Genomic DNA, 57671 nt, shown 5'->3' with positions numbered 1-57671 from the left:
AGGGCCTGCAATTCTTCCGGCGTGTATTTGCCTTTAGCACCGCCGCCGGTTAATTTGTATTTCTTTTTGCCCATTTTTATAATGGCACCCCAGCGTTCGTTCTCAATAGTGATCTTATCTTCAGGAAAAGCCTTGATAACCCGGTTGGCTTCCTTTACAATCTTAGCCTGTATCAGTTCATTAATATCGTTCTGCGAAAGGTTATCGTAATTATACCGAACGGGAATGTTGATGAACATATCGTTCCATTTAATAAAGGGGCCAAAGCGGCCTTTGCCTTTGGTTACCGGTTTGTCTTCATACATTGCCACCGGCATATCCGCTTTCTGCTTTTCGTTAATGAGTGCAATGGCTCTTTCCAGGTCAACCGTACCCGGCTCTTCACCACGGGGGATAGAAATAAACTGATCACCAAATTTTACATAAGGGCCAAAGCGTCCAATGTTCACCGTTATTTCCTGCCCTTCGTATTCACCCAGCGGGGCGCCAAGTTTAAACAGTTCCAGCGCATCTTCAATAGAAATGGTTTCAATACTCTGCGTGGCTTTCAGTTTGGCAAACTTTGCTTTTTCTTCGCCTTCGGTTACACCTATCTGTACCATCGGGCCATAGCGGCCCATACGTGCAATAACGGGTTTGCCGCTTTCGGGGTCAATACCCAATGCTCTTTCACCTACGGCACGTTCTGCATTTTCTAAAGTATGTTCAACTCCTTCGTGAAAGGGGGTGTAAAAATCACTCACCATCGTATTCCAAACAATCTTGCCATCGGCAATTTCATCAAACTCTTTTTCTATTTCGGCAGTAAAATTATAATCCATCACCTGCGTAAAATGCTGGCTTAAAAAATCTGTTACCACCAAACCCAGGTCGGTAGGGAATAATTTATTTTTTTCTGCACCGGTATTTTCCTGTTCGGTTACTTTTACAATCTTGTCGTCCTTCAGCTTCATGATCCTGAAATCCCTCTTCACACCTTCCTTATCTTTTTTCTCTACATAAGTTCTTTTAATAATGGTAGAAATGGTGGGAGCGTAGGTACTCGGCCGGCCGATGCCCAGCTCTTCCAGTTTTTTTACCAGCGATGCTTCGGTATACCTGGCGCTGTGTTTGGTAAATCTTTCTGTAGCCAGCATCTGGTTAAAATCTAATTTTTGCCCTACAGCTAAATTAGGCAGGCGGCTTTCATCTCCGTTATCTTCATTATCCTCGTCATCACTGCTTTCCAGGTACACTTTTAAAAAGCCATCAAATTTTATTACCTGTCCGCTGGCGGTTAAATCTTCGCCATTGGTACTGATATTTATTTTAGCGGTGGTATTTTCCAGTTCTGCATCTGCCATCTGCGAAGCGATCGTACGCTTCCATATCAATTCATACAAACGGTTCAGGTCGTAATCATCCACCGATTTATTTTCCATATAGGTAGGGCGAATGGCTTCATGCGCTTCCTGTGCACTTTCGTTTTTGTTTTTGTATTTGCGTATTTGTAAATATTTATCGCCGAAACTTTTACCTATTTCTTTTTTTATGGCATCCATTGCCGTTTCGCCCAGGTTCACACTATCCGTACGCATATACGTGATCTTACCACTTTCGTACAGCTTTTGTGCCAGTAACATCGTCTTGCTTACCCCATAACCTAATTTACGGCTGGCTTCCTGTTGTAAGGTAGAAGTGGTAAACGGCGCTGCTGGTGTACGTTTGCCCGGCCTTACCTGTATATCTTTAACGGTGTATTTAGCACCAATGCAACTTTGTAAAAACTTTTCTGCATCAGCAGCCTGGTTAAACTTGCTGCCTTCGGCTTTAAAATTTACCGAACGGTTATTGATATCTGTTGCTGCCAGCGAGGCTTCTATTTTAAAACTGCTAACAGGTGTAAACTGGTTGATCTCTCTTTCTTTTTCTACAATTAATTTTACCGCCACGCTTTGTACACGGCCGGCACTCAGTCCACCTTTCATACCGATCTTGCGCCATAGTACCGGGCTTAATTCAAAACCCACGATCCTGTCCAGCACACGGCGGGCCTGCTGTGCATTCACCAGGTCCATATTAATGGTACGTGGATTGGCCACCGCTTTCTGAATGGCGGGCTTGGTAATTTCGTGGAATACGATACGCTTGGTGGTTTTAGGATCTAATTTCAATACTTCTGCCAAATGCCAGCTGATGCTTTCTCCTTCACGGTCCTCATCCGATGCCAGCCACACTTCATCACTTTTTTTAGCTAACGCTTTTAAATCATTGACCACTTTGGTTTTATCGGGAGATATAATATACTTGGGTTGAAAATTATTAGCAATATCAATACCCATATCATTTTTCTCCAGGTCACGGATATGCCCGAAACAACTTTTTACTTCAAAGTCTTTTCCTAAGATGCCTTCAATGGTTTTTGCCTTTGCAGGACTTTCTACTATCAATAAGTTTTTTGCCATACTTAGATTCCTTTTTTTATATCCGCCTGCGGCGGTTGTTTTTTTGAACGCAGATTACTATGATGGTGATGATCTGTTATGATTTTATCTGCGCAAATCATAATTATCATGACCATCTGCGTCCCCGTTTTATACCGCCTGCGGCGGTTGTTTTTTTGAACGCAGATTATTATGATGGTGATGATCTGTTATGATTTTATCTGTGCAAATCATAATTATCATGACCATCTGCGTTCCCTGTTTTATACCGCCTGCGGCGGTTGTTTTTTTGAACGCAGATTACTATGATGATGATGATCTGTTATGATTTTATCTGCGCAAATCATAATTATCTTAACCATCTGCGTTCCCTGTTTTATCCGCCTGCGGCGGTTGTTTTTTTGAACGCAGATTACTATGATGATGATGATCTGTTATGATTTTATCTGTGCACATCATAATTATCATGACCATCTGCGTCCCCGTTTTATACCGCCTGCGGCGGTTATTTTTTTGAACACAGATTATTATGATGGTGATGATCTGTTATGATTTTACCTGCGCAAATCATAATTATCATGACCATCTGCGTCCCCGTTTTATACCGCCTGCGGCGGTTATTTTTTTGAACACAGATTATTATGATGGTGATGATCTGTTATGATTTTATCTGTGCAAATCATAATTATCATGACCATCTGCGTTCCCGTTTTATCCGCCAGCGGCGGCTATTTTACCAGTGCAAATCCTAAAAATCATGATCATCCGTGTTCCCCGTTTTCAACCGCCAACGGTGGTAATTCCAACTGCAATATTAGTTTAAAATTGAAAAATCAAAATTTTTTATCCAAAACAGAAAATCAATGGACCGGTTTTATACAAAGTTTTCGATGGCTTTTTTCACTGCTTTATCGTGGTAAATTTTGCGGTGGCCAAGTCCTTTGGTGATCATAAAATTTATATTGGTGTGATTGTCGTCTTTTACTTTTAAGGCATCACGCAATGGGGTGATATCATCATCTTCGTCATGTATCCATAATATTTGTGCCTGTATATTATGTACCGCACGGCGTATAGAAAACCAGGCGGTTTCTTTACCGCTCTTTTCAAAAATGATCCTGTCAAATTCTTTTCGTACAGCGGCATCCTTTATTTTAAGCATGGCAAAAGCGCCATCCACTGCCGAAGTGGTTTCTGTTGCCGGTGCAATAAATACAATCTTGCAAGCGGCATCATGCGGCACTTCTTCCAAGGCAAGGCTTAAGGAAATGCCGCCAAAGGAGTGGCCGATAAAACAATGGATGGGGCCATATAATGCAATTACTTTTTTAATCATGGCACTGTATTCAATGGCATTGGTGGTCTTGCCATCGCTGTCGCCATGTGCAGGCGCATCAAAGGCCAGTACTTCATAACCTTTTGCTGCCAATGGAGCCACATAACTTTCAAATTTATACGCTGCCGATCCAAAGCCATGTAATAACAATGCTTTTTTTGTTTGGGGATGATTCCAGCGGTGCCCCTTTATATTGCGGCCATCAATTGTAAACTGTAATGGCTCGGCCTGCTTCGGTGGTACCTTTCTTTTGGATTTTAAAAAAGGGGTGCCAAATAATTCAAATGCTTTTTCTGCCGCTTGTCTTTTAGACACAATACTAAGGAGTTTAAATTTCGTTTGTATATAAGCGATTCCTAGTTTTTGTGTTATTTTCATAACATCAAAGATAACGTTAAGCAATTGCCAAAGCATTGAGATTAAGTATTTCTACTCGTTTTTTTAAGCAATTAAATAGTTTTATTTGTCGTTATCCATAAATAAACAAAATGGCTATATGCGTATTGTAATTATAGGTTCGGGCAATGTGGCAACTGTGCTGGGGCGCCTATGTAAAAAAAATAACCACCAGGTAATACAGGTGATGAGCAGGCACAAGGAGCATGCAAAAATACTGGCTGATGAATTAGGAAGCAGTTATACCAATTATGATGGTATTACCGATATGACGGCCGACATTTATATGGTTGCCATTACCGACGGCGTATTGTTCGACCTGAATAAATCTTTTAAACTCGGCAATAAATTAATTGTACATACTGCAGGGTCGGTATCTAAAGATGTATTGCAGGAAATATCGCATAACTATGGCATACTCTATCCCTTTCAAAGCCTGCGCAAAGAAATGACAGGCATACCCGAAATACCATTGTTGGTAGATGGTAACACAGAAGAAGCTACGGTACTGATTGAAGATTTTGCAAAAACACTGTCGCCCATTGTAAAACGTACCACCGATGAAGAACGTTTGAAGCTGCATGTGGCAGGCGTAGTGGTAAATAATTTTACCAATCACCTGTATGCCATGGCCGAAGAATTTTGTACCAAAGAAAACCTTGATTTTAAATTGTTACTGCCACTGATACAATCCACAGCACAACGTATTACTGATATATCGCCCAAAAACCTGCAAACTGGCCCTGCCATACGCAACGATGTGTTTACATTGGATAAGCACCTGCGCATACTGGCAACGCACCCTAAGCTGAAATATATTTATTTGAAGCTGACAGATAGTATCATGAACCCCTAGGATAATGGATAATTATTTCATTATCCATTAAACTCTAGTGTCTGGGAAACACAATATCCGTCCTCACTTTATACGGATCGATGGGTTTTCCCTTTGCATCCACGGGGTCTCCCACATAAATTTCGTAGGGTGTTCCGCCGATCGCTTTCTTTTCATCTTTCATTTTTTCTTTAATGGCATCGTAGCCCTGGCTTAACAAAGAATAGGGGCCATAAAAATGTGCCATCACCACACTGTCTGCACCCATTTCTCTTACAAAAACGCCGGCAGGAAGCTTAGCCGGTCTTTTAGTTATGGCAACACCGGCTTCAAAAAAGTAGGGTGCTTTCTGGGTTTTGTACCAGGCCATGGGGGCGCCGGCCATTTTAAGGCCGTTCTTTTTAAGTACTTCGGCCAGTTTTACGCCGTAGATAGTACCCAGTTTTAAACTGATACGGTCGAAGGTTTTTGCACTGTCCTTCATATACAACACCATTCTTTTAGGAGCAACGGTATCCAGTATATTGATGATGCCGGGTTTTTCGGCCACCGGCCCGTCTTTCTTTTTTTCGGCAGGCACGGCATTCGTTCTTACCGGCTTTACAGTATCTGCTGCATTTTTTCCGGCATTTTTATCGTTGTTGCTGCAGGAAGCTAAAAATAAGAGTGTGGTTGTTGCAATGAGGGTATATTTCATTTTCGAAAATATTTAAATAAGTGCGGAAATTAGTGAAACCTTTTTGAGTTTACAAACAAGTTTACAATATGTTTTCGTAATATTTTCCTTTATTGGTAATTTAAAGTAGGTTTGCAATCCGAAATTTGCAGTATGTACACGATAACATTTAAATTTGAGCAGAAGGGGCTGGAGCCGATCACACTTAATAATATAGAACCTGACCAATCGATATTAGAAGTAGCCTTAAAAAACGACATTGACTTACACCATAACTGTGGCGGGGTTTGCGCCTGCAGCACCTGTCATTTGTACCTGGAAAAAGGGGAAGACCTGGTGGAAGAACTGAGCGATAAAGAAGAAGATTTTATCGACCGGGCCATTAATCCCAGGTTAAACTCCAGGCTGAGCTGCCAATGTGTGTTGCTGGAAGGCGATGGCGAACTGGTGGTAACTTTACCCGATCAAACACAATTTTTAGGAGAATAAAAATAGTTTGGCGGTTTAGGAAGTTTAGAAGAACTGCCTGCTAAACCCTAAACTCCTAAACCGATTAACTAATTAACTAAATAACCATCATGAGTTTTGAACTACCCATACACTGGAACGATTACGAGGATATTGCCATGAAGCTGTACGAACGTTTTGGTGATGATTTTAACGAAAGCAAAATTTACCGTATCCGTTTTACCGACCTGTTAAAATGGGTTTTAGAGATCCCCAACTTTACCGGCAAGGCCGAAGAAAGTAACGAGGGCCATCTTGAAATGATACAAAGCACCTGGGTGTATGAGTGGAGGGACAACCAGAAATGATTTTAGATTTTAGACTTATGATTGCGGATTTATAATTGAATCCGTGCGTTACAATCCAAAATCATAAATCATACATCATAAATTTCCCGCTATGCTCGGCCTCTTTAAAAATATAAAGACTTTTGTTTTTGATATCGATGGCGTACTGGCTATTGATACCATGATTGTGATGCCGGATGGCGAACTGATCCGCAGCATGAACAGCAAGGATGGCTATGCTTTGCAACTGGCAATTAAAAAAGGCTATCATGTAGTGATCATTACCGGCGGTAATTCCGAAGCTGTAAAGCAAAGACTGGTGAAGTTAGGGGTGAAGGAAGTGTTCTTAAGTGTGCACAATAAAGAAGAAAAATTAAAAGCCTACGCAGCTGAGCAAAACCTTGATTTAAGTGAAATGCTGTACATGGGTGATGATATCCCGGATTATATGGCCATGAAATTAACGGCGCTGCCTTGTTGCCCTGTAGATGCGGTACCCGAAATAAAACAGATCTGCAAATACATTTCTCCTTACAAAGGCGGCTATGGCTGCGGCAGGGATGTTATTGAAAAAGTACTGAAGCTGAATGGTCATTGGGATGTCGATACATCGCTTACCTCTACCTGAGCATTTACTAATCTATTTTACTTTTAAGTTTTCTATTACTAACTTCGGCACACAAATCAATTAATGAAATTAGTAGCTGCATTCTTCCGCCTTATCCGATGGCCCAACCTGGTGTTTATTGTGGTTACGCAGTGTTTATTTTTTTATTGCATTATACTCCCATTTAACAGGATCGGTGGTGTTTTCTTTTTTGATAACAGAAGCCTGGTTTGTCTTATTTTATCTTCTGTTTTAATTGCGGCCGCAGGCTATATCATAAATGATTATTTTGATCTGAATATCGACCGGGTAAATAAACCCGAAAAATTAGTTGTAGAAAAAATCATCAAAAGAAGGTGGGCTATTGTATGGCACATCCTGTTATCGGTTACCGGCGTTTTGTTAAGTGTGTATATAGATTTAAGGGAGCGTACGCTTTGGGTGGGGTTTGCCAATCTTTTGTGTGTACTTCTTTTATTTGGTTATTCAGCTTCGCTGAAAAAGAAATTCCTGGTAGGCAATGTGCTCATTTCACTGCTTACCGCCTGGGTGATAATAATAGTTTTTTTGTGTTATTATTTTAACAGGTATTATCACCAGTTTGGCGATTATGCAAATTTGTACAGCTATATAAACAGGTTTATCAAATTGGCTTTTGTATACGCTGGTTTTGCCTTTATCATTTCGCTGGTAAGGGAAGTGATAAAGGATATGGAAGATATGGAAGGGGATGAAAAATACGGTTGTAAAACCATGCCGATTGTTTGGGGTATTCCTGCATCAAAAGTTTTTACGGCAGTTTGGCTGATCGTTTTAGCAGGTGCGGTGATCATTTTACAATTTTACGCCCTGCATTTACATTGGTGGTGGAGTGTGATCTATTCGGTAATAACCATTATCATTCCTTTGTTATGGATACTACGAAAATTATATACCGCACAGGTTGCAAAAGATTATCATCAGCTGAGCACGGCAGTTAAACTGGTAATGCTTGCCGGAATTCTGTCTATGATCTTTTTTAAAATTTACTCCTGATCTTACCATGAATAAAATTATACTGGCCTCACAATCGCCAAGGCGCAAACAGTTACTTGAATGGGCCGAAATACCTTTTGATATTATAGTTGCTGATACCGATGAATCTTATCCTGGTGATTTATCTCCCGAAGCTATTGCAGTACACATAGCCAAAAATAAAGCGCTGGCTATTCAGCAGGCCGGCAATATCACCATTCCCATTCTTGCAGCCGATACCATTGTGGTGTTGCAAAACGAGATCATCGGCAAACCCAAAGACAGGGAGGATGCGATCAGTATTTTATCCCGCCTTGCAGGCAATCACCACAAAGTAATTACCGGCGTGGTGATTTTAAATGGTGCAGAAGAGATCAGTTTTGCAGATGTTACCGATGTGGAATTTCACCCCCTTACTAAAACACAAATTGAATTTTACGTAGATAAATACAAACCTTATGATAAAGCCGGTGCCTATGCAATACAGGAATGGATCGGTGTGGTGGGCATCAGATCTATTACCGGCGATTTCTACAATGTTATGGGGCTTCCGGTAAGCAGGGTAGTGCAGGCTGTTGGTTTGTTGGGTGGTTAATTGGTTAATTAGTATAATTAGTGTAATTTAAATTGTCTTTAGCGCCTTATCTGTTTGATTAAACTGGTTAACCCATAAATTAACTATGTTATGACAGAAAGGTTGTTGCAATACATCTGGCAGTTCCAGTATTTCAATAAAAGCGAACTGCTTACCATCGAAGAAGAACCGTTACAGATCATTCATCCCGGTACTTACAATACCAACCAGGGGCCCGATTTTATTGATGCCAAAATAAAGACCGGCAATACCCTTTGGGCCGGAAGTATCGAACTGCACATCAATTCCTCCGACTGGAAAAATCATAAACATACCGGTGATGCTAATTATAAAAACGTGATACTGCATGTGGTGTGGCAGCATGATACCGACCTGCAATTACCATTCTCTACACTGGTTTTAGAAGACAAAGTATCTAAATTATTATTGGCGAAATATAATGAACTGATGAATGCCAACAGTTTTATTGCCTGCGAAAAAATGATTCACCAGGTAAATACATTAGGCTGGCTATCCTGGAAGGAAAGGTTATTGGTGGAGCGATTGCAAAATAAATCACTCCTTATCTTTGACCACCTTAAAAAAAATAATAACCATTGGGAAGAAACTTTCTGGTGGCTGCTGGCTAAAAACTTTGGTGCAAAAGTTAACAGCGATGCTTTTGAAAAAATCGCACAATCCATTTCCATTACTATTTTAGCCAAACATAAAAACCAGATCCATCAGCTGGAAGCTTTATTGTTAGGACAGGCAGGTTTACTGGAGCAAGATTTTACCGAAGCCTATCCTCAATTATTGCAGAAAGAATACCGGTTCCTTAAAAATAAATACCAATTACAAAAAGCAGAAGCACCGCTTTATTTTCTGCGTATGCGGCCGGCCAATTTCCCTACGGTGCGGCTGGCGCAACTTGCTATGCTGGTACATTCCAGCCTGCATTTATTTTCTTCCATTAAAGAAAGTCAGACCGTTAAAGAGGTAAAAGCATTGCTGGATATTACTGCCAATGATTACTGGCATTATCATTATGTGCCGGACGAAATCTCGGCTTTTAAAAAGAAGAACCTTGGCGCACAAATGACCGGTAATATACTTATCAATACCGTGGTACCGGTTTTATTTGCCTGGGGATTATACCACAAGGAAAACAGCTATAAAGAAAAAGCCTTGCAATGGCTAACAGAAATTGCCGCTGAAAAAAATGCCATCACCAAAGGTTTTGCTGCGCTGGGTATAGAAAATGTAAATGCTTTTGATTCGCAGGCTTTACTGCGGTTAAAAAATGATTATTGCAATAAAAAAAGATGCCTGGATTGCGCTGTGGCTAATAAACTGCTGAAGGAACGGTAAAAAAGGTTATCAACCCTTGCAAATACTATTAAAAGAAAAATTACAGCCACAGGGTTGGCCACCTTTAATAAACACGCCACCGATTTTGTACCTTTGCTGCTTACAAAACTGAATTTAACAGTAGCAGCAAATGAAATTTTTTCCGGAATCCGCCTTGGTGCAGTTAGAATTTGAGAAGGTAAAAACCTACCTGGCATTGCATTGCCGCACAGAATATGCCAAAGCAAAAGCCAATACGCTTCGTATCCATACCAAAAAAGAATTTATACAAACCGAATTGCAGCAGAGCAATGAGTATAAAGGTATTTTGCAGACCGGCTTGTACTTTCCCAATGATTTTGTACTCAACCTGCAGAAAGAATTAAAGTTGCTGGGTATTCCCGGTGCTGTATTAACCGGCGAACATTTTTTGCATATTAAAAAACTGGCAGAAAATACCGCTAATATCTTTCGCTGGTTTGATAATGAAAAAAGGATAGCCTACCAGGCATTATCCAGGGTAATTGAAAATACCTACTACGAAAGAACCATCATTGAGTTAATTGACGAGATACTGGATGAAACCGGCTACGTAAAGGATACCGCAAGCGAAGACCTGGACAGGATACGAATGAACCTGTACAAGAAGCGGAATGAGTTACGCCGGCTTTTTGATAAAATAGTAAGTAAGTTAAACAAACAAGGTTACCTGGCAGATATTGAAGAAAGTTTTATGAACGGCAGAAGGGTGCTGGCCGTTTTTGCCGAACAGAAACGTATGATAAAAGGCGTACTGCATGGTGAAAGCGATAGCCGCAAAACCACTTTTATTGAACCGGAAGAAACCACAGAACTCAACAACGAAATCTTTTCTTTAGAGCATGATGAGAGCAGGGAAGTGTACCGCATATTACGCACCCTTACACAAAAGCTGAGTGTGTATGCGCCATTGTTAAAAACCTACCATGATGTGGCAGGAGAGTATGATTTTATAAGGGCCAAAGCAAAATTTGCTGCAGAGTACAATGGCAATTACCCGATGGTAAGTGATAAGGCGCATGTACAATTGATGAATGCCTATCATCCTTTACTTTTTTTATACAATACAAAAAATAATAAGCCTACTATACCAGTTAACCTTACACTAAATGATAAGCAGAGAATCCTGGTCATCAGCGGGCCTAATGCCGGCGGTAAAACCGTTACCTTAAAAACTGTTGGTTTGTTGCAACTGATGATGCAAAGCGGTTTATTGGTTCCTGTGCACCCGGATAGTGAAATGGGTATTTTTAAACAACTGATGATACACATTGGTGATACGCAGAGTCTGGAATTTGAGTTGAGTACCTATTCTTCTCACTTAAAAAACATGAAGCATTTTATGGAAAATGCCAATGGTAAAACATTATTCTTTATTGATGAATTGGGAAGTGGCAGCGACCCTAATCTTGGTGGTGCCTTTGCCGAAGTGATCATGGAGGAACTGGCGCACAAACATAGTTTTGGTATTGTAACTACGCATTACCTTAATTTAAAAGTAATGGCCAACAAAGTGCCCGGCATTATTAATGGCGCCATGCAGTTTGACGAAAGGAATTTATTGCCCATGTACAAATTGATTGTGGGTAAGCCGGGTAGTTCCTATACTTTTTCTATTGCAGAAAGAATCGGGCTGGAAAAACGATTGATAGAAAAAGCAAGGACATTGGTAGATGAGGATCATTTTACATTAGATAAATTACTGAACCGTACCGAACAGGACCTGCAAAAGATTGATAAAGAAAAAATAGAACTGCAAAAACTGCTGAAAGAAAATGAGCGCCTGAAAAAAGAAATGAACCAGGTACTCAACAAGGAAAAGCATGTGCAGGAAGTAGAAAAGTTGAAATTGCAGAATAAGGTATCAGAAGATAAGCTGGCCTATTTAAAAGATATGGAACGCCGCCTTAAATCGATGATCATAGAATGGCGGAAGGCGGAAGATAAAAACAAAGTGGTGCAGATGATCAGTGCTTTATTATTTAATCAGAAAGAAAAATTTACGGTAGAGAAACAACAGAAAAAACTGAACGAAAAGTTTGAAGAAATTGGCGGAGATATTGTGATTGGAGCAAAAGTGAAGATGAAACAGAACCGCCAGGTAGGAATTGTAAAAGAAATTAAAGGAAAAAAAGCGATCCTCCAGGTGGGTGTAATGCCCATCACTGTTGACTTAAAAGACCTTGTGGTGGTAAAAGACAAAGAACAAACACAAATAGTTGAGTAAAATTTTTGGTTTGAACTATTTCAAAACGTACTTTTGCAGCGGAGAGTTGGCAGAGCGGTCGATTGCGGCAGTCTTGAAAACTGTTGACTGTAACAGGTCCTGGGGTTCGAATCCCTAACTCTCCGCCATTAGCAATACAAATCAATTTAAACGCCTGTAAATCGTATGATTCACAGGCGTTTTTGTTTTTACTACTATCCAGTTCATTCACGAAATGTAACACTTAGGGGACAGATTCGGTTACCCGGAAATACCCATGGTTTGGGTAACCGGATTTCTCGGAAACACAATACCAGCAAGGTGTTTAATAATTGAACATCTTGTTTTAAGCGGCAGTTGAAACTAATTTCAATAACGATTAAAAGGTTACCACGAATGAACAACAAACTATCCATTCTCTTTTATGCCAAAAGAGCAAAAGCCGTAACTGGTGGGCTTATCCCTATCTATTTACGGGTTACTATTGATGGCGAACCCATAGAAATCTGCACTAAAAGGTAAGTAGAAGCAAGCCGTTGGAATACAGAACAAGGCAAAATGAGGGGTAACTCCGATAAAGCCCATTCAATTAATAGCTACCTTGATATTCTTGATGGAAAAGTATATGACTATCAAAAAGAAATATTGCACGAAGGATTACCGGTTACGGCAGCGTATATGAGGAATAAGCTTTTAGGAGTTGAAGATAAGAAGTGTTCCCTTGTAAAAATTTTTCAGGAACATAATAACCAGGTGGAAGCTTTGATTGGCGATGAATTTGACCAGGTACATTAGAGCGTTACAAAACTTCATTGAAGCACACTGTTGACTTTTTAAAATGGAAATTCAATATTTCGGATATTGACACCCGCAGAATAGACTATGCCTTTATAACAGAATACGAATTTTATTTGAGGAGAGTTGGCAAATGCAATAACTGTAACATTAACTAATGGCGTTTGCAAGCATTTTTTGTGTATTCTTGCTTTCTTTAAATAGTATTTTTGTTCTCAAGACCTTCATATCATCACTCACTTTTCTATCCAAAATTTTGGCATAGTGTTGAGCAGTTCTCAAATTTTTATACCCCGGCATTTTTACTTATACTTTCAATTGGTACGCGTAAATCAAAATATCAATAACCTTAGAGATTTTCAATAACGTCCCTATATCCCCTCCCAATAGGAATAGATATGCCATTCACTTCAACTGATTCTGCAGTGTAGGATTCCAGCTTATTAATTGAAATGATAAATGAGCGGTGGATGCGTTTAAAAATATGCCCAGGCAAAAGGTCTTCTATTTCATGTGTACTCATTCGGGATATAAATTCCTTTTTTTCAGTAACTACTTTTATGTATTCCCGTTGACTTTCTATATAGTAAATTTCAGAAAATAATATTTTCACCTTTTTCTTTTGTACAGTAAGAAACAAATAGTCTTTTAATTCATCTGCTTCAGTCATTTGCTGATTATTGTCATTAGTAACTCTTACTTTATTTACAGCAATTAAGAAACGCTCAAATTCAATAGGCTTAAGCAGGTAATCTGTTACATTAAGGTCAAACCCCTCTACAGCATATTGGTGATAAGCGGTGGTAATGATAACGGCAGGCTGTTTTGTAAGTGTTTTTAAAAAGGCCATCCCCTTCAATTTTGGTAAATGAATATCTAAAAACATTAATTGAATTTCATTTGTTCGTAGCCATTCTGTTGCAAGTATGGCATCCTTAAAGCAGCCCTCTAATTGCAAAAAAGGCACTTGTGCAACATAGTCCGCCAATACTTTAACGGCAAGTGGCTCATCTTCTATTATTATGCATTTTATTTTAGGCATTACTTGTTAAATTGATTCTTAAAGTTGATGTAAAAACAGCATTCTCTTGCCCTACAGACAATTCATAATCTTTATAGAGAAGTGCTAACTGTCTACGGAGATTAGAAAGCCCGATATTTTCTTTCACTTCCTGTGCGGTGGTAGGTTCTTCTATTGAGTTTTTTACAATAAACAACAATTTCTGTTGCTTCACTATAAGATTAATATCTACAAATGGATTGTTTCTTGTTTCTGAAACCCCGTGCTTAAAGGCATTCTCTACTAACGGAATAAGCAATAAAGGCGGTAAATGTTGTTTTGAATTCTCAATATCAGTATGCAGTGTAACAAACAACGAATCATCGTAACGGAGTTTTTCAAGGGCTATGTAATCTGTAATTATTTTCAGTTCATCATCTATTACAATAGATTCACCACTGGTTTCATACAACATAAAACGCAATATTTTTGATAGCCTTAAAATTGATTCAGGAGCCAGATCGTTTTTATCCCTTGCTAAGGAGTAAATATTATTGAGGGTGTTAAATAGGAAATGTGGATTTGTTTGGGCTTTTAAATAATTCAGCTCGGCTTCTTTTTTTTCTATTCTTAATTGATTGTATTTCTCTCTAAGTCTCATGTTATTATATACGCTCCGGACTATTGCAAAAAAAATGACATAGAGAACAGCAAATTGAGAATGAACAGCTACACCTTTCAAGAATGAGAGGTTGGTCGCATAATTTGTATAAACATCTAATTGTATCCATAGTTGTCGCCAACTAGCCAATCCAAATGTGTAAAATAGAATAACTATAAGCAGGTAGAGAAAAGCCCTTTGATTATTTTTGCATGGCCAGCTGAATAAGCGTAAAACTTTCTCAAATAAAATGTAGTTAACTACAGTAAGATAGCTAACCAGGAAAATGCTATTGATAAATCTGCGAAAAAGTGTTTCTTTCTCGTATCCAAAAAATTCACCAAAAGAATACAACAACAAATATCCCAAGCCTGTGTATAAATAAAACTTAATTAGTTTGCTATCAATTATTTTTTTCATTCCTCCTTTTGTTTAATAAAAATACCTAAAACTTGCTTATTGGCTTATAAAGTCTATAAAAAGGTCATTACTGTCAACAAACAACATAAAATTTGAAATGAATCAAGCATGCAAGAAAACCGCCTGGTCTCAAAAATTATCTCATTGCGGCAATTTAGCGTTCTGTTTACAAAGAACTGCTTTTCATTGACACGGCTCTTTCAGGGATAATTATTTATCGAATCTTGCATGGGAATTACTATTCGCCCATGCAATTATTTCAAATCAATATAAACAAACAGCAAGCTATTAGGTGCATCTCATATAGCAGTATCATCCCGGGTAAAACAGTAATTATTGCATCAGCCGCGGGAGTGCTTCAATCATTTTATCAAAAGCTGGCCCAATATTTCCAGTCTAACGGAATTTCGGTAATTACATTTGACTATTCAGGAGTTGGCAAATCCTTGCATGGGCATATCAAAAAAGTAAATAGCAGCTTGTTAAATTGGGGAAGCAGCGATTTAGAAGCTGTAATTAAATATACCATTGAAACTTTTCCTCGTCATAAAATAATTCTCTTAGGTCACAGCATTGGTGGTCAACTAATCGGTTTAGCACCATCATCAGTTTTGGCAGACAAAATTATTCTTATAGCTGCCCAATCTGGTTATTGGAAATTTTGGAAAGGGGTTAGTAAAATAAAGATGTGGGCCAATTGGTATTTGCTGGTTCCTGCATTAACAAAAGCATTCGGGTATTTACCTTCTAAAAAAATCAGCAGAATGGAAAGCCTGCCAAAAAATGTTGCCCTTGAATGGGCAACATGGTGCAGGAGCAGCGATTATTTATTTGCCGGCTTTTCATACAACAAGCTATACTTTGACAGAATAAAATGCAAGCTCACTTCTATAAGTATTGATGATGATTTTTTGGCTCCAAAAAAATCCGTTGAATGGCTGACTGCAAAATTTGCGAATGCAAACATTAAAAGCCTGCATTTTTTTCCTGAAGTTTTTAATGTTTTAAAAATCGGGCATTTTTCATTGTTCACTGAAAAATTCAAGGATAGCATTTGGAATATTTTATTAGAAGAAGCCCATAATTAAGCGAAATGACGCAATACAAATATTTTGGCGAAATAGTTAAAGACTACTCAGTTTCTTCAAAAATTAAAATATGAATACAAATAAAAATACAGCCAGGGTCGCTGGTTTTATTTACCTGCTTGTAATAGTTACAGGAATGTTTAGCCTGGCCTATGTCCCCAAAAAACTTATTGACTGGAATAACAGTACGGTAACATTTGATAATATTCGTACTTCTACTTTGCTATTCAGGATAGGTATTTACAGCAGCGTACTTTGCTATGTGGCGTTTACTTTTTTGCCACTTGTTTTATACAGGCTTTTTAAAACAGTTAATGAGGTGTATGCAAGGGCAATGGTGATACTGGCATTATTAAGTGTGCCTTTGTCGTTTAACAATCTACAGCATAAATATGCGGTGTTAACACTCACAGGGAAAGATTCCTTTCTGCCAAACATTTCAACAGAAGATTTACAAAGCAAAATAATGTTTGCTCTCCATCAGTATAACGACGGGCTTTTGCTTGCAACGGTATTTTGGGGCCTTTGGCTGTTTCCGTTTGGTTTGCTGGTTTACAGGTCAGGATTTATTCCGAAGTTTTTAGGAGTTCTACTGATGTTAGGTTGCATGGGTTATCTGATAAATTTTACCGGCAATACTTTACTTGGAAATTACTCCCAAATCGGGATAGGGAAATATACGGGTATGCTGCCGGCAGCAGGAGAAATAGGTATATGTTTCTGGCTGTTATTTTTTGGTTCAAAAGCAAAAGCAAATGGAAAATAAAAAAATGCAATTCGAAGATTTCAAAATCAATGTCAAACTGGTGCTCTCGGCACTTTGGGTTTCCGTAATGTTTTTGTACATCTATGGCGACTATTTTGAATTATACGTTCCTGGAAAAGTAGCGGGACTGCAGAATGGAAATAACATTTTAAATACACCATACAAATTGCTTTTTGCAACAATTAGTTTGACTCTTCCTTCATTGATGATTTTTCTTTCACTTATGATGCCGCCAAAATGGAACAGGATTTTAAATATTTCAATTGGGGTATTCCTAACCCTGTTCACTTTGCTCGTAGGGATTTCATCTTTTAGTGAATGGAGAATATTTTATGTAATGCTATCTTTTTTGGAAAGCATTACTACATTCATTATAGTATGGAAGGCGTGGCACTGGCCGAAGAATTAATATGTCCAATCAATTATGCACTTAAATAACAACTCTAAAACTTTTAATAATGAAACTAATCAAAACACCTCTTTTTATCGGACTCATCATTTTGCTTGCGTCCTCTTGCAAAAAATCAGGCTCTGGCAATGATAATGCTTATCCGAAACAAGTGAGTATCACTTACAGGGTTAGCAGCACAACAACTAATAGCCTGGTATCAATAACCTATGATAACGAAACCGGGGGGCAGACTACCGTTAACAACCCAACACTAACATTCACGAAAACCATCACGAAGACTGTGAACAAATACAATATTGTAACGCTTGGATATTTTGTGAATCCTGCTCAAACGGTAAAGCTGGAAATATTAGTTAATAATGAGCTTGTAAAGTCCCAGGTATATACTGACCCTAACTCTTCAATGTCATATACTTTTCAATAACAAAGAAAACCTGGCTTGTATCTGAACCAAGAACATAATATGAAAAAAAAGTTCTGTATTTATTTATCTCTCATCTTCTTTTCGCTATTCACTTTTTCCTGCAGTAAAGAAAGGTATATTGATGCGCCTGGAAACTTAGTGCCAAAAACGGTTGACCAGAATGTCCTGCTGCCCTCGATTTCGGTTAACGGTGCTTTGCTGCATGCTGAAGCTTTTGGCCCCGAAGACAGTACATTGATTATATGTATTCATGGCGGGCCGGGTGGAGACTACCGTTATATGCTTAATTGCAAAACCCTTGCAACAAAGGGCTATCGGGTTGTTTTTTACGACCAACGGGGTGCAGGTCTTTCTCAACGTTTTCCCAAAAGTTGGTATAAGTCACAAGGCAGTGATGCTATTAATAAAATTTTTTATGATGAATTAAAAGGAGTAATCGCTCATTATAAAACTTCTGCTTCGCAAAAGGTTATTCTATTAGGACAGTCGTGGGGAGCCATGTTGGCTACTGGCTACACTGGCAAATATCCAAACGAGATAAATGGCTTAATTGTCGCCGAGCCTGGTGGATTAAAATGGGATGACGTGGTTGACTACGTTGCTGAATCCAGGTCTTTCAAGTTCTGGAGTGAAATGTTAAATGATGCTACTTATATGGACCAGTTTATGAGTGGCAAAGAGGACCAGCACGAAATTTTAGATTATAAAGCGGGTTTGCTTGGTTCTGTAAATACAATAGTAGGTGATGCAGGTGCTGACTTAGGTAATAATGCACCATCTTATGTAGCCTCCCGAACTGGAGTCGTTGTTAATGCAGCATCTTATGAATTGGGGCAAGATACTAAACCTGATTTTTCAGCAGGCATTAACTTGTTTTCAAAAAAAGTATTGTTCATCTATAGTAGCAATAACAAAGCATATCCTGATAGTTGGGCTACAAAAATTTCATCCGCATATTTTAAGAAAGAAATTTTTAAAGCACAGGGGGTTGGCCATTCTGGAATGTTTGACCAGGTGAATTTCTGGTCAACGACTATGGAGCCCAAAGTTATTTCATACATACAATCATTATAACAACAATGAAAAGGCTTATCATTAAATCAATATTTATAATTGCCATTTTTTCACTCTTACAAAATAAAATATTTGCACAGGTTATAAACTGGGGAAATACTTCAAAACAAAATAAGCATCTGCTACATGTGCATGCAGGAGCGGAATATGGAGTAACCGCCGGTATAGGTTATCATCGATTAGTATCTGCAAAAAAAAATCCGTTATGGCTTGGTTGCGAATTTTCTATGCCGTTAGGCAACGAATTAGCAGATGATTTTAAGTTGAAGTTAGGTGCACAAGTAAGAATTACTTCATTCAATCATTTTCAATTTTCGGCAAGGCTGCAAGGCGTATCAAGACGTTATCACAATCAGTCCGTTACACTTTTCAATTTTGGAAGTGATTTTGCCGGAACGGTGGGCTATTATCGCAAAAATTGGTTTTTGGGAGCTGAAGCAGGTTTTGATAAAGCCATTGTAACACATTTTAAACACAGCGATTGGTACAAAAAAAATATCTATGATAATGTTGAGGATGGCTGGTACGAACCTGCAACCGGAGGCAATTTTTATTATGGATTGCAGGGTAATTATTCGATTAAAAAACTGGATTTTACGCTCAAAGCCGGAAAGCTTTTGCAGCAGGATTTCAAGTCACTGCCTTTGCTTCCTTTTTATGGGCAAGCAGGGATAAACTTTAAATTTTAACTGATAAATATTACACTATGCGAACGATTCGTATCATGTTTTTCATATTTGTATCCCTGCATACAAACGCACAATCCCTGATTATTCCGGGAGCTAATGCTATTAATAAAAATTTTATAAAAAGCACACATTTTGAGATGGCATACTTTGCTGTTTCAGGCCGTCAGACTGTAGAAATAAGCTCCTTTGATGTAGAGATCAAAACAAATGAAAAAACCATAGCTGTACTTACAAGGATAAGCTCTCCTGCAGGAAATTCAATTTGGGCAGATACAAGCATAGCAGATATAACCACATTAAAGCCTGTTTACCGGTCTTCCAACAATTCTGATAAGCAATATCACATTGTGTATGGAAATAAAATAGAAGGCTATTATTACGATAAGCGTTCCAATATGGGCAGGCAGGTGAAGGATAATAACAATGGGGGCTTTTTCGACAGTTTTATTTATCCGTACCTGCTTGGTGCTCTTCCTCTTACCTCGGGGTTCAAAGCGATTTTACCGGTATATGAATACAAACCCGATGCTAATAGCCATATTTCAAATACCCGGATTACCGAAGTAAAAAGCGGTATGCATAAAAGTGATATTACGGGTGAACATGAAGTATGGCAGGTTAGCGTATTTGAAGAAGGAACAAACCTTAAGTATGAATATTATATTGATAAAGAAAACAGGAAGCTCTGGAAAGTGGAAATACTGGCAGCTAACGGCAAACAATACTTACTGGTTGATAAAGAAATTGATTATAACCCTTTCGTTGCAACTTTTGATAAAGAACAAACGTATAAAATGGTTAGTGCCGGCTCAGCCACTATCAGCGGCCAGATTTATGCCCGGGATAATGAAAACACTACCAAAGGAGGAATAGCCATACTTAATGTAAACAAAAAACAATATGCACAGCAGGGAACAACTGTAGTGCTTATTCCTTATACGGATTATTTTAAAGAATGGATAGCATTGAATGAAAAACTCCGTAAAAAAGGACAAGCCGTGCCGCTTTCAAAAGAAGCTGCCGGGTGCATAAAAGTAACTTCAGTTTATAATAATGATGGGAACTTTGAATTTACGAACCTTATGCCAGGGGAGTATTATTTGTTCACTGAATTCGGCTATACCCATACTGCTTCACGAACGGAAGTGGTAGGATATACAGACACTTACATTAATGGTTTGTTTCAGGGAACTACTGCTAATACCCAGGTAAACAGATACAAAACAAGTGCTACAGCTGCTTTAAAAAAGATGGTGACCATTAATAGGGAAGGAGAGAAAATAACAGTAAAACTGAAGAAAACACTTTAATGATCAATAAAGAAAAATATTTACAAACACTTTCCTTTTAGATTTGGGGTAGTGATAATTTTTCTCTCCCAGAGCTTACACGGCATTTTTAGGGGCAATGCTATCAAAGCAGCCACACTATCACGAACAACTTTGCCAAAATACTGGTCCAACGCTGGTGCATCTGGATTCATCAGCCTTACCCGTTGTATCTTACCATTCAACAGCACTTTGTAAGTATCCCAATCATGTACACTAACTATTATTTGTGCAGTTGCAGAAACGGAAAAAAGAATAATAAATAAAAACGCTTGCATGTATTTCATATAGCAAAGCTGATATGGAAAAAGTGGCTTTGCATCAAGGCTATTCCGTTACCAACCGTTATTGCCTTATAATGTAATAATTGCTGTTTACTACATATGCTATTTTGATTAAATTTGTTTTGCCGCTATTGCAAATAATATCCCTATTTAAAAATTGAATTGCTGGAAAATAAGAATATCGCTCATCGGCAAAAAGCATCTGGCTGGCTTAAAAAACTTAAAGAAGCAGGTGTTTTAAGACCTCAAAAAATAGGGAGTACAATGTACTACATTAATTACCGGCTTATGGAACTATTGTCAACTGATGAATAATGATGCTCTTTCAGCGAGTGTTTTATAGCACAATAATATTATTTTATCATTTTGTTGTATTGTTTCTCCAAAAAATTCTACATTTGAAAACGATTGCTATTGTATATGGATAAGAGAAGAATGATATCCCCGAATGATTTGCTGGAAATTCAGCAAAGTATTGCTGATTACGAGGATGCTGCGGCTTACAAGAAGCTTTTCTTTCATTTTTTTCTCCCCCTTAAAAGTTTTTCATTTTCCATCTTAAAATCAAAAGAAATTGCAGAAGAAGTGGTTTCTGATGTACTGATAGAGATATGGTCGAAAAGAAAACAATTGATGGAAATAGAGAATTTAAAGATGTACCTCTATATAAGTGTGCGAAACGCCTCGCTACGCAGGTTACAGCAGCTTCAAAAAACCACCATGCTTTCTTTAGACGACCTGGAGGTTGAATTTGCCAGTGCCGACCCTAATGCCGACACTTATTTAATAACCAATGAGCTGGCGCAGAAAATTGATACGGCCATTGAATCGCTTCCCCAGCAATGCAAGATCATTTTTAAACTGGCCAAGCAGGATAATCTTAAATACAAAGAGATCGCACAATTATTAAATATCAGCGTAAAAACGATCGATAACCAGCTGTCAACGGCACTTAAAAAGATAGCTGCCGTGCTTAATACTACAGTTAAAAGGCCTTCTTCCAATTAATTATAACTTTTTTTTTCTTCTTATAGGGGATTTGTTCTTTTTTTGTCTCTATAACCTTAGAGATATATGAATAGAGACAGAATCTGGACTTTAATGTCCCGGAAATTATCGGGAGAAGCTACTCAGGCTGAATTGGTCGAATTGCAGGATTTGATTAAAATTCATCCTGATACTGATATTCCTGTTCAGTATATCCACGAATTCTGGTCTATTCCGGCAGAAAGTGATGAAGAATTTTTAGAAGCCACTTTTCATTTACATAGCGAAAGGTTAAAAGAAAAGGGATTTGACCTGGAGATAAACAAACATGAAACAGGCTCTTTAAACCTGGATATGCCCGTGGAAAACAGAGGCAAAAAACGATTGTTATGGGCAGGCGCAGCAGTGGTGATAACCGCTGCTATTCTCATTTTTACGCTTTTACCCGGCGCTAAAAACACCTATTCACAGGAAAAGGTTGCACAAAGCGAAGTAAGTACCAAAAACGGCTCCCGTACTAAAATACAATTACCCGATGGCACTTCGGTTTGGCTTAACAGCAGCAGCAAACTGGTTTATGATAATGAACATTTTGGCACAGGCATAAGAGAAGTATCCTTAACAGGAGAAGCTTACTTTGATGTGGTAAAAAATCCTAATAAGCCTTTTGTTATTCATACTGCAAAAATGGATATCAAGGTTTTGGGCACCGCTTTTAATGTAAAATGTTATCCCGGCGAAAAAACTACGGAAACCAGTCTTATACGGGGTAGTGTGGAAGTAACGTTAAAAGACAGGCAGGAAAAGATCATTATGAAGCCGAACGAAAAGCTGATATTGAATAATGAGGATATTAAACCGGTTAAAAAATTACTTTCTTCATCAAAACAGGCAAATGAGGTTGAAAAACTGAAACCAATCATTGAATTAGGGCATCTTACTCTGTATCCGAAAGACAGTTCTATTGTTGTAGAAACCGGCTGGGTAGAAAACCGTTTAATATTCAGCGATGAGAAGTTGGAAGATATTGCTAAAAAAATGGAACGCTGGTATGGTGTAACCATTGTAATCACCAATGAAAAATTAAAGAAAGAACTACTGACAGGTTCTTTTGAAAAAGAAACATTTAACCAGGCATTAAACGCATTGCAACTTACTACTGCATTCAATTATAAGATCAATAAGGACGTAATTACTATTTCAAAATAAAAACCAACGCTGCTAATGAAAAAAATAACCTCCGCTAACACTTCGTAAAAATAAAAAACGGGAAATGTTGACGCATTTCCCGAACAGGCAAAATAAGGAAAACTTCAATCGCTCCGTGGAAAGAGACTTGGGTTTATCCTCTTTTTAATTTACCAAAACATAAAAATATGGAAAAAAACAAACAATTGTTTGCTTTGAATCGTCAAAGCTGTATTAAATTTTTACTGCATATGAAATTAACAATTGCTTTCATACTGATAACGGGATTACAGCTATCGGCAAAAACATATTCTCAGCAAAGAATTACACTTAAACTTCAATCAACAGAATTAAAGACCGCTTTAAAACAAATTGAGAAGAAAAGCATTTTTCGTTTCCTGTATAATAATGATGTTCTTTCTGCCGATCAAAAGATAAACATTGATGCCAATAATACATTGGTGACTGATGTTTTAGACAATCTTTTCAGCAATACAGCTTTAACCTATCGTATACTGGAAAATAACCTGGTGGTTATTACCCAAAAGAATTTTGTACCACAGGCCGATGTAAAAGTCACGGGCCGTGTAACCAATGCCGCCGGAGAGCCGGTGCCTGGTGTAAGTATTAAAATAAAAGGATCTGCTGTAGGTACATCTACCAATGCGGCCGGCTTTTATTCTATTGCTGTACCCGATGGTGCAAGGCTGGTTTTTACTTCTATCGGTTACGAAGAAGTTGAAATAGCTGTAAACAACCGCACCGAAATAAATGTAACCTTAGCTACTTCTACAAAATCTATCGATGCTGTAGTGGTAATCGGTTACGGTAGTGCCAATAAAAGAGACCTTACCGGTTCTATTGTAAAAGTTTTAGGAAAGGATATTGCAGACAAACCCAATACCAACCCGATCGCATCTTTGCAAGGCAGGGTGGCTGGTCTTTCTGTAGTTAACAATGGTACACCCGGTGCAGCACCGGATATCAGGATAAGGGGTACCGTTAGTATCGGCCAGGTGCATCCTTTATATGTTGTGGATGGTATCTTTAACGATAATATCGATTACTTAAACCCTAACGATATCGAGTCAATTGAAGTATTGAAAGATCCTTCTTCACTGGCGATCTTTGGTGTTAAGGGTGCAACGGGTGTTATTGCTATCACTACTAAAAAAGCTAAAGCAGGGCAGGTGGTCATTAATTTTAATACTAACTACGGTACTAAAAAACTGGTAGATAAAATTAAATTGGTTGATGCTGCCGGTTTTAAATTGCTTTTTGATGAAGAGAATGCCAATAACGGTGTTGCTACACCTGATTATTCTGCATTAACTGCCAATACCGATTGGATCGATGCGGTTACCCGTACCGGTAAATTCAGCAACAACAACCTGAGCATTTCAGGAAGTACAGAAAAAAACAGGTTTAGTCTTGGTTTGGGTTATATATATGATGAAGGCATCATCAGGCATGAAAAACTGGAAAAAATGCAGTTGTCATTTGCTGATGAATTTAAGATCAATAAAGCCATTAAAATTGGCGTAAACCTTAATTCTTCAAGACAGAATAATCCTTTTGGTGCAGGTGGTGTATTGGATGATGCAAGAAAAGTAATGCCACAGATTTCTGCTGATCCAAAAACATTCAGGGTTGCTAATCCTTACGGTGGCGATAGCATTAATGCCAATATCTATTCTGGCCTTGCCACTTTCTTACAAAGTGCAGGTGTGGTAAATCCGCTTTTAGGAGTAGAAAATACCTGGAATAAAAAAATAAATATCGAGTACAGAAATGTAGCCAGTATTTATGGTGAAGTGAACTTCCTGAAATATTTTACCTGGAGGTCTACTATGTATGCTGATATGAGTACTGTAAACAACAGGAGTTATAACCCGCTTTATTATGCCTACAATCCTTTAACTAATACGCCATACCTGTACGGTGAAAAAACACAGGTATCAGAAAATGATGATAACTACAGGAAATTCCAGCAGGATCATATTTTAACTTTCAAGAAAAACTTTGGTGATCATGGTTTAACTGCTACCGCAGGTTTTACCACTTATTACTTTGGCCATTTTGGAAGGTATGGTGTGGCTAAACCTTATACTACCGGTAATGCTTTACCAATTCCGGATGATAAAAGATTCTGGTACATGTCTACCCAGTTTAATGATCCTAACACTACAATAGCAAGTTCTGGTCAGAGTGAGTATTCAACAGCATCAGTTTTAGGAAGGCTTTTATATAACTACAAAGGCAAGTATTTTTTAAATGCTTCTTTACGTGATGATGCTACTTCTCAAATTCCTACAAGTAACCGTCACCAGCAATTCTGGGCATTAGGTGGTGCATGGGATATCACTAAAGAGAATTTTTTACAAAATATCCGCCAGATCAATTTTCTTAAATTAAAAGCTTCAATAGGAGTTTTGGGTAACCAGAGTGCTTCTTACCTTGATGGTACACAGATCACTTATCCGTTTTACCCAAGTTTAAATACCGGTGTTTCTGCAGTTTTTGGTACCAGCGTTTATGGTGCTGCTGTTAACTCATGGGAACCGAATCCTAATTTGAAATGGGAAACTGTACATGCACAGGAAGTAGGTATCGAATTAAATGCTTTCGATAACCGCTTGCATTTTGAAGCTAACTACTTTAATAAAACCACCAAAGACCTGATGACTTATGTTAACAGGGATGTACAAGGTTTAAAACCATTGTTGGAAAATGGTGGTAGTATCAGGAACTGGGGTGAAGAATTTTCTGCAACCTGGAACCAGAATATCAACAGGGACCTTTCTGTAAATGTGGGTGGCAACATTACTTTCCTTAAAAATAAAGTGATCAGCCTGTCTCCCGATATTCCTGGTGGTTTCTTAACAAGAGGTTTTCAAAATAACGGAAGTGCAGAAAGCAGAACAATGCCTGGAAGCCCTATAGGTTCTTTTTACGGCTATGTAGTGGAAGGGCTTTACCAGAGTTATGCTGATATCTTAAAATCTCCTGTTGCTTCTGCAGTAGGTGCTTATGGTCCTGGTGATTTTAAATTTAAAGATATCAATGGTGATGGCAAGATCACTGCAGATGACAGAACTGTAATTGGTAACCCTACACCTAAGTTCACTTACGGTACAAACATCAATGTAAACTATAAGAATTTAAGTTTAGGCTTAGACCTAGGTGGTGTTTATGGCAACCAGGTGTTCAGAACATGGGGCTCATTGGAATCACCTTTCCAGAGAGTAAATTATTCTGCTGAAAAATTAAACAGGTGGCATGGTGCCGGTACTTCTAACTGGGTACCTATCATCAGCCAGGCACACAGGTTTAACTATAATGGTTCAACATATAATATCGAAGACGGAAGTTATTTCAGGTTAAGGAATGTTCAGTTGGCCTACAACTTCAGCCAACGTTTGATCTCAAAAGCTAAAATCAAAAATCTGCGGGCTTACCTGAACTTCCAGAATGTAAAAACATGGAAGAACAATTTAGGCTATACTGCAGAATACGGAGGAGATGCAACAGCATTTGGATATGATAACGCCGGCGGTGCAATACCAGTTGTAAGCACTATCGGATTGAACGTAACTTTTTAAACGATTAAATTCACGAATATGAAAAAAAATAAGATTATATTTTGGAGTTTACTCCTTGCATTACCGGTACTGGTTGCAGTTACTGGTTGTAAAAAATTTCTCGACAGAAAACCATTGACCGCAACGTTAGATGATTTGAACCAGGGTACATTGGAAGCGCAGAGCTTTGGTTTATACAGCACTTTACGCTATGCCGGATTTTCTACCTTACCATGGATAGATTTTCACAGCATCCGTGATGATGATGCACAAAAGGGCAGCAGTACCACTGATGGTGCAGAGATCAATACTGAATTTGAAACTTTTCAATATAGTAAAGACGACTGGGCTCCGAATACATACTGGAACGATCATTATACCATGATCAACCTGGCTAATAAGGAAATTTATTTTGCTGATTCACTAAAAGCTACTGATCCTGCATCTTTGAAAAACGTAGGTGAGGCGCTGTTCTTCAGGGCATATTCCTTCTTTGAATTAGTAAAAACCTATGGAGATGTTCCATTGATCAATTTCTACTTTACCAACGCCGTTGATGGTATCAAACCAAAATCACCTGCCAGTGCTATTTATGCACAAATTGATGCTGACCTTACTTTAGCATCGCAATACTTACCTGTTAACTGGGTAGTAGGCGGAACCAATATTTATCCCGGCAGGTTAACCAGCGGTGCAGCAAAAACATTGTGGGCACAAACCTACTTATTCAGGCAGAATTGGGCTAAAGTGATACAACTTTGTAATGAAGTAATTGCTTCTAATCAATATTCCCTGGTGGCCAATTTCCCGGATATCTGGAAAGATGGATTGGCAGGTGCAGGTAAAAACGGCCCGGAATCAATATTTGAAATGAACTGTAATGTGGGCGCTAATGGTACCAATAATAACGGTGTGGCATGGGCTACCAGCCAGAACGTAAGACAGGGTGGTGCCAGCAATGTTTGGAACTTGGGATGGGGCTGGAACACACCTACACAAAAATTAGAAACCGCATGGCCGGCTACCGATCCACGTAAAACTCAAACCATTCTTTATTCAGGACAGTTTGATGGCGGACAGGCTGCGGGCGGGTATGGTGCAACGTTACCTGCTTATGCTCCGGGCCCTGGCCTTGACCAGCCTTACTGGAATAAAAAAGTATATTCTGATCCTGCAATGCGCCAGTTTACCGGACAGATTTTCGGAAGTGGTGGTGCAGACTGGGTTAACCACAGAATATTACGCTATGCAGACGTTATATTAATGCTTGCAGAAGCTGCTAACGAATCTGGAGATGGTGTAACTGCAGCAGCAAATCTTGAAAAGATCAGGTATAGGGCAAGCGGTGGCAAAGCTATAGGCCGTACAATTGTACCTTATATTGCTTTCGTAAACCAGGCTCAGATGCGCCAGGCTATTAAAGACGAAAGAAGATGGGAGTTTGCAATGGAAGGCTATCGCTTTTACGACCTGGTTCGTTGGGGCGATGCTATTACAGAGTTAGGACCTTTGGGTTATACTAACCGTTGCAGGTTCTATCCTATACCTCAAAAAGCAATTGACCTGTCAGGTGGTGTGTTGAAACAAAATCCTGAATGGTAAAAAATATTCCCTGCCTGTTATTTAACGGGCAGGGATTTTATAATACTCATTTATAAAAAAAACAATTATGAACACTTTTAGTAAAATACTTAAAAATGCCTCTTTTATCCTGGTGTTTTTTATTGCAGCATCAGGTTGTAAAAAAACTACACAGCCGGCTTTAGGTGATTATCCAAAAGATGCCAACCCTCCGGGCGGGCCTTTAAAATTTTATGTAGCTTTTGATGGTACTACTACCAATCCTTTAATGAATGCGGTAGACAGCACCCGTGCTAATTTTCCTGCAACCAATACCGGCGCTGTAGCTGATGGTATATCAGGCAAATGCTATAAAGGAAGCGAAACAGCCATTGCTAAATATGCAGGTGTTAACGATTTTGGCAAGGCTACCAGCTTTACCATTGCATTCTGGATCAAAAAAACGCCACAAGCATCCGGTAAAGGCACCAACTTTGCTTTTTCTATGGATAAAAAAGATTACAGCTGGACAAACACTAAATTATTTTTAGAGTTTGAAGACTGGAGCACAACCAGCGTTGGTAATTGCAAATTGTATATCATGGATCAATGGACAGAATATATCAATGGCAATGGTATGCCAAATGTATTGAATGGTAACTGGCATCACCTGGCATTTACTTACAACGGTACTAATTCTACCTTAGTAGCCTACATTGATGGTACCATGTTCAGAACAAATACATTGAGCACACCTTCTCCATTAAAAGATGGTTTTGGTGACTATGATGATTTTGTAATTGGTGGCCTTAGTGATTACACCCATAGCAAAAACACCTGGATGAATAACTGGGATGGATCAATAGACCAATTCAGGTTATATGGTACTGCTTTAACAGCAGCAGAAGTAAGCGCCTTATACGCAAGTAAATTGTAAGTTTTTTTCATATAGCAGGCAGCAAATCCACAAAGGGCTGACAAAAGTTTTTTGTTCAGCCCTTTTTTAAATTGTACACTTTCCGAAATTGAAATGCAGTTGGGTAATCAGCTCAAAATATGAAAGGCATTCTTAAATACCGGTCTTCATTAATTACGCTTCTTTTTATTGTGTCATGCATGTTGCTCTTTACAAAATGCATCAATAACGAAAAGGATAAATCGGCTACTGCAACAGTAACTGCCTATAGCGATTATGCCGGTTCTGCATCCTGTGCCTCTTGCCATAAAGCCATTGCAGCGTCTCATGTAAATACGGCACATTTTCACACTTCTGAACCAGCCGCAGCTACAAATATCAAAGGCAGTTTTGATACCGGTAAAAATACTTTTGCTTACAATACTATGGAGATGATAGCCATGGAAAAAGCAGACAGTGGTCTTTACCAGGTTGCTTATATAAATGGCGTGGGAAAAAAGAGGGAACGTTTCGATATTACTATTGGCTCCGGAACAAAAGGGCAATCGTATGCTTCCTGGGTGGGCAATAAACTGGTACAACTCCCCATTACCTATTTTACCAGTGCAGGGGAGTGGAGTAACAGTCCCGGTTACCCTAATAAAATTGCTTTTAACCGGCCCGTAACATCCCGTTGCCTGGAATGCCACGCTACTTATGCTGAAAAAATTTCGGCGCCGGGAAAGGAACCTGAAGAATTTGATCAGCGCCGTATTGTATTGGGTGTGGATTGTGAAAGATGCCATGGCCCCGCCGCTCAACACGTAAAATACCAAACGCAAAACCCCAATGATAAAACAGCAAAATTCATTATTAATCCTGCTTCATTTTCAAGGCAGCAAAATTTAGATATGTGTGCTTTATGCCACGGAGGAAGATTACAAAAAACAAAACCTTCCTTTCAATTTAAAGCAGGAGATAAACTACCTGATTTTTTTGCCATTGATACTACAGGTAGAGATATTAACAGCATTGATGTACATGGTAACCAGTTTGGCCTACTGGCAGCAAGCAAGTGTTTTAAAATGAGTAGCACACTTACCTGTAACACCTGCCACGATCCGCATAAAAACGAAAAAGGTAACGACTCATTATTTTCGCAACGTTGCATGAATTGTCATAATGATAGCCATAAAGACGCCGTGATCTGTAAAATGACCAATCAATTGGGCAGCAAAACTATCAGTACACGTTGCACTGCATGCCATATGCCCGAACAGCCATCAATGGCCATTGCTGTTTTACTGCAGGGAAAAACAACGCCGGCGGCAGCATTAATGCATACGCACCTGGTTAAAAATTATCCCGAAGAAACACAAAAGATATTAGCATTACTTAAAGAAAAATCAACGCACTAAATGCAGCATTACAAAAAATATATTGCTTGTTTATTGGTTTTACCAAGCCTTCTTATAAATGCATGCAAAGAAAAAAAAGATACTTTATTCACCAGCCTGCCTTCTTCGGATACACATATCAGTTTTGCCAATAACCTGGAAAAGAAAAAATTATTCAGCATTTTATATTACCTGTATTATTATAATGGTGGCGGTGTTTCAACCGGCGATATTAATAATGACGGCTTGCCCGATATTTATTTTACTGCCAATAGTAAGGGCAATAATAAATTGTACCTGAACAAAGGCAATATGCAATTTGAAGATATTACTGATAAAGCAGGCGTGAAGGGCATTTCAGACTGGTGTACCGGGTCTACCATGGCGGATGTAAACAGCGATGGCTTACTGGATATCTATGTATCATCTGTGAGTGGTAAATACGGATTAACAGGCCACAACGAATTATACATTAATAACGGCAACGGCACTTTTACAGAAAAAAGTGAAGCCTACGGATTAAATACTGCCTGCTTTACCACGCAAACCGCTTTTTTTGATTACGATCATGATGGTGACCTGGATTGTTATATTCTTAATCAATCGCATAATCCACATGCCACCATTGTGGATACCAGCAGGAGAATGGTATACGATTCTTCTTCTGGCGACAGGTTATACAGGAACGATTTAAAAACTACCGGAAAATTTACTGATGTTTCAAAAGAAGCAAACATCTACCAAAGCAAGTTAGGGTATGGCCTTGGGCTAGCTATTGCAGATATTAATAATGATGGCTGGGATGATATTTACATTGGCAACGACTTTCATGAGAATGATTATTATTACGTTAACCAGAAAAATGGCGTGTTCAAAGAAGAAGGCGCCAGGCATTTCGGGCATTACAGCAGGTTTAGTATGGGTAATGATGTCGCCGATTATAATAACGATGGACAATTAGACCTGGTTACAGTAGATATGTTACCACCTGATGAAAAAACCCTGAAGACATACGGCAGCGATGAAAATGCCGACATCTATAAATTCAAATTAGAGAAAAATGGGTTTCAGAATCAATATTCAAAAAACTGTTTGCAGCAAAATAATGGCAATGGTGTAAGTTTTAGTGAAACTTCTTTGCAAAGCGGCGTATCAGCCACCGATTGGAGCTGGTGCCCTTTGTTTGCAGATTTTGATAATGATGGCAATAAAGATCTTTTCATTTCCAGTGGTATTGTAAAGCGCCCTGTTGACCTGGATTATGTGCGTTTTGTAAGCGACCTGGAAGCAAAGAAAGGCATGAACCAGACCGATGCATATGATGATATAGCGATTGAAAAAATGCCGGATGGCAGTGCACACCCTTTTTTATTTAAAGGAGAAGGTAAAATTAATTTTACGGACGTAAGTGATAATTGGGGAACCGGTGCCATGAAAGGTTACTACAATGGCGCAGCCTATGCAGATTTAGATAATGATGGCGACCTGGATCTTGTTATCAATAGTATTAATGCCCCCGCAGTGGTGCTAAAGAATAATTCGGTAGTTAAAAATTATATTTCGCTTTCGTTTAAGGGTGATAGCAGCAATACTTTTGGTATTGGTTGTAAGGCATGGATATTTCAAAAAGGAAAAATGCAGTTTGAAGAGCTGATGCTGACCCGTGGTTTTCAATCGTCATCTGATACCCGTTTACATTTTGGATTGGGTGCAGATTCTACTATTGATAGTATGTTGATTGTTTGGCCTGATCAGCAATTTCAATCCATCAAAAATATTGTACCCAACAAACAGATCAGTGTAAATAAAAAAGATGCTGCAGGTGTTTTTACCTATACTGATTACTTTAAGCCTGCAATGCCTGTTTTAAATGATGTTACTGACCAGGTCAACATCAACTGGCAGCACAAAGAAAATGAGTTTGTGGATTTTAATGTGCAGTATTTAATTCCGCATGCAGAATCAACCCGTGGGCCAAAAATTGCTGTTGCAGATATTAATAAAGACGGCCTTGATGATATGTATGCCTGTGGCGCTTACGGGCAAGCGGGAACGTTATTATTGCAAAATACTAACGGAACTTTTTCATCGATTGATACAGCAGTATTTAGTAAAAATGCTGATGCTGAGGATGTGGATGCTGTTTTCTTTGATGCCAATAATGATACGTATCCCGATCTGTATGTGGTAAGTGGCGGCAACCAGTATTTTGATGGCAGCAATATGCTGGCCGACAGGTTGTATATCAATGATGGTAAAGGGCATTTTACTTTAAATGAAAACGCCTTACCCAAAATACTCACCAATAAATCATGTGTAACGGTTGCTGATATTGATAAGGATGGTGATATTGATATTTTTGTTGGCGGCCTTGCCAATTCCAAAGCATACGGCGAACCGCAAACCTCTTATTTACTGATCAACGATGGTAAAGGAAATTTTAAAGCAGCTGCAGCTGCAGTAATTAAAGCAGATCACATCGGTATAGTAACCGGTGCTTCATTTGCAGATATTAATAATGATGGCTGGCAGGACCTGGTGGTTACCGGAGAATGGATGCCCGTAAAAATTTATCTTAATAACAAAGGCATTTTTTCCGAAACCGATATAGCCGGTTCAACCGGGCTTTGGCAAACAATTTATACCACCGATGTAAATGGCGATGGCTTTACAGATATACTTGCCGGAAACTGGGGCCACAATTCAAAATTATATGCCGGTAAAAATGGCCCCTTAAAATTGTATGTAAAAGATTTTGATAAAAATGGTTCGGTAGAACAAGTGATGGCGTATACCATTGATGGAAAAGAATATCCTTTTCTTGCCAAAGATGAATTGGAAAGGCCGCTACCTGTTTTAAAGAAGGCTTATCTCACCTACAGCGAAGTGGCGGGTAAAACAGTGCAGTATATGTTCTTCGACCTGTTTAAAGATTATAAAGAATTAAAAGCAGAAACACTTTCATCAACCTGCTTTATTAATGATGGTAAAGGAAATTTTAAAGCCACCAATTTACCTGATGAATTACAAATGGCTCCGCTGATGTCATTCGCAACCGCTGCTGCAACTAAAAATAGTGCTTATATAGCCGGCGGGAATTTTTATGGTGTTATTCCGTACGAAGGAAGATACGATGCTTTGTTTCCAACATTATTCTCATTCGATAATAAAACGGCTGGTTTTACCGAACAAACTAAACTGCCGGCCATTGACGGAGAAGTAAGAGATATAAAATGGCTGAATGCCGCAGGTGGTAAAAAGCTACTGGTTATTGCACGCAATAATAAAAAACTGATTTTTTTACAAGCTCAATAAAACTATTACAAGTGACTATAAAAATGATTACTATGAAAAAATATTTTAAGATTGCCGGAATTGTATTGATACTGGCGGGATTGATTTCTGTGCAGTGCAATTGTACAAAAAAATCAACTACCAGTTCAGGCGGAGGTACCGGCGGCGGAGGCGGAACACCCACGCCTGATAACAGTGATGTGGCCATGTGGGTTACCAAGGCAGACCAATCTATATTATTACAAAAACAAGCCAGCCTGTTGGCGTTAAGCAGTGGCTCAGGTGCCCCTGCAACCATTACTTTAGATAGTACCCAGATTTTTCAAACAGTAGATGGTTTTGGTTATACCTTAACCGGGGGCAGTGCTTCTTTGATTAATGCATTACCGGCAACAGAAAAAGCCAATTTACTCAATGAATTATTCGGATCTGCTGCAAACTCAATCGGGGTAAGTTATTTAAGGGTAAGCCTTGGTGCTTCTGATCTGAGCGCCAGCGTTTTTAGTTATGATGATATGCCTGCAGGGCAAACAGATATCAATCTGACCAATTTCAGTTTATCGGAAGATACGGTTGATGTGATACCCGTTTTAAAACAGATCCTTGCTATCAACCCCAATATAAAAATACTGGCCAGCCCATGGAGTGCGCCGGTGTGGATGAAAGACAATGGTAATTCAATGGGTGGAGGATTACAAACACAATATTATACAGTATATGCACAGTATTTTGTAAAGTACATACAGGCCATGCAGGCAAAGGGTATTACCATTGATGCGGTAACCATTCAAAACGAACCGCAGCATGGAGGTAATAATCCAAGTATGGTAATGTCTGCTTTGGAAGAAGCCGCCTTTGTAAAAACTGCTTTGGGCCCTAAGTTCCAGGCGGCAGGATTGAGTACAAAAATTATTGTATGGGATCATAATTGCGATAATCCCACTTATCCCATTACAGTGTTGAATGATGCTGCTGCAAAACCATTCATCAATGGTTCAGCATTTCATTTGTATGCCGGCGATATCAGCGCCTTGAGTGCGGTACATAGTGCACATCCCGATAAAAATTTATACTTCACCGAGCAATGGACAGGATCTACAGGAACATTTAACGGCGATTTTTTATGGCATGTAAAAAATGTAGTGATCGGTTCCATGATCAACTGGAGTAAAAATGCACTGGAATGGAACCTTGCCAATGATGGTGGTTTTAATCCGCATACACCCGGCGGTTGCACACAATGTAAAGGCGCCATCACATTAGATGGTACCATCAACAGGAATGTGGGGTATTATATCATTGCCCAGGCTTCTAAGTTCATCCCTGCAGGTTCGGTGCGTATTGCAAGCAGCACTACCAGTGGTTTATCAAATGTGGCTTTTAAAACTCCCGCTGGTAAAACAGTAGTATTGGTATTAAATGATACGTCAACACCACAGGTAGTAACCATTAAATCCAATACCCGCTCAATAGTATCTGCTTTGCCTGCCGGCGCTGCAGCAACTTATGTTTGGTAATAACTCATTTTAAAATAATCACATGAAAAAAATAAATGCAGGAGTAGTAATTGCAATGCTGGTTTCGTTTTGTTATCACAATGCAACTGCACAAACCAAAAGAACAACAGCACCTTTTTCCGCTACCGGAAAAAAAGTAACGGTATACACCACCGCAGATAGCAGTAATTTACGTTTATCTGTAACCGGTACATCCACATTCAGCGCTATGCCGCAGCCCCTGGAAACACAGGTGTGCATTTTTGTGGATCCCAATAAATCTTTTCAAACCTTTTTAGGTATTGGCGGTGCTCTAACTGATGCATCGGCAGAAACTTTTGCAAAATTGTCAAAAGAGAAGCAGGAAGAATTTATGCAAGCCTATTTCAGCAAGACAAAAGGTATTGGGTATAATTTTGCCCGAACCAATATTCACAGCTGCGATTTTTCAAGTGATACCTATACCTACATTACTGAAGGCGATGCTGCATTAAAAACTTTTAGTGTACAGCACGATAAACAATTTCGTATTCCATTTATCAAACAGGCTATTGCAGCAGCCGGAGGCAAACTTACTTTATTTGCAAGCCCGTGGAGCCCACCTGCATTTATGAAAACCAATAATGATATTTTGCATGGAGGCAAATTGAAAAAAGAATTTTACCAGCCCTGGGCAAACTATTATACAAAATTTATAAAAGCTTATGAAGCAGAAGGAATTCCTATCTGGGGCATCTCTATCCAGAACGAACCGATGGCTACACAAAAATGGGAGAGCTGCATTTTTACCGGAGAAGAAGAAAGGGATTTCCTGAAAAATAATTTGGGGCCTACAATGAAGGCTGCAGGCCTTGGTGATAAAAAAATCATTGGCTGGGATCATAACAGGGACTTATTGTACCAGAGAGCAAGTACATTATTAAATGATCCTGAAGCGGCTAAATATTTATGGGGCATTGGCTTTCACTGGTACGAGCCATGGAGCGGCGGAGAACCGATGTATGATAACCTGAAATTGGTGAACGAAGCTTTTCCCGGTAAAAATTTATTATTTACCGAAGGTTGCAAAGAAGCATTTGATCTTACAAAAGTACACGACTGGAAACTGGGAGAGAAGTATGGTGCCAATATGATCCACGATTTTAATAATGGTTCTGTAGGATTTACCGACTGGAATGTTTTATTAGATGAAACCGGCGGCCCTAATCATGTGGGTAATTTTTGTTTTGCTCCAATCATTGGTAATACTAAAACAGGCGAACTGATCTATACCAATGAATATTATTATATCGGCCATTTTTCAAAATTCATACAGCCGGGTGCCAAAAGAATTGTAAGTGCAGCAAGCCGCAGCCAGTTGCAAACTACAGCCTTCAAAAATCCTGATGGTACCATTGCTGTTATTGTAATGAATGATGGCAATGCCTCCACCAAATTTTATTTATGGATCAATGGAAAAGCAGCTGAAGCCACTGCATTGCCACATTCAATTTCTACATTGGTTTTTTAACTATTCTATATGAAAAAAGTAAACGGAAATTATATAATGCTCTTGTTTTCGGTGATCTTTTTTGCCACAGCTTGTGGTAAAAAAGATACCGTGGCTACCCCTCCGGCAGATCCCACACCGGTTCCGCTAAGCAATACAGCAATTAAACTTGATAACAGTATTGTTGCTGCCTCCGGTGTTACTTATAACATAAAAACTACCGCCGCCATCAGGCTTTCTTTCAATAATGTTTTGGACAGAGCCACCGTTACTGCTGCGGTTTCACTTACCGAAAACGGTACAGTGGCAGTACCGGTAAATTTTACTTACGAAAATAACGACAGCACATTGGTCATTACTTCTTCAGCAGCATTGAAAAATTTAACCCGGTATAATGTGGTTGCATCTACTGTATTGCAATCAGTAAAAAAAGGAAAACTGAATACTGATCTTAATTTTCAATTCATCACACAAATAGATTCTACTGATAAATTTCCTTTGATCAGTGACAATGCATTACTGGATACCATTCAAAAAAGAACATTTAAATACTTTTGGGATTATGGCCACCCGGTAAGTGGTTTGGCAAGAGAGAGAAGTAATGCAACACCAGAAACAGTTACTTCAGGCGGAACGGGTTTTGGTATCATGGCAATTCCTGTTGCCGTAAGCAGAAATTTTATTACACGAACTGAAGCCGTGGTAAGGATGCAAAAGATCGTTGGATTCTTAAAAAACACTGCACAAAAATTTCATGGCGCATTTCCACATTGGCTGAATGGAACAACAGGCGCAGTAATACCATTCAGTACAAAGGATGATGGTGCTGACCTGGTAGAAACCTCTTATTTAATGGCAGGCCTGTTAACAGCAAGGCAATATTTTAATGGTCCTGCAGCAGATGAAACCACCTTAAGGGCAGATATTAATACGTTGTGGAATGCCGTAGAATGGAGCTGGTTCAGGCAAGGCACCAGTAATGTTTTATACTGGCATTGGAGTCCTACTTACAACTGGGATATGAATGTGAAAATACAAGGCTGGAATGAATGCCTGATCACTTACATCATGGCGGCATCATCCACCACATTTGGTATTCCCCAGGTGGTGTATAAAGAGGGTTTTGCAAGAAATGGAGCCATGGTAAACGGCGCTACCTATTACGGTTACCAGCTACCGTTAGGTGCTGCCAACGGTGGCCCGCTGTTTTTCGAACATTACTCATTCCTTGGTATTAATCCTATGGGTACTTCTCCTAACGTATTAACTGATACTTATGCCAATTATCAAACCCAGGTAATTAATCATACAAAAATTAACTATGAATATTGCAAGGCCAATCCCAATGGATTTTTTGGGTATAGTAATTTATGCTGGGGCTTAACGGCTAGTGATGTACCCAATGGCTACAATGCCAGTTCACCTAACAATGATATCGGTGTAATTTCGCCAACCGCAGCACTATCATCAATGCCATATACTCCTGCAGAAAGTATGGCTGCATTAAAGTTCTTCTATTACAAATTGGGAGATAAGATTTTTAAAGAATATGGTTTTGTAGATGCCTTTTCTTTAAAAGATCTTTGGTATGCCAGTTCATTCTTAGCTATTGACCAGGGGCCTATAATTATAATGCTTGAAAATTACAGGAGCCAGTTGATCTGGAATTTATTAACCAGTTGCCCCGAAGTAAAAAACGGGATGAAGAATGTATTGGGTTTTACTGCTCCTTACTTATAAAAAGATAAATTAAAAAAATGATGAGACGGTTGCTTTTTGTTTTGCTTTGTTTTACCAGCCTGCAGCTTACAGCGCAAAAAAATGCCGTAAAGCCTGCATCATTTGATGCAAAAGCCCGGCCAAAGGATCTTTCTGATTCTGCATTACTGGACATCGTACAGAAACAAACATTTAAATACTTCTGGGATTTTGCCCACCCGGTAAGCGGTATGGCCAGGGAAAGAAGCAATGAGAATTTTGGTTATGGCAATGAAACAGTAACCACTGGTGGTACTGGTTTCGGCATCATGAGTGTGATTGTTGCCACAGAAAGAAAATGGATCACCCGTGATACCGCAGCAAAGTTCATGCTGAAGATGGTGAATTTTTTATTGAAAGCCAATTCCTATCACGGTGCATTTCCGCACTGGATGGATGGCGGTACCGGTAAAACAATTCCTTTCAGCAGAAAAGATGATGGCGCCGACCTGGTAGAAACTTCTTATTTATTTGAGGGATTATTATGTGCAAGGCAATACTTTAACAACGATAATAAAATTGAAAGGGAATTGCGCAATAAAATTTCGTGGATGTGGCCCGATATAGAATGGAATTGGTTTACCAAAGGCGGCCAGGAAGTATTGTACTGGCACTGGAGCCCCAATAATGGCTGGGCCATGAATTTCCCGGTACATGGTTTTAATGAATGCCTGATCATGTATATTCTTGCAGCATCCTCTCCAAATGAAAAATACCAGGTACCTGCTGCGGTGTATCACCGGGGCTGGGCAGAAAGTAATTTTTTTAAAAACGGGAAAGAATTTTACGGGTACAAATTACCGCTAGGTTTTGATTATGGCGGCCCTTTGTTCTTTTCCCAATATTCTTTTTTGGGATTAGACCCGAGAGGATTAAAAGACCGGTATGCTGATTACTGGGAGCAAAATAAGAACCATACGCTTATTAATCATGCGTATTGCCTGGACAATCCGAAAAAATTTAAAGGCTACGGAGAAAATTGCTGGGGATTGACAGCATGTGACACTTACAACGGTTATGATGCCTATTCACCCACTAATGATGGTGGCACCATTGCACCCACTGCTGCATTAAGTGCATTTCCTTATGCACCGGAATACAGTATGAAAGCCTTAAAACATTTTTATTTTGACCTGGGCGATAAGATATGGAGCGAATATGGTTTTGTAGATGCCTTTAATGAAACAAAAAACTGGTATGCCGGTTCTCATCTTGCTATTGACCAGGGGCCAATAGTGGCCATGATTGAGAATTACCGTAGCGGTTTGATCTGGAAATTATTTATGAGCTGCCCCGAAATAAAAAACGGGTTAAAGAAATTAAGCTTTGAAAGCCCCTGGTTAAACTAAAGTTGTACAACTGAGTTGTAAATTTTATAAATGAAGACAACAACAACGATCTGCTGTATATATTTTCTTGCTGCTGTATTCTTTTGCAATGCACAAATAAAATCATCTGCCTTAACCAAAGGTAAATATGGTGATGGCCCGGATAGTATTGTGCCGGTTGGTATCATCAAAGGATTGACAGATGATCAGTTGCTGGAACTGGTACAAAAACAAACCTTTCGTTTTTTCTGGCATGGTGCACACCCCGTAAGTGGCCTGGCATTGGAAAGAGACAATACTGTTTTGGCAGAACATTACTGGGATTATATTAATGAAGCCTGGGATGAGCCCAACTTCAGCCATACTGAATTCGGGCCCGATGCAGGTGCAATAGGAGGTACCGGCTTTGGTATCATGAGTACAGTTGTGGCCGTATCACGTGGATGGATCGGAAGAGATACGGCTGTTCGTCGTTTAATAAAGATCGCTGATTTTTTAATTAATGCAGATTGCTATCATGGCATCTACCCGCATTTTATGAATGGCAGAACAGGAAAAACAATTAAATTCGACAGGCTGGATGATGGGGCAGACCTGGTGGAAACCTCTTATTTGCTGATGGGTTTTTTATGTGCACGGGAATATTTTAATAATAATACTGCAAGAGAAGTATACCTGCGTAAACGCATCAGCCAGATGTGGGGTGCAGCTAACTGGAACTGGCACACGAACGGGCAGGATAAATTGTTCTGGCACTGGAGTCCCAACAATGGTTTTGATATGAATTTTCCTATATGGGGCTATAACGAATGCCTGATCACTTATATCATGTCTGCTTCCTCACCATATCATTCCATTTCAAAAGCTGTGTATGATGGTACATGGGCAGGAAGTATGGGCTTTACAAACGGGAAAGAATATTATGGTTACAGATTACCGCTTGGTAATTATGATAAAGATAAAGGCGGGCCATTATTTTTTGAACAATACACTTTCCAGGGTATTAATCCCAATGGCCTTACAGATTCGTTAGGTAATGATTATTTTTTACAGGGAAAGAACCACACGCTTATTAACCGGGCTTATTGTATTGAAAATCCCAACCACTTTAAAGGTTACAGCGAACAATGCTGGGGACTTACAGCAGGCGACAGTTACAAAGGTTATGTTGCACACAGTCCGGAAAATGATCGCGGCGTAATACAACCTACTGCGGCTATTTCATCAATGCCATATACGCCAAAAGAAAGTATGCAGGCCTTACGGTATTTCTATTATGAGCTTGGCAATAAGTTATGGAGTAAATACGGATTTGCAGATGGATTCAGCATTCACCATAACTGGTATGCAAAATCGCATTTAGCTATTGACGAAGGCCCGATTGTAACCATGATTGAAAATTACAGGACAGGATTGTTGTGGCATTTATTTATGAAGATTCCGGATATACAAAACGGGTTAAAAAAATTAGGCTTTAAAAGCACCGCTATAAAAAATTAATTTTTACAAACAACATGCCGGATAGTTTAAAGGTACATATCAACAACAAGGCCACCACGCAAAATACTTACGATGCTATTGTAATTGGCAGTGGTATCAGCGGGGGCTGGGCCGCAAAGGAGTTGTGCGAAAAAGGACTGAAAACTTTAGTGCTGGAAAGAGGCCGGGATATTCAACACATCAAAGATTATCCTACGGCTAATTTGTCAAGATGGGAATTGCCTCACCGCGGACAAATTACCAACGAAACAAAACAAAAAAATCCTTTGATCAGCAAAGCGGCAGGGTATGGAGAAGATACACAGCATTTTTTTGTTAAGGATGCTGATCATCCTTATGTACAGGAAAAACCTTTTGACTGGATACGTGGTTACCAGGTAGGAGGTAAATCATTAACCTGGGGCAGGGCATGTGCCAGGTGGAGCGAATATGATTTTACTGCACCGGAACGGTATGGTTACGGGCAATCTTTTCCATTAGGCTATCATGATATTAAAGACTGGTACAGCTATGTAGAAAAATTTATTGGTGTATGTGGCAACAGGGAAGGGATTCCATCAATGCCCGACGGGGAATTTTTGCCGGCCTATGAATTAAATGTGGTAGAATTATACACGCAGCGAATAATCAAAGAGAAATTCAACCGCCATTATGTTTCCGGCAGGTGGGCACATATTACCGAGCCTGAACAAATTCATATTGACCAGGGCCGTACCCAATGCATGAACAGGAACCTGTGTATGAGGGGATGCCCGCTGGGCGGCTACTTCAGCTCAGTAAGCAGTACGTTGCCATGGGCAAAAAAAACAGGCAACTTAACTATACGGCCGCACTCTGTAGTTCATTCCATTATTTATGATGAACAAAAACAAAAAGCCATTGGTGTAAAAGTGATCGATACCATCACCAAACAGGAAACAGCGTTTTTTGCAAAGATCATTTTTGTAAACGCATCAACATTAAATACCAATTTAATTTTACTCAACTCCACATCCAACCGCTTTCCCAATGGGTTGGGAAATGACAGTGGCTTACTGGGCAAATACATTTGTTTTCACAACTATCGTGGAAGCATGTACGGAAATATAGATGGTTTTACAGAGATGTATTATAAAGTAGCCAAACCGGCAGAATGTATTGTGGCCAATTACAGGAATGTAGAGAAAAGAGATACTGATTTTTATGGCGGTTATGTTATCTATTCAGGAGCATCCCGTGAATTTCTTAGTGACAGAAATGTTCAGCCCTTGCTGGGTGAAGCATATAAAGAAGCCATCAGCGAACCCGGCAAATGGGGCGTGTACATGTACATGCAGGGAGAAACGATCGCCAAGGCCACCAATCATGTTCGGCTGAGCACAACTGAAAAAGATCAGTGGGGCATTCCTTTACTGATCACATCCGTTGGTTATGATGATAACGATGATAAAATGGTACAGGATTTTTTAGAACAGGGCCAGGCAATGCTGGAAGCAGCCGGTGTAAAAGATATTACTACCAACGATAGCAAACAACCCCCGGGCCTGGACATTCATGAAATGGGAGGTGTGCGCATGGGGAAAGATCCTGCAACCTCTTTACTAAATGAATTCAATCAACTGCACCATTGCAAAAATGTATTTGTAACAGACGGCGCTTGTATGACCAGTACCGGTAGCCAGAGCCCCTCTATTTTATATATGGCTTTTACTGCAAGAGCAGTAAATCATGCACTAGAAGAAATGAAAAAAGGAAATTTATGATCATGAAGAAATTATTTTTCGCTATTGCGATTATTGCAGGTGCTTTGTCCGGCAATGCACAACAAAAAACGTATTGTAATCCCATTAATATCGATTATGGCTATACGCCCATTCCTAATTTTTCTGAATGGGGAAAACACCGGGCCACTGCCGATCCGGTTATTGTGAATTATAAAAATGAATATTATTTGTTCAGCACCAATCAGTGGGGGTACTGGTGGAGCAAGGATATGCTGAACTGGAATTTTATTTCCAAAAAATTTCTACGTCCCTGGAACCAGGGCTATGATGAATTATGTGCACCTGCGGTTGGAATAGTGGGCGATACCATGCTGGTATTCGGTTCTACCTATACCAGTAAGTTTACATTATGGATGAGCACCAACCCTAAAGCCAATGAATGGAAACCTCTGGTAGATTCATTTGAAATTGGTGGCTGGGACCCTGCATTTTTTACTGATGATGACAGGAAATTATACATGTACAATGGCAGCAGCAATCAATATCCCTTGTATGGTATAGAGCTAAACAGGAAAACATTTAAGCCCATTGGTACACGAAAGGAAATGATCAAGTTACAGGACTGGCGTTTTGGATGGCAACGATTTGGAGAGCATATGGACAATACATTTTTAGATCCGTTTATTGAAGGATCGTGGATGACGAAACACAATGGAAAATATTACCTGCAATACGGCGCCCCGGGAACAGAATTCAGTGGTTATGCCGATGGTGTTGCGGTAAGTAAAGAACCTTTGGGTTTTTTCGACAATCAATCAGATCCGTTAAGTATGAAATTAGGGGGCTTTGCAAGAGGCGCCGGGCATGGCAGCACTTTTACTGACAATTATAATAACTACTGGCACATCAGCACCATAATGCTTTCAGTAAAAAATAATTTTGAACGGAGGTTAGGCATCTGGCCGGCAGGCTTTGATAAAGATGATGTAATGTGGTGCAATACTGCTTTTGGTGATTATCCGCATTATATACCTTCGGCTTCAAAAAACGAATATGGAAGCGGATTTGCTAACTGGTATTTACTCAATTATAAAAAGCCCGTTACAGTGTCTTCAACATTGGGCGGTTTTCATGCCAATAATGCTAATGACGAAGACCTGAAAACTTACTGGAGTGCTGTTAGTGGCAATGCGGGAGAATTTATTCAAACAGACCTGGGTAATGTATCAACGGTAAATGCCGTGCAAATTAATTATGCCGACCAGGATGCCGCTTTCTTAGGTAAGCAAACCAATATTTATCATCAATATAAAATGTATTATTCTGTTGATGGCAAAAAATGGACGGTGTTAATTGATAAAAGCACTAATAAAACTGATGTGCCGCATGATTATGTGGAGCTGCAAAATCCCGTACAGGCAAGGTTTATAAAAATGGAAAATGTGCACATGCCCACGGGCAAATTTGCTATCAGTGGCTTACGTGTGTTTGGCAATGGTAACGGCACAAAGCCAGATGCTGTTAAACAATTTATAGTGTTACGTACCGAAAAAGATAAACGCAGTGCCTGGATAAAATGGAGCCCGGTAGAAAATGCCTTTGCCTGCAATATTTATTATGGTACAGCGCCGGATAAATTGTATAGTTGCATTATGGTAATGGATAATAACGAATACTGGTTTAAAGGAATGGACCTGCAAAAGCCTTATTATTTTACCATTGAGGCGATCAATGAGAATGGGGTATCAGAAAAGTATAAAACAATCAAAGCTGAATAATAAATCATGATAAAAAAAATCATATCGGGTTTCCTATGTGTGTTGTTTGTTGTTGTTGCCAATGCCCAGCCATTTGCCAGCGATATCGCTGCATTTAAAAAACAAGACGCTATCGATGCTCCTCCAAAAAATGCTATACTTTTTGTGGGCAGTTCGTCTTTTACCAAATGGAAAGATGTACAAAGTTATTTCCCCGGTCATACTATTATTAACAGGGGTTTTGGCGGCTCTGTTTTAAACGATGTGATACGTTACGAAAAAGATATCATCTTTCCTTATCAGCCCAAACAAATTGTAATTTATTGCGGGGAGAATGATGTGGCTTCATCAGATACGGTATCTGGTAAAATCGTCCTGGCCAGGTTTAAGAAATTATATACCGATATCCGGCAACAATTGCCGGCCACTTCCATTGTATTTATTTCATTAAAGCCTTGCCCTTCACGTTGGCAGATGAGAGACAGGATGATAGATGCCAACAAACGGATCAGGAAATATTTAAAGAAAAAAAAGAATACCAGCTTTGTGAGTGTATGGAAAGCCATGCTGGATGCGGATGGTAAACCGATCGCCGGTATTTTTATAGAAGACAGATTACACATGAATGCCAAAGGCTATGCCATCTGGCAAAAAATACTCGAACCATATTTACAGAAATAAAAACGATTCTCACATGAAACAGTTACTTACAGGATTATTGGTAGTGATAGCAATGAGTGCAGGCGCACAAACATCCAATGATGCAAAAATGAAAACCTTCATTGACGCCTTAATGAAGAAAATGACATTAGAAGAAAAGATCGGACAATTAAATTTACCCGGCTCGGGAGATATTGTTACGGGGCAGGCCGGTAATTCTGATATTGGTAAAAAAATTAAAGAAGGAAAAGTAGGCGGTCTGTTCAATATCAAATCAGTGGAAAAGATCCGGGCGGTACAAAAAGTGGCAGTGGAAGAAAGCCGCTTAAAAATCCCGATGATCTTTGGTATGGATGTGATACATGGTTATGAAACCGTGTTTCCCATACCGTTAGGTCTATCTTGCACCTGGGATATGAAAGCCATTGAACGTAGCGCACAAATTGCTGCACAGGAAGCCAGTGCAGATGGCATCAACTGGACATTTTCTCCTATGGTGGATATTGCCCGTGACCCACGCTGGGGGCGCATTGCAGAGGGTAATGGTGAAGATGCCTATCTCGGCGGACAAATTGCCAAGGCCATGGTAAAAGGGTACCAGGGTAACGACCTGTCGAAAAATAATACCATTATGAGTTGTGTAAAGCACTATGCCATGTATGGTGCAGCAGAAGCCGGCAGGGATTACAATACAACTGATATGAGCAAACTGAGAATGTACAACGAATATTTGCCTCCGTATAAAGCTGCAGTAGATGCAGGTGCCGGAAGTATCATGGCTTCATTTAATGAAGTGGATGGTGTGCCTGCAACCGCCAGCAAATTTCTAATGACTGATGTGTTAAGAAAACAATGGGGCTTTAAAGGTTTTGTGGTAACAGATTATACCGGCATTACCGAAATGGTGTTGCATGGCATTGGCGATACACAAACTGTTGCAGCCAGGTCATTAATGGCAGGCATTGATATGGATATGGTTTCTGAAGCTTTATTAAATACCACACAAAAATCGTTAAAAGAAGGGAAAGTTACTTTAGCGCAAATTGATGCAGCCTGCAGAAGAATTTTAGAAGCCAAATATAAATTAGGATTGTTTGAAGACCCTTACCGCTACTGCGATGCACAAAGGGCAAAGACAGAGATCTTTACCGCCGCCAGCCGCAAGGAAGCAAGAGCCATTGCAGCACAAAGTTTTGTATTGCTTAAAAATGCCAATAATATTTTACCATTAAAGAAAACCGGAACCATTGCTTTAATTGGCCCGTTGGCAGATAATAAAGAAAATATGCCGGGCACCTGGAGCGTAGCCGCAAATTTTTCAAAAGCTACTTCGGTATTAACCGGTTTGAAAGAAGTGGTAGGGGATAAAGCCAGGATTGTATACGCCAAAGGTTCTAACCTTGATTATGATGCCGCATTTGAAGAACGTGCAGGCATGTTTGGCAAATCATTGGGAAGAGATAATCGTGCTGCTGCAGATATTATACAGGAAGCAGTAAACATCGCCAATCAATCTGATGTGATTGTGGCAGCATTAGGTGAATCTGCAGAAATGAGTGGCGAATGCAGCAGCCGCAGCAATATTGAAATTCCCGAAGCACAAAAAGATCTTTTAAAAGCATTATTAAAAACAGGTAAACCGGTAGTACTGGTTTTATTTACCGGAAGGCCACTGGCATTAAAATGGGAAAATGAAAATGTGCCTGCCATCTTAAATGTGTGGTTTGGTGGCAGCGAAGCAGGTTATGCTATTGCTGATGTATTGTTTGGTGATGTAAATCCTTCAGGAAAATTAAGTACTACTTTTCCGCAGAATGTAGGGCAGGTTCCTTTGTATTACAATCATAAAAACACCGGCCGCCCATTGGAAGGACAATGGTTTCAGAAATTCAGGAGTAATTATTTAGATGTAAGCAATGACCCAGTTTATCCTTTTGGCTACGGTTTAAGTTATAGCAGTTTTAATTACAGCGATGTAAAATTGAGCAGCAGTTCATTAAAAGGTAATCAAACGTTAACGGCAAGTGTTACTGTTACCAATAACGGGAAGTATGATGGTAAAGAAACGGTGCAATTATATATCCGTGATGTTGTGGGCAGCATTACCAGGCCGGTAAAAGAATTAAAAGGGTTTCAGAAAATTGAATTGAAGGCAGGGGAAACAAAAACTGTTAGTTTCAATATTACTCCCGAAGACCTGAAATTTTACAATGCTGATTTAAAGTATGATTGGGAACCGGGTGCATTTGACATTATGATCGGTGGCAATTCCCGTGATGTAAAAACGGCAGCTATTAACTGGAATAAATAATAATCATGAAAAGATATTTTTCTAAAAACCTGTGCCTGCTGTTTTTTGCAATGGCACAGGTTGTTTTTTGTACAGCACAGAAAAAAACGATCGATCAGAAAGTGGATTCTGTTTTAAAGCTGATGACGCTGGATGAAAAGATCGGCCAGATGAACCAATACAATGGCGATTGGCAGGCAACAGGGCCTATCACTAAGGATGGCGATAAACAAACGCAGATAAGGGAAGGGAAAATTGGTTCCATGCTGAATGTAACCGGTGTTGATCATACCAGGACCTTACAGGAAATTGCCCTGCAATCGAGATTAAAAATCCCTTTATTATTCGGCCAGGATATTATTCACGGCTACCGCACCACCTTTCCCTTACCATTAGCCGAAGCAGCAAGCTGGGATTTGCAGGCCATAGAAAAAAGTGCAAGAATAGCGGCAACAGAAGCATCTGCAGCCGGCGTGCACTGGACCTTTGCGCCGATGGTGGATATAGCCCGTGACTCACGCTGGGGCAGGGTAATGGAAGGCGCAGGTGAAGATACTTACCTGGGGAGTTTAATTGCCACAGCAAGAGTAAAAGGTTTCCAGGGAAAAGGATTAGGGAACACGGATGCCGTAATGGCTTGTGCCAAACACTTTGCAGCGTATGGCGCTGCCGTTGGAGGAAGGGATTATAATTCAGTTGACATGAGTATGAGACAACTTTATGAAGTGTACCTGCCCCCGTTTAAAGCCGCCGCCGATGCAGGTGCTGCAACGTTCATGAATTCTTTCAATGACCTTAATGGTATTCCTGCAACAGCCAATAAATTATTGCAAAGAGATATTTTAAAAGGCCAGTGGAATTTTAAAGGTTTTGTAGTAAGTGACTGGGGAAGCGTGGGAGAAATGATTAACCATGGCTATGCAAAAAATAATTACGAAGCCGCCATGCTTGCCGCCAATGCAGGCAGCGATATGGATATGGAAAGCAGGAGCTATATCAAAAATTTAGCTACACTTGTTAAAGAAGGTAAAGTAAAAACAGCTGTGATTGACGAAGCCGTAAAAAGAATTTTAAAAAAGAAATTTGAAATGGGGTTGTTTAATGATCCCTATAAATTCTGCAACGAAGAAAGAGAAAAGCAACAATGGAATAATGCCGATAATATTAATTTCTCCAGGGAAATAGCAACAAAAAGTATTGTGCTCTTAAAAAACGACAACCAGGTATTACCCTTATCAAAACAAACAAAAAAGATTGCGTTGATAGGCCCTTTGGTAAAAGCGGTAAGAGATAACCTGGGCTTTTGGAGTTACAGCTGGCCCGATGATACGGCAAGAATTGTTACCCTCTGGAATGGCATGCAAAATAAATTAGGTAATACATCAAACCTGCTTTATGCAAAGGGTTGTAATATCAATGATAACAACAAAGACGGATTTGAGGACGCCATCGCCATTGCAAAACAAGCCGATGTAGTAGTACTAAGTGTTGGTGAAGCACCTGATATGACAGGCGAAGCAAAGAGCAGGAGCAATTTACATTTGCCCGGTGTACAGGAAGACCTCATCAAAGCTATTATGGCAACCGGCAAACCGGTTGTTGTTTTAATAAGTGCAGGCAGGCCATTGGTATTTAACTGGACTGCTGATCATGTGCCTGCAATTGTATACACATGGTGGCTGGGTACACAGGCCGGCAATGCTATTGCTGATGTTTTGTTTGGTGAGTATAATCCTTCAGGAAGATTGCCCATCAGTTTTCCAAGAACAGAAGGGCAGGTGCCTGTTTATTACAATCATTATAACACAGGGCGGCCTGCAAAAAATGACAGCGATGTAAATTATGTTTCTGCCTATACAGATTTGGTTAACAGTCCAAAATTTGCTTTTGGTTACGGATTGAGTTTTACAAAATTTGATTACAGTACAATAAAACTGAGTAAAACAAAACTTACTGCAACTGATAAACTGGAAGCATCCGTTATTGTAACCAATACCGGAAATTATGATGGGGAAGAAGTAGTGCAATTATACATCAGGGATATGTTTGGCTCTGTGGTAAGGCCGGTAAAAGAATTAAAAGGCTTTCAAAAAATATTTTTGCAAAAAGGAGCCGCTAAGGAAGTGAAATTTATAATAACTACCAGCGACCTTAAATTTTACAATAATGATCTCCAATACGATTGGGAACCAGGAGATTTTCAAATAATGATCGGCAGTAATGCCATGCAACTGCAAAAAGCCGCTGTAGTATGGTCTAAATAGCTTTATAGCGCTTTTTAATCTCTTTTTAATCCTGCTGTAAGCAGGGAATAAAATAACTTTATGTAATGGAAGACATAAAGATATTACTGATTGAGGATGAAAAGAAGATTGCGGATACACTTTCCAAAGGATTAAGTGAATTGGATTACCATGTGGAAAAAGCTTATGATGGCAATATAGGTTTACGGCTTTTTGAAGCCAGTAGTTTCAATCTTGTAATTACTGATATCAACCTGCCGGGCATCAATGGATACGACCTGGCAAAAATGATCCGCAGCCGCAACCAGCACATTCCCATAATGATGCTTACAGCATTAAGCACCACCGATGATAAAATTGAAGGTTTTGATGCCGGTGCTGATGACTATCTTGTAAAACCTTTTGAATTTAAAGAATTGCTGGTGCGTATCAGGGCCTTATTAAAACGCACCATGAACCAGCAATTGCCTGCCGGCAACGTATTAAAAGTAGCCGACCTTGAATTGAATGTAGATAGCAAAGAAGTAACCCGTGATGGTATTCATATAAATCTTACCGCAAAAGAATTCCAGTTGCTGGAATATTTTATGCGTAACAGGAACAGGCTGGTATCAAGAGTTGACATTGCAGAAAAAGTATGGGACCTTGATTTTGATACCCGTACCAATGTGATAGATGTGTATGTAAATTTTTTAAGAAAAAAAATTGATAAAGATTTTGAGCCTAAACTCATTCACACTCAGGTTGGTATGGGCTACATTATGAAAGAGAAATAAACTGCATGAGTATAAGATACAAGATAGCTTTTTTATTTTCCGTACTGGTTACACTTATTTTGGCGTTGGTAAGTATTGCAGTGTATTTTTTTACCGTGCAGGAAAGGCAGGATCTCTTTGACAGCCGCCTTAAAAAGAGGGCATTATACACCGCAGGCATTTTTGCAGATAAAAGTGATTCGGCATTTTCGGTATTACGCAGGTTAGACGCTACAGGGGTAAGTGCTTTTTATGATAAAAGTGTTTCGATCACCGCATACAATGATGCCTATGCGTATATGTATGCAGATAGTACAGGCGATTCCATATTTCTTAATAAACAGGTTTTAGAAAGAACGAAAATTAACGGGCAGTATTTTTTTGACTATAAAAATAAAAAAGCGGTAGCCGTACACCACACCGACAACAACAGTAACTTCATCGTAGCATTTGCCGCATACGACAGGGATGGAAAAGAATATCTTTTTGAATTAAAAAGAATATTACTGATCGCACTTTTACTTGCCGTGGTACTATCATTTCTTGCCGGTATTGTTTTTGCAAAAAGGCTGATAGCTCCTATAAAAAGAATTACAGGAGAGGTAAATCTTATCACATCTAAAAATCTTTCGCAGCGTATTAAGTTAGATAAAGAAAAAGATGAGCTTACCACGCTGGCCGAAACCTTTAATAACCTGCTGGATCGTTTACAGGATTCTTTTGCCATTCAGCGAAGGTTTATTTCCAATGCGTCTCACGAATTGTCAACGCCGCTAACTTCAGTGTCGAGCCAGCTTGAAGTGGCGATGCAAAAAAGCAGGACACTGGAAGAATACCAGGAAGTAATAGCCAGCGTGTATGATGATATCAGGGAGTTGCAATTGCTTACGCAAACCTTACTGGATATTGCCAAAGCAGGATCACACGGCTCTATTGACCTGGCAGAAGTTCGTGTAGATGAAATTTTATTTAAAGTAGTTTCAGATATTCAGAAACAAAATAAAGAATACAGGGCAGTACTTAATTTTCCGGTGTATTCAGACGAAGAAAAATTACTTACAGTTTTTGGTAATACTAACCTTTTATACAGCGCACTCAAAAATCTTATTGAGAACGGATGCAAATACGCCAGGGATAATACTACAGAGGTGTTTGCGGCTTTTAATGCCAATGAAATAGTGATACAGGTGATCAATCATGGTGATATTATTGCTGCAGCAGACCTGCAAAATATCTTTCAGCCTTTCTTTCGTACCGATTCGGCACAGGGTAAACCCGGCTTTGGGCTTGGGCTTACGTTAACTAAAGGGATACTTTCATTGCATAAAGGCACTATTCATGTTGAGTCCGGCGCTCAAAAAGGCACTGTTTTTACTGTTTCACTTCCAAATATAGCATCGGCCAATTAACAGATTTTAACGCCGTTTTAATGGGGTTTTAATACCGGCATTTTACCTTTATAGAAATTAGATTATGAGAAGGTTCTTAATCTATGCAGGCTTTCTGGTAACTGTACTTTTCCTGGGCATTTCACTTTTGTTCACCGTACAGTTTAATAAGAGCTTGATTAAAACGAAAGAGTTGCTGATACTGAAAAATGATTCTTTGCATATGCTGCAATTGCAAACAAAGAAAGAACTGGCAGGCATGAAAAATTACCTGGATAGTACAGTAACAAAAGGAGGGAGAGAATACAATTTTAAATAAAGAGTCTTCTTATAAAGGGCGGTTTTCATTGTTGGTTTTAAACAGCGGAGGGGGTGCCAGCAGCACCCCCTATTTTTTTGCCGGTATCTCCCTGTTGTACAGAGTAAAATTTAAGTCATAACTTAGTTGTTTACATATGACTACTGCTTTAATTATTGCCATTTTTATTACCGGGTATATTGCCATTGCTTTTGAACATGTTTTAAAAGTAAATAAAGCGGCGTCTGCTTTGATCACCGGCGTACTTTGCTGGACGGTTTATATTGTACAGAGTAATGATGTACACGCTGCGGCTGAAGGATTAACACATGGTTTTGGCGAGATCGCTTCTATATTGTTTTTTCTTTTAGGCGCCATGACGATCGTAGAACTTATCGATTCTCATAACGGTTTTGACATCATCACCAGGAAGATCAATGCAAAAAGCAAAAGCAAATTATTATTCATCATTGCTGCCATCACTTTTTTCCTTTCTTCATTATTAGATAATTTAACCACGGCCATTGTAATGGTGTCGCTTTGCGCCAAATTATTAAATGATAAAGAAGACAGGCTTTGGTTTGCAGGCATTATCATCATCACTTCAAACTTAGGCGGAGCCTGGTCGCCATTAGGTGATGTAACCACCACCATGTTATGGATCGGCGGACAAATTACCGCGGTAAAGATCATCAGTGTATTGATATTGCCCTGTGTGCTGGCCGGCATAATTCCGGTACTCATTGTAGCAAAAAAATTAAAGGGAAAAAAGATGGAATATCCTGTCCTTCCAGAAAGTTCCGTTATCGAAAAAAGAGAAGGTAAAATAATATTGATCTCCGGTATAGGTTTCCTGCTTTTTGTGCCTTTGTTTAAAACGATCACTCATTTACCTCCCTTCATGGGTATGTTGCTGGCCCTGGGTTTAATGTGGGTGATCACTACATTTATTCACAAAAATAAAACCACTGATACCCAAAAATTTACGGTGAGTAATGCGTTGCAAAAAATTGATTCTCCAAGTATTTTATTTTTTCTTGGTATTTTATTAGCTGTTGCTGCACTGCAATCAACGGGCATACTCAGTTCCCTGGCAACTGCATTAAATACCACTTTTAAAAACGATTATATTATCGGCACGTTGCTGGGCCTGCTCTCTTCCGTTGTGGATAATGTGCCTTTAGTGGCCGCTTCGCAAGGTATGTACGATCTTTCTGCCTATCCTGCAGATCATTATTTTTGGCATTTTTTAGCGTTTACTACCGGTAGTGGTGGCAGCGCTATCATTATCGGCTCTGCAGCAGGTGTTGCTGTAATGGGTATTGAACAGATCAATTTTATGTGGTACCTGAAAAAAATAAGCTGGCTGGCTTTAATTGCTTTTGCAGTGGGGATCACCGTATTTCTGTTGCAGAATTATTTACTGCAATAATTTCTATAGGATTACTTTTTCCTGAGCACCAATTGCTCATTTAAAAAATTGAATACCATTTTATAAGCTTCTTTTAATGCAGGATACAAATCAGCCTCGTAATAGCTTTTATTAAACTCTATCCTGATATTGGTATAAACAGTATTATTTTCTTTATTGAATGTAACCTGTCTCGAAAAAATAATATCTTTTTCCGGCGTTACCATATTGCTCAACGCGGTCATTTCATCCGGATAATAATCATGAGGCAGTTCGATAGAGGCATTCAGAATAATAGTTTTTTTATAGCCTAAATTAATATTTGAAAACCGGGTATCGCTTACAAACGGATTTTTATTGAATGTTGAAAAAAGATTCAAGGGAACAAACCTGTAATTGCCCGTTTCCGGTAAAGAGGCAGAAAAATCAAATGTCTGATCCATACTCAAAGAATCATTGTCAAGATTTTTTACTTCAAAATTATCGAGGGTAACAGGAATGCCTTTGTATTGAAGCAGCGGAGTTTTAAAATCTTCTTTGTCTTTTTCATACTCCCGTTTTTTTTCAATTCTTGCATAGCCCTTACTCTTTATTAGTGCTTTACCTTTCAATAAACCATCATCAGCAATTTTCATATCCAGGTAAATGCCTTCATTATATTGTATAGAATCGTTGGTAACATTTATTAATCCGCCGGCATTATCTGCTTCCATAAATGCCAGGGTATTCAAAATACTTACCGGCGTAATATAGGCCGGGGTATACTTGTCTGCAGCATTTAAGAAATATTTCTTTTTTGCAATAAGCACAATTGCAAAAACCGAATTAAACTGATCCAGGTAAGGATAGGCCGTATCAACTTTTCCATGAGACCTTTCACTCACCAGTATCGGGTAAGCATTAACGTCAACTCGTTTTAAAAGATTGATAAGAATGAGGTTAATATCACCACTTGTTCCTTCATGTTTTTGCCAGGCCATATTTACGCCTGTTACTGATGTTCTGCTGTTGAAATCGTTCCAGCGCATATGCTTCCGCACGTAATTGTATACCGTAGTCATTCTTTCTTCAGGCGAAGAAAGCAACCTGGTTTGGGCAATAAAATCGTTGGTACCCGAAATAGTATCTTTTAATTGCCCCCAGAAACTCTGTTTATTCAACAGGTACTCGTATAGCCTGTTCCAGGATAAAAGCGGGGCTGAATAGCTGGTTGATCCCCAGCGGGAATAAAAATTATTGATTTGAAAACTCACCCGTTGTATGTTGTCAATCCTTGCATCCATAAACGGTTCATCTTTTAAGGCGGGTACATTCATCATTTCAAAAAATACCTTTCCGGGTTCCTCCAATACGGTCGTTTCCAGCTCGGGCTTTTTTTTAAGCCTGTAGGAAAACTGCTTATCGTTCAACATTCTCAGGTGATACCTGCTGATCATTACAGGCATTTCATCCTGGAAATACCAATCGCTGAGCCCTCTGTAATCTTTCATGATACTTTCATATTGGTATTCAATAATACTACCTTCCTTTACCGAAGGAAATGCAAAGCTGATCTCTCCGATTTCGTCGTTTACTTTTGTTGTGTAAACAGCTCTTTTTTCAACCTTTTGCCTGGTTAGCGTTCCGTCGGCGGCAGTATTAATCGTCATTGCTTCCAGGTTAATGATTCTTTCAAAATAATCTTCCCGGTAAAATGGTATAGCGATATTGGCGGCCTTAACCCCGGCTTGTTTTAAGATCTTTATCCGCAGGTGATGTGTGGTGATCAGTTGCATGCCATCTTCTGAATAAGAAAATGCTTCATGAATTAAAACAACTGATGCTGCGCCTTTATCAAAAGGGCAATCTTTAAGTTCCAGGTCTTCTTTGGAAGGTATTCCAAAATCAGGATAATCCTGTGCCCGTACAAATGAAAAAGTGAAAAGGAAAAAAATTATTACAGAAAGATTTTTTTTCATCCGGGTATATTTTGAACAGCGTTTTGCTGTTCAAATATAATTAATTTAACTGTTGCTATCTTCGTAATATGGTATCTCATCATGCGATACAGCTTCTTTCTGATGCCAGTAAGCCAGCGTAACTACGTGGCCATCTTTGGTTTTTAATGATCTTCCAAAAATGGCATTAACAGGATTAAATGTATAATCAGTAACACCCACCGTAAATGTTTCAGGTGCAGGTGGCGCAGCAACAGGCGCGGGGGCAATTGTTTCTCCTTCTGCCTTAGGCGCAGGCGCTGCCGCCACCTTAGGTGGAGGAGAGGCTACAACCACAACAGTAAAACCATTATATTCCAATATACTTTTCAGAAACTCCACTCTTGCCGGTGCAACATTTCTTTCAACGATACCGCATTTAACACCGTTTAACTCTTCAAACTCGTGATTTTTATTGATGGCCATTTTACACAAATTGTAAATTAAAAATTAAAGTACCTGCAGCAACGAAACAATATAATCATACACCCAGCTCAGTAAACCCGTTAACACAATACCTGCCCCGCAAATAATTAAACCCAGTTTTGTATATGGATTTATGCTTGCTTTGGCAACCGGGTTTTCATTCTTATCCATGAACACCGATCTTATTACCCTGAGATAATAATACAACGAAACGATCATGTTTAAAGCGGCAATAGTAATAAAGGCGTAATTGGCCTGTGATGCCCCGGCTGTTAATAAAAACAGTTTACCAAAAAATCCTGCGGTAGGAGGAATACCGGCTAAAGAAAATAATGCCAATGCAAGTACCCAGCTTAAAAATGGATTGGTTTGATATAAGCCTTTATAATCGTCAATTTTTTCTTTGCCGGAATGAGCTGCAATTGTTGCCGCCACGCCAAACGCTGCAAGGTTAGAAAATACATAGATCAGCACAAAATATACCACAGATGCAGTGCCTTCGATGGTAGCATTACTGCTGATGCCCACTAAAATAAAACCTACCTGTGCAATAGATGAAAATGCCAGGAAGCGTTTGATATTTTGTTGCCGCAATGCAAACAGGTTACCAATGATCATGGTGATAATGGATAACACCATCAGCATATTATACCAAACTGCATGCATGGGTTGAAACACCCTATACAAGGTAGAGATAAATACAAATGCAATAGCACCTTTGGATATTACAGAAAGAAAAGAAGTTACAGCAAACGGGGAACCTTCATATACATCAGCCGTCCATAAATGAAAGGGAACAATTGAAAGTTTGAAAGCAAAGGCACTGAATAAAAATACCAGGGCTAATATCTGGATGGTGCTGCCATTAAGTAATGCTGGCAATTCTGCAAAACTTATTGTTCCGGTAACGCCGTATAAAATAGAAATACCAAACAATAAAATGCCCGAAGAGAAAGCAGAAGATAATATCATTTTCATAGCTGCCTCGGAAGATATTTTCTTCTGTAAATCAAAATTAGCAAGCGCAGCCACAGGTATGGTGGCCAGTTCCAGGGATAAATAGAACATTAAAAAATTACCGCTGGATAATAAGAGGAACA

General features: G+C 39.3%; 49 protein-coding genes and 1 tRNA gene (2 of these 50 cut by a window edge). 41 read left to right on the top strand and 9 right to left on the bottom strand.

Annotated features, from left to right (window positions below; genetic code table 11):
* Together topA and ACYVM0_RS04050 are read right to left on the bottom strand one after the other, a co-directional pair.
* Positions 1-2444 carry the 5' portion of a type I DNA topoisomerase gene (gene topA / locus ACYVM0_RS04055; protein WP_460552843.1) on the bottom strand. It extends 136 nt beyond the left edge of the window, so only the first 2444 of its 2580 coding nucleotides appear in the window; its start codon is at positions 2442-2444; its stop codon lies beyond the left edge, outside the window.
* 853 nt (positions 2445-3297) lie between these two features.
* On the bottom strand, positions 3298-4074 hold the full coding sequence (locus ACYVM0_RS04050; RefSeq protein ID WP_460552840.1) for an alpha/beta hydrolase: 777 nt from the start codon (positions 4072-4074) through the stop codon (positions 3298-3300).
* A gap of 181 nt (positions 4075-4255) precedes the next feature.
* On the opposite strand from ACYVM0_RS04050, the gene ACYVM0_RS04045 reads away from it, so the two are divergent.
* Positions 4256-5011 (top strand): Rossmann-like and DUF2520 domain-containing protein, encoded by a 756-nt coding sequence (locus tag ACYVM0_RS04045; protein ID WP_460552837.1) that lies wholly within the window; start codon positions 4256-4258, stop codon positions 5009-5011.
* Between the two features lie 34 nt (positions 5012-5045).
* Here ACYVM0_RS04045 and ACYVM0_RS04040 read toward each other — a convergent pair whose 3' ends face one another.
* Positions 5046-5687, bottom strand: coding sequence for a hypothetical protein (locus ACYVM0_RS04040; protein WP_460552834.1), 642 nt, complete (start codon positions 5685-5687; stop codon positions 5046-5048).
* 132 nt (positions 5688-5819) lie between these two features.
* On the opposite strand from ACYVM0_RS04040, the gene ACYVM0_RS04035 reads away from it, so the two are divergent.
* The 11 genes from ACYVM0_RS04035 to ACYVM0_RS03985 all read left to right on the top strand — a co-directional run bounded on the left by ACYVM0_RS04035 (position 5820) and on the right by ACYVM0_RS03985 (position 13203).
* Positions 5820-6155, top strand: a complete 336-nt coding sequence (locus ACYVM0_RS04035; protein ID WP_460552831.1) for a 2Fe-2S iron-sulfur cluster-binding family protein — start codon at positions 5820-5822, stop codon at positions 6153-6155.
* Between the two features lie 89 nt (positions 6156-6244).
* Complete coding sequence (gene iscX / locus ACYVM0_RS04030; RefSeq protein ID WP_430988767.1) at positions 6245-6481, top strand: Fe-S cluster assembly protein IscX; 237 nt, start codon at positions 6245-6247, stop codon at positions 6479-6481.
* A gap of 91 nt (positions 6482-6572) precedes the next feature.
* On the top strand, positions 6573-7088 hold the full coding sequence (locus tag ACYVM0_RS04025; protein ID WP_460552827.1) for a KdsC family phosphatase: 516 nt from the start codon (positions 6573-6575) through the stop codon (positions 7086-7088).
* Positions 7089-7151: 63 nt separating this feature from the next.
* Complete coding sequence (locus ACYVM0_RS04020) at positions 7152-8102, top strand: geranylgeranylglycerol-phosphate geranylgeranyltransferase (protein ID WP_460552824.1); 951 nt, start codon at positions 7152-7154, stop codon at positions 8100-8102.
* Positions 8103-8109: 7 nt separating this feature from the next.
* Entirely contained in the window at positions 8110-8676 is a 567-nt protein-coding gene (locus tag ACYVM0_RS04015) for a Maf family protein (RefSeq protein WP_460552821.1), read from the top strand.
* A gap of 90 nt (positions 8677-8766) precedes the next feature.
* Entirely contained in the window at positions 8767-10026 is a 1260-nt protein-coding gene (locus tag ACYVM0_RS04010; RefSeq protein WP_460552818.1) for a DUF2851 family protein, read from the top strand.
* 130 nt (positions 10027-10156) lie between these two features.
* Positions 10157-12271, top strand: a complete 2115-nt coding sequence (locus tag ACYVM0_RS04005) for a MutS2 family protein (RefSeq protein WP_460552816.1) — start codon at positions 10157-10159, stop codon at positions 12269-12271.
* Between the two features lie 40 nt (positions 12272-12311).
* Positions 12312-12399: transfer RNA gene (locus tag ACYVM0_RS04000), tRNA-Ser, on the top strand.
* A gap of 247 nt (positions 12400-12646) precedes the next feature.
* Complete coding sequence (locus ACYVM0_RS03995) at positions 12647-12772, top strand: hypothetical protein (RefSeq protein WP_460552813.1); 126 nt, start codon at positions 12647-12649, stop codon at positions 12770-12772.
* 36 nt (positions 12773-12808) lie between these two features.
* Positions 12809-13045, top strand: a complete 237-nt coding sequence (locus ACYVM0_RS03990; RefSeq protein ID WP_460552810.1) for a hypothetical protein — start codon at positions 12809-12811, stop codon at positions 13043-13045.
* Between the two features lie 17 nt (positions 13046-13062).
* Entirely contained in the window at positions 13063-13203 is a 141-nt protein-coding gene (locus ACYVM0_RS03985; protein ID WP_460552806.1) for a hypothetical protein, read from the top strand.
* Between the two features lie 191 nt (positions 13204-13394).
* On the opposite strand, the gene ACYVM0_RS03980 is transcribed toward ACYVM0_RS03985, so the two are convergent.
* Together ACYVM0_RS03980 and ACYVM0_RS03975 are read right to left on the bottom strand one after the other, a co-directional pair.
* The gene (locus tag ACYVM0_RS03980) at positions 13395-14087 is read right to left on the bottom strand and encodes a LytR/AlgR family response regulator transcription factor (RefSeq protein ID WP_460552803.1); all 693 of its coding nucleotides are present in this window, start codon (positions 14085-14087) and stop codon (positions 13395-13397) included.
* On the bottom strand, positions 14080-15126 hold the full coding sequence (locus ACYVM0_RS03975; RefSeq protein WP_460552800.1) for a sensor histidine kinase: 1047 nt from the start codon (positions 15124-15126) through the stop codon (positions 14080-14082). The genes ACYVM0_RS03980 and ACYVM0_RS03975 overlap by 8 nt, the downstream gene beginning before the upstream one ends.
* Positions 15127-15374: 248 nt before the next feature.
* Between ACYVM0_RS03975 and ACYVM0_RS03970 the strand changes: the two genes are divergently transcribed.
* The 7 genes from ACYVM0_RS03970 (at position 15375) to ACYVM0_RS03940 (ending at position 20889) form a co-directional block, all read left to right on the top strand.
* Positions 15375-16214, top strand: a complete 840-nt coding sequence (locus ACYVM0_RS03970) for an alpha/beta hydrolase family protein (protein WP_460552797.1) — start codon at positions 15375-15377, stop codon at positions 16212-16214.
* Between the two features lie 70 nt (positions 16215-16284).
* The gene (locus tag ACYVM0_RS03965) at positions 16285-16980 is read left to right on the top strand and encodes a DUF4386 domain-containing protein (protein WP_460552794.1); all 696 of its coding nucleotides are present in this window, start codon (positions 16285-16287) and stop codon (positions 16978-16980) included.
* A complete protein-coding gene (locus ACYVM0_RS03960) occupies positions 16970-17389 on the top strand; it encodes a DUF6326 family protein (protein WP_460552791.1) in 420 nt (139 codons plus the stop codon). The genes ACYVM0_RS03965 and ACYVM0_RS03960 overlap by 11 nt, the downstream gene beginning before the upstream one ends.
* Before the next feature lie 49 nt (positions 17390-17438).
* Positions 17439-17816 (top strand): hypothetical protein, encoded by a 378-nt coding sequence (locus ACYVM0_RS03955; RefSeq protein WP_460552788.1) that lies wholly within the window; start codon positions 17439-17441, stop codon positions 17814-17816.
* Between the two features lie 39 nt (positions 17817-17855).
* Positions 17856-18890: an alpha/beta fold hydrolase gene (locus ACYVM0_RS03950; RefSeq protein WP_460552785.1), complete on the top strand. Its 1035-nt coding sequence runs from the start codon at positions 17856-17858 to the stop codon at positions 18888-18890.
* Between the two features lie 5 nt (positions 18891-18895).
* Entirely contained in the window at positions 18896-19579 is a 684-nt protein-coding gene (locus tag ACYVM0_RS03945; RefSeq protein ID WP_460552782.1) for a hypothetical protein, read from the top strand.
* A 17-nt stretch (positions 19580-19596) separates the two neighbouring features.
* Entirely contained in the window at positions 19597-20889 is a 1293-nt protein-coding gene (locus ACYVM0_RS03940) for a DUF3108 domain-containing protein (protein WP_460552779.1), read from the top strand.
* 20 nt (positions 20890-20909) lie between these two features.
* Here the strand turns inward: ACYVM0_RS03940 and ACYVM0_RS03935 are convergent, their stop codons facing one another.
* Positions 20910-21185, bottom strand: a complete 276-nt coding sequence (locus ACYVM0_RS03935; RefSeq protein WP_460552777.1) for a hypothetical protein — start codon at positions 21183-21185, stop codon at positions 20910-20912.
* A gap of 162 nt (positions 21186-21347) precedes the next feature.
* On the opposite strand from ACYVM0_RS03935, the gene ACYVM0_RS03930 reads away from it, so the two are divergent.
* The 22 genes from ACYVM0_RS03930 to nhaD all read left to right on the top strand — a co-directional run bounded on the left by ACYVM0_RS03930 (position 21348) and on the right by nhaD (position 54190).
* Positions 21348-21506 (top strand): hypothetical protein, encoded by a 159-nt coding sequence (locus tag ACYVM0_RS03930; protein WP_460556287.1) that lies wholly within the window; start codon positions 21348-21350, stop codon positions 21504-21506.
* Between the two features lie 105 nt (positions 21507-21611).
* Entirely contained in the window at positions 21612-22199 is a 588-nt protein-coding gene (locus ACYVM0_RS03925; RefSeq protein ID WP_460552774.1) for an RNA polymerase sigma-70 factor, read from the top strand.
* 66 nt (positions 22200-22265) lie between these two features.
* Positions 22266-23387 (top strand): FecR family protein, encoded by a 1122-nt coding sequence (locus ACYVM0_RS03920; RefSeq protein WP_460552771.1) that lies wholly within the window; start codon positions 22266-22268, stop codon positions 23385-23387.
* Positions 23388-23617: 230 nt separating this feature from the next.
* Positions 23618-26968, top strand: a complete 3351-nt coding sequence (locus ACYVM0_RS03915; protein WP_460552768.1) for a TonB-dependent receptor — start codon at positions 23618-23620, stop codon at positions 26966-26968.
* An 18-nt stretch (positions 26969-26986) separates the two neighbouring features.
* The gene (locus ACYVM0_RS03910; RefSeq protein WP_460552765.1) at positions 26987-28549 is read left to right on the top strand and encodes a RagB/SusD family nutrient uptake outer membrane protein; all 1563 of its coding nucleotides are present in this window, start codon (positions 26987-26989) and stop codon (positions 28547-28549) included.
* 67 nt (positions 28550-28616) lie between these two features.
* Positions 28617-29444, top strand: a complete 828-nt coding sequence (locus ACYVM0_RS03905; protein ID WP_460552762.1) for a LamG domain-containing protein — start codon at positions 28617-28619, stop codon at positions 29442-29444.
* A 119-nt stretch (positions 29445-29563) separates the two neighbouring features.
* On the top strand, positions 29564-30820 hold the full coding sequence (locus ACYVM0_RS03900; protein WP_460552759.1) for a multiheme c-type cytochrome: 1257 nt from the start codon (positions 29564-29566) through the stop codon (positions 30818-30820).
* Positions 30821-34114: a VCBS repeat-containing protein gene (locus tag ACYVM0_RS03895; protein WP_460552756.1), complete on the top strand. Its 3294-nt coding sequence runs from the start codon at positions 30821-30823 to the stop codon at positions 34112-34114.
* A 32-nt stretch (positions 34115-34146) separates the two neighbouring features.
* A complete protein-coding gene (locus ACYVM0_RS03890) occupies positions 34147-35610 on the top strand; it encodes a glycoside hydrolase family 30 protein (protein ID WP_460552753.1) in 1464 nt (487 codons plus the stop codon).
* Positions 35611-35632: 22 nt separating this feature from the next.
* Positions 35633-37099 carry a glycoside hydrolase family 30 protein gene (locus ACYVM0_RS03885; RefSeq protein WP_460552750.1) on the top strand — a complete coding sequence of 489 codons (1467 nt, stop codon included), beginning with the start codon at positions 35633-35635 and terminating at the stop codon, positions 37097-37099.
* Between the two features lie 9 nt (positions 37100-37108).
* Complete coding sequence (locus tag ACYVM0_RS03880; RefSeq protein ID WP_460552747.1) at positions 37109-38818, top strand: glucoamylase family protein; 1710 nt, start codon at positions 37109-37111, stop codon at positions 38816-38818.
* Between the two features lie 17 nt (positions 38819-38835).
* Positions 38836-40185 (top strand): glucoamylase family protein, encoded by a 1350-nt coding sequence (locus ACYVM0_RS03875; RefSeq protein WP_460552744.1) that lies wholly within the window; start codon positions 38836-38838, stop codon positions 40183-40185.
* A gap of 30 nt (positions 40186-40215) precedes the next feature.
* Positions 40216-41664 (top strand): glucoamylase family protein, encoded by a 1449-nt coding sequence (locus tag ACYVM0_RS03870; protein WP_460552741.1) that lies wholly within the window; start codon positions 40216-40218, stop codon positions 41662-41664.
* Positions 41665-41678: 14 nt separating this feature from the next.
* On the top strand, positions 41679-43406 hold the full coding sequence (locus ACYVM0_RS03865; RefSeq protein ID WP_460552739.1) for a GMC family oxidoreductase: 1728 nt from the start codon (positions 41679-41681) through the stop codon (positions 43404-43406).
* A gap of 2 nt (positions 43407-43408) precedes the next feature.
* Entirely contained in the window at positions 43409-45145 is a 1737-nt protein-coding gene (locus tag ACYVM0_RS03860) for a family 43 glycosylhydrolase (RefSeq protein ID WP_460552736.1), read from the top strand.
* A 6-nt stretch (positions 45146-45151) separates the two neighbouring features.
* Positions 45152-45805 carry an SGNH/GDSL hydrolase family protein gene (locus ACYVM0_RS03855; RefSeq protein ID WP_460552733.1) on the top strand — a complete coding sequence of 218 codons (654 nt, stop codon included), beginning with the start codon at positions 45152-45154 and terminating at the stop codon, positions 45803-45805.
* 13 nt (positions 45806-45818) lie between these two features.
* Entirely contained in the window at positions 45819-48095 is a 2277-nt protein-coding gene (gene bglX, locus ACYVM0_RS03850; RefSeq protein ID WP_460552730.1) for a glycoside hydrolase family 3 protein, read from the top strand.
* A gap of 5 nt (positions 48096-48100) precedes the next feature.
* A complete protein-coding gene (locus ACYVM0_RS03845; RefSeq protein ID WP_460552727.1) occupies positions 48101-50338 on the top strand; it encodes a glycoside hydrolase family 3 N-terminal domain-containing protein in 2238 nt (745 codons plus the stop codon).
* A 65-nt stretch (positions 50339-50403) separates the two neighbouring features.
* Complete coding sequence (locus ACYVM0_RS03840; protein WP_460552724.1) at positions 50404-51093, top strand: response regulator transcription factor; 690 nt, start codon at positions 50404-50406, stop codon at positions 51091-51093.
* A 5-nt stretch (positions 51094-51098) separates the two neighbouring features.
* Positions 51099-52481: a HAMP domain-containing sensor histidine kinase gene (locus ACYVM0_RS03835; RefSeq protein ID WP_460552721.1), complete on the top strand. Its 1383-nt coding sequence runs from the start codon at positions 51099-51101 to the stop codon at positions 52479-52481.
* 64 nt (positions 52482-52545) lie between these two features.
* Positions 52546-52779 carry a hypothetical protein gene (locus tag ACYVM0_RS03830; RefSeq protein ID WP_460552718.1) on the top strand — a complete coding sequence of 78 codons (234 nt, stop codon included), beginning with the start codon at positions 52546-52548 and terminating at the stop codon, positions 52777-52779.
* 136 nt (positions 52780-52915) lie between these two features.
* On the top strand, positions 52916-54190 hold the full coding sequence (nhaD, locus tag ACYVM0_RS03825) for a sodium:proton antiporter NhaD (RefSeq protein WP_460552715.1): 1275 nt from the start codon (positions 52916-52918) through the stop codon (positions 54188-54190).
* Positions 54191-54201: 11 nt separating this feature from the next.
* Here nhaD and ACYVM0_RS03820 read toward each other — a convergent pair whose 3' ends face one another.
* The 3 genes in view from ACYVM0_RS03820 to ACYVM0_RS03810 are tightly spaced (at most 45 nt apart) and all read right to left on the bottom strand, a layout consistent with a single transcriptional unit that may run on beyond the window.
* Positions 54202-56127 (bottom strand): DUF3857 domain-containing protein, encoded by a 1926-nt coding sequence (locus ACYVM0_RS03820; RefSeq protein WP_460552712.1) that lies wholly within the window; start codon positions 56125-56127, stop codon positions 54202-54204.
* A 45-nt stretch (positions 56128-56172) separates the two neighbouring features.
* On the bottom strand, positions 56173-56571 hold the full coding sequence (locus tag ACYVM0_RS03815; RefSeq protein ID WP_460552709.1) for a hypothetical protein: 399 nt from the start codon (positions 56569-56571) through the stop codon (positions 56173-56175).
* Between the two features lie 24 nt (positions 56572-56595).
* Positions 56596-57671, bottom strand: the 3' portion of a protein-coding gene (locus ACYVM0_RS03810) for an NADH-quinone oxidoreductase subunit N (protein ID WP_460552706.1). 334 nt of this gene lie beyond the right edge of the window; only the last 1076 of its 1410 coding nucleotides appear in the window; its start codon lies beyond the right edge, outside the window; its stop codon occupies positions 56596-56598.

The organism is Ferruginibacter profundus (assembly GCF_054783275.1).
Note: the sequence above shows the minus strand (reverse complement) of the source record. Positions and strands in the feature narration are given on the sequence as shown.

Coding starts and splice junctions, on each gene's coding strand:
- ACYVM0_RS04045 (WP_460552837.1), top strand. CDS start 4,256: ATGCGTATTGTAATTATAGGTTCGGGCAATGTGGCAACTGTGCTGGGG.
- ACYVM0_RS04040 (WP_460552834.1), bottom strand. CDS start 5,687: ATGAAATATACCCTCATTGCAACAACCACACTCTTATTTTTAGCTTCC.
- ACYVM0_RS04035 (WP_460552831.1), top strand. CDS start 5,820: ATGTACACGATAACATTTAAATTTGAGCAGAAGGGGCTGGAGCCGATC.
- iscX (WP_430988767.1), top strand. CDS start 6,245: ATGAGTTTTGAACTACCCATACACTGGAACGATTACGAGGATATTGCC.
- ACYVM0_RS04025 (WP_460552827.1), top strand. CDS start 6,573: ATGCTCGGCCTCTTTAAAAATATAAAGACTTTTGTTTTTGATATCGAT.
- ACYVM0_RS04020 (WP_460552824.1), top strand. CDS start 7,152: ATGAAATTAGTAGCTGCATTCTTCCGCCTTATCCGATGGCCCAACCTG.
- ACYVM0_RS04015 (WP_460552821.1), top strand. CDS start 8,110: ATGAATAAAATTATACTGGCCTCACAATCGCCAAGGCGCAAACAGTTA.
- ACYVM0_RS04010 (WP_460552818.1), top strand. CDS start 8,767: ATGACAGAAAGGTTGTTGCAATACATCTGGCAGTTCCAGTATTTCAAT.
- ACYVM0_RS04005 (WP_460552816.1), top strand. CDS start 10,157: ATGAAATTTTTTCCGGAATCCGCCTTGGTGCAGTTAGAATTTGAGAAG.
- ACYVM0_RS03995 (WP_460552813.1), top strand. CDS start 12,647: ATGAACAACAAACTATCCATTCTCTTTTATGCCAAAAGAGCAAAAGCC.
- ACYVM0_RS03990 (WP_460552810.1), top strand. CDS start 12,809: ATGAGGGGTAACTCCGATAAAGCCCATTCAATTAATAGCTACCTTGAT.
- ACYVM0_RS03980 (WP_460552803.1), bottom strand. CDS start 14,087: ATGCCTAAAATAAAATGCATAATAATAGAAGATGAGCCACTTGCCGTT.
- ACYVM0_RS03975 (WP_460552800.1), bottom strand. CDS start 15,126: ATGAAAAAAATAATTGATAGCAAACTAATTAAGTTTTATTTATACACA.
- ACYVM0_RS03970 (WP_460552797.1), top strand. CDS start 15,375: ATGCAATTATTTCAAATCAATATAAACAAACAGCAAGCTATTAGGTGC.
- ACYVM0_RS03965 (WP_460552794.1), top strand. CDS start 16,285: ATGAATACAAATAAAAATACAGCCAGGGTCGCTGGTTTTATTTACCTG.
- ACYVM0_RS03960 (WP_460552791.1), top strand. CDS start 16,970: ATGGAAAATAAAAAAATGCAATTCGAAGATTTCAAAATCAATGTCAAA.
- ACYVM0_RS03955 (WP_460552788.1), top strand. CDS start 17,439: ATGAAACTAATCAAAACACCTCTTTTTATCGGACTCATCATTTTGCTT.
- ACYVM0_RS03950 (WP_460552785.1), top strand. CDS start 17,856: ATGAAAAAAAAGTTCTGTATTTATTTATCTCTCATCTTCTTTTCGCTA.
- ACYVM0_RS03945 (WP_460552782.1), top strand. CDS start 18,896: ATGAAAAGGCTTATCATTAAATCAATATTTATAATTGCCATTTTTTCA.
- ACYVM0_RS03940 (WP_460552779.1), top strand. CDS start 19,597: ATGCGAACGATTCGTATCATGTTTTTCATATTTGTATCCCTGCATACA.
- ACYVM0_RS03935 (WP_460552777.1), bottom strand. CDS start 21,185: ATGCAAGCGTTTTTATTTATTATTCTTTTTTCCGTTTCTGCAACTGCA.
- ACYVM0_RS03925 (WP_460552774.1), top strand. CDS start 21,612: ATGGATAAGAGAAGAATGATATCCCCGAATGATTTGCTGGAAATTCAG.
- ACYVM0_RS03920 (WP_460552771.1), top strand. CDS start 22,266: ATGAATAGAGACAGAATCTGGACTTTAATGTCCCGGAAATTATCGGGA.
- ACYVM0_RS03915 (WP_460552768.1), top strand. CDS start 23,618: ATGAAATTAACAATTGCTTTCATACTGATAACGGGATTACAGCTATCG.
- ACYVM0_RS03910 (WP_460552765.1), top strand. CDS start 26,987: ATGAAAAAAAATAAGATTATATTTTGGAGTTTACTCCTTGCATTACCG.
- ACYVM0_RS03905 (WP_460552762.1), top strand. CDS start 28,617: ATGAACACTTTTAGTAAAATACTTAAAAATGCCTCTTTTATCCTGGTG.
- ACYVM0_RS03900 (WP_460552759.1), top strand. CDS start 29,564: ATGAAAGGCATTCTTAAATACCGGTCTTCATTAATTACGCTTCTTTTT.
- ACYVM0_RS03895 (WP_460552756.1), top strand. CDS start 30,821: ATGCAGCATTACAAAAAATATATTGCTTGTTTATTGGTTTTACCAAGC.
- ACYVM0_RS03890 (WP_460552753.1), top strand. CDS start 34,147: ATGAAAAAATATTTTAAGATTGCCGGAATTGTATTGATACTGGCGGGA.
- ACYVM0_RS03885 (WP_460552750.1), top strand. CDS start 35,633: ATGAAAAAAATAAATGCAGGAGTAGTAATTGCAATGCTGGTTTCGTTT.
- ACYVM0_RS03880 (WP_460552747.1), top strand. CDS start 37,109: ATGAAAAAAGTAAACGGAAATTATATAATGCTCTTGTTTTCGGTGATC.
- ACYVM0_RS03875 (WP_460552744.1), top strand. CDS start 38,836: ATGATGAGACGGTTGCTTTTTGTTTTGCTTTGTTTTACCAGCCTGCAG.
- ACYVM0_RS03870 (WP_460552741.1), top strand. CDS start 40,216: ATGAAGACAACAACAACGATCTGCTGTATATATTTTCTTGCTGCTGTA.
- ACYVM0_RS03865 (WP_460552739.1), top strand. CDS start 41,679: ATGCCGGATAGTTTAAAGGTACATATCAACAACAAGGCCACCACGCAA.
- ACYVM0_RS03860 (WP_460552736.1), top strand. CDS start 43,409: ATGAAGAAATTATTTTTCGCTATTGCGATTATTGCAGGTGCTTTGTCC.
- ACYVM0_RS03855 (WP_460552733.1), top strand. CDS start 45,152: ATGATAAAAAAAATCATATCGGGTTTCCTATGTGTGTTGTTTGTTGTT.
- bglX (WP_460552730.1), top strand. CDS start 45,819: ATGAAACAGTTACTTACAGGATTATTGGTAGTGATAGCAATGAGTGCA.
- ACYVM0_RS03845 (WP_460552727.1), top strand. CDS start 48,101: ATGAAAAGATATTTTTCTAAAAACCTGTGCCTGCTGTTTTTTGCAATG.
- ACYVM0_RS03840 (WP_460552724.1), top strand. CDS start 50,404: ATGGAAGACATAAAGATATTACTGATTGAGGATGAAAAGAAGATTGCG.
- ACYVM0_RS03835 (WP_460552721.1), top strand. CDS start 51,099: ATGAGTATAAGATACAAGATAGCTTTTTTATTTTCCGTACTGGTTACA.
- ACYVM0_RS03830 (WP_460552718.1), top strand. CDS start 52,546: ATGAGAAGGTTCTTAATCTATGCAGGCTTTCTGGTAACTGTACTTTTC.
- nhaD (WP_460552715.1), top strand. CDS start 52,916: ATGACTACTGCTTTAATTATTGCCATTTTTATTACCGGGTATATTGCC.
- ACYVM0_RS03820 (WP_460552712.1), bottom strand. CDS start 56,127: ATGAAAAAAAATCTTTCTGTAATAATTTTTTTCCTTTTCACTTTTTCA.
- ACYVM0_RS03815 (WP_460552709.1), bottom strand. CDS start 56,571: ATGGCCATCAATAAAAATCACGAGTTTGAAGAGTTAAACGGTGTTAAA.